Genomic DNA, 40,710 nt, shown 5'->3' with positions numbered 1-40,710 from the left:
CCCGGTTGCCGTAGAGGGCGTTGAAGGCGGTACAGCCCAGCGACCGCCCGAACTCCACCGCCACCGGCACATTCGCCCGGAACCTCTCCGACTCCGCACCCGGCACCGACAGCGCACCACGGTCGGGCCCCGGCAACTGCCCGGCATAGAAATTCAGCCCCACCAACTGCACACCCGCCGCCGTCAACGCCGCCCGCAACGCCTCCAGCTCCGCCCGCTCCGGAACCGGAGCATCCACCCACGGCCACCACAACTCCACCGCCGTGAAACCCACCGCCCGCGCGGCCCCCGGCCGCTCCAACAACGGAAGCTCAGTGAACAGAATCGACAGGTTGACGTTGAAGCGCGTGTCCGAGAAACCCATGAAGGCCGGCGCCCCTTCCGGATAGTGGAACTACTTTTCTGCTTACTGGAACACTGCCTGGCGGGCTCGAAGGCTGTCAAGGGGGGCCCAGGGCAATTTCTGGTGGCCTGGCCGATGCGCGCGTAGGTTGAGCGGCGTGCGATTGAGAGTGGAGTTCACGACGGAGCCGTTCGACCTGGACGAGGCGCCGACGCATGCGGTGGTGGCGCGGGACATCGTCACGGGCGCCGAGTTGGACGCCGTCGACGTCGGTCCGTTCGGCAATACGGCCGAGGGCGACGCCGAGCAGGTGCTCGGCGCGGTGACCGCCCTGCTGCGCGAATCGCTGCAGGCGGGCGCCACCCGGGTCTCCCTGCAGGTCAATGTGATCGGGGATGCCGGGCAGGGCGAGGGGGAGGCGACGTGACGGAGCCCGCCGACCACCCGTTCGTCCAGGCGGTCAAGCCGCTGATCGACGCGATGGGCGGCCAGATGGTCACGCCGGATCAGGCGCAGGGTGACGATGTCGTGCTGACCTGGGAGGGGCAGGACCGGGTGGCCGTACGGCTGCCGCATCTGTCGGACTCGCTCGACCACATCCTCGCCGAGCTCCAGCGTCGGCACGGTATGCCGCTGGCGGAACTGGACCGTAAGACCAAGCAGTCGGTGGTGCGGATCCTGGAGTCCCGCGGTGCCTTCTCGGTCCGGCACGGCGTGGAGACGGTCGCCTCCGCCCTCGGGGTCAGCCGGTTCACCGTGTACAACTACCTCAATCGTGAGAACGCAGCGAAGGACGGGAACGCGCAGGTGGAAGGCCCGTAGGCGGTCCGCCCGATCCTCCTGACCCGGGAGAATGCCGCGAACGGTGCCGACCGGAGCGAAGTGTCCGCAGTCGCCGCTCCCGGCCCTGCCGCCGCTGCCCCGGTTACCCGGACAGCGGCTTCTGTGTTGCCGAGTTTTCAACAAAGTGTTGACGTGTTGTTGCCGGGGGTCTTAGCTGTTTCCAGCCAAGCAGAGCTGTCCAGCACCAGGCCACGGAGGCTTCCCGTGTCTTCGAGTTCACCGCGCTCGACGGGGGACACCCCCGAGCCCACGCCGGGGCTCACCCGGTTCAACACCGCCGACGACAGTACGGCTCGGGCCGCACTGCACGAGGTGTGTGCCAGCCGGGCATGGGGGAGCAAGGTTCTTGCGCAGCGCCCCTACGCCAAGACCGACGACCTGTGCGCCGCGAGCGACGCCGCCATGGCCGAGCTGAGTGCACAGGACCTGGCCGAGGCGATGGCCGGGCACCCGCCGATCGGCCGGCCGAAGCCGGGCGATCCCACCTCGCACCGCGAGCAGAGCGGGATGGCCGGCGCCTCCGAAGAGCTCAAGGCGGAGCTGCTCGAACTCAACCTGGCCTACCAGGAGAGGTTCGGGCATGTCTTCCTGATCTGCGCCTCCGGCCGTACCGGAGAGCAGATGCGCGACGCGGTCCGTAACCGGATCGACAACCCGCCGGAACAGGAACGAGAGATCGTTCGTGGGGAGCTCGGCAAGATCAACCGCATCCGCCTGACCCGTATCGCCGAGAACGCAGAAGGAGACGCAGCATGAGCAGCGAGACGGCTGCACCGACGTCGGTGTCCACGCACATCCTGGACACCAGCGTGGGCCGCCCCGCGGAGGGCGTCGCCCTCACGCTCTCGGTGCGCTCCGGCAGCAACGGCGACTGGACCGCCCACGGCGCGTCCACGACCGATGCGGACGGGCGCTGCAAGGATCTGCCGGCCCTGCCGGAAGGCACCACCCAGGTGCGCCTCGACTTCGCCGTCGAGGAGTACTTCGCACACCACAAGGCAACCCAGCAAGCCGAGGAACAGCAGGACGCCCCCCGCGTAAGGGACAGCGGAGTTTTCTTCCCGGAGGTGGCAATCACCTTTGCCGTCAAGCCGGGCGAGCACTATCACGTACCGCTGCTGCTCAACCCGTTCGGCTACTCCGTATACCGAGGGAGCTAGCACCGACATGACTGCCCATTCCCGCCCGGCCCGCCCGGTGATTCTCGGCCAGAACCAGTACGGCAAAGCGGAAAACCGCGTCGTCAAGATCACCCGCGACGGCGACACGCACCACATCAAGGACCTGAACGTCTCGGTCGCGCTCTCCGGCGACCTGGAAGAGGTCCACCTCTCCGGCTCCAACGCCCACTGCCTGCCCACCGACACGACCAAGAACACCGTGTACGCCTTCGCCAAGGAGTACGGGATCGAGTCGGCCGAGCAGTTCGGCATCCATCTGGCCCGGCACTTCGTCACCAGCCAGGAGCCGATCCACCGGGCCCGCATCCGGATCGAGGAGTACGCCTGGGAGCGGATCGCCACCTCCGACGCCAACTCCCGCTTCATCGGCGCCGACGAGGTCCAGCACTCCTTCATCCGCAAGGGCCAGGAGACCCGCCTGACCGAGATCACCTACGACGGTGAGCAGTGGCAGGTCATCTCCGGTCTGAAGGACCTCGTGGTGATGAACTCCACCAACTCGGAGTTCTGGGGCTACATCAAGGACAAGTACACGACCCTCAAGGAGGCCTACGACCGCATCCTGGCCACCGAGGTGTCCGGCCGCTGGCGGTTCAACTGGACCGACGACGAGCAGCGGATGCCCCACTGGGAGCGTTCGTACGAGCAGGTCAAGAAGCACATGCTGCAGGCGTTCGCGGAGACCTACAGCCTCTCGCTCCAGCAGACCCTGTACCAAATGGGGTCGCGCGTGATCAACAACCGTTCCGAGATCGACGAGATCCGCTTCTCGCTCCCGAACAAGCACCACTTCCTCGTGGACCTGGAGCCGTTCGGGCTCAAGAACGACACCGCCGAAGGAGCCGTGTACTACGCGGCCGACCGCCCGTACGGCCTGATCGAAGCCACTGTTCTGCGCGACGGTGTCGAGCCCAGGATCCCCTTGGATCTGACCAACCTCTGAGCGGCTCCGACGCAACGCCGTGCCTCGCGTTCCCCTCCCCACCCCGCAGCGGGGAGGGGAACGCGAAACCCGAGGGGAACGACCCATGGCACAGCACACGCACACTCCGCACCACCCCGCGCCACCGGTCCATCCGGTGGACGAGAAGCCGGCTGCCAAGCGCCTCGTCCCGGCCGCACTCCAGCACATCGCTGCCATGTACGCCGGTGTCGTCACCCCTCCGCTCATCATCGGCCAGGCCGTCGGCCTGGACACCGCGGGCCGGACCCGGCTGATCGCCGCCGGCCTGCTCATCGCCGGGCTCGCCACCCTCCTGCAGACGCTCGGTGTCCGCCGGTTCGCCGGCAACCGCCTGCCGTTCGTCAACGCGGCCAGCTCCGCCGGCATCACCCCGATGCTCGCCATCGCCGAGACCACGGCCAAGGGACACCAACTCCCGGCGATCTACGGGGCGGTGATGGTCGCCGGGGTCTTCTGCCTCGCCGTCGGCCCGTTCTTCGGCAGACTGCTCCGCTTCTTCCCGCCGCTGGTCACCGGCGTCGTCATCACCCTCATCGGGGTCTCCCTGATGCCCGTGCCGGTCGGCTGGGCGCAGGGCGGCGACCGGCACGCCGCCGACTTCGGCGCCATGAAGTATCTGGCGCTCGCCGCCTTCACCCTCGTGGTGATCCTGCTCGTCCAGCGCTTCGCCAGGGGCTTTCTCCGGCAGATCGCGCTGCTGATCGGCCTGGCCGTCGGCACCCTCGCCGCGATCCCCTTCGGGATGGCGGACTTCGACGGGCTGCGGACGGCCCCGGTCGCCGCGCTGCCCACCCCGTTCTCCTTCGGCGCCCCCGAGTTCCACCCCGCCGCGATCCTCTCGCTGTGCCTCGTGATGCTGGTGCTGATGACGGAGTCGTCGGCCGGCATGCTCGCGCTCGGCGAGATCTGCGACCGCCCGGCCACCGGCACCACCCTCACCCGGGGACTGCGCACCGACGGTCTTGCCACCCTGCTCGGCCCCGTCTTCGGCGGCTTCCCGACCAGCGCCTTCGCCCAGAACGTCGGGGTGGTCTCGCTGACCCGGGTCCGCAGCCGCTATGTCGTCGCGCTGGCCGGCGCCACGCTCCTGGTTCTCGGCGCGTTCCCCGTCCTGGGCGCGGTGGTCTCGCTGGTGCCGATGCCGGTGCTCGGCGGCGCGGGGATCGTCCTGTTCGGGTCGATCGCCGTCAGCGGTATCCGTACGCTCTCCGAGGCCGGGCTCGACGACAGCTCCAACATCATCCTGGTGGCTGTCTCGCTCGGCGCCGGCATCATCCCGCTCGCCGCACCGGCCTTCTACGCCGACTTCCCCGCCTGGGCACAGACCGTGCTCGGCTCGGGGATCAGCGCCGGGGCCCTGGTCGCGGTCCTGCTCAATCTGTTCTTCCACCACCTCGGCACCCGGGGCACCCCACGGGCAGCGGTACTGTCAGCCGCCTCGCCCGGCTCCGGCACTCAAATCCCGTAGGGCCATGCCGTGCCCACCGCCGGAATCGAAAGTAGGAAGCACCATGGCTGCATCGGCATCCCCTGACCACGCGATCGAGCGCATCGTCATCGAGAACTGCGCCATCGCCACGGTCGACGCCCACGACACCGAGTACGCCACCGGCCATGTCGTGGTCGCCGGGAACATCATCGAGTCGGTCGGCGCGGGCCAAGCACCCGAGGGCCTGGCGAACGTCGTCCGCCGGATCGACGGCACCGGGCACCTGGTCACCCCCGGCCTGATCAACACCCACCACCACTTCTACCAGTGGATCACCCGCGGACTGGCCACCGACCACAACCTGTTCAACTGGCTTGTCGCGCTCTACCCGACCTGGGCCCGGATCGACGCCCCGATGCTCGCCGCCGCCACCCAGGGCTCGCTCGGCATGATGGTCAGGGGCGGCGTCACCACCGCCTCCGACCACCACTACGTCTTCCCCCAGGGCTCCGGCGACCTCGTCGGCGCCGAACTGGCCGCCGTCGCCGAGATCGGCGCCCGGATCACCCTGGCCCGCGGCTCCATGGACCGCAGCGAGAAGGACGGCGGACTGCCCCCGGACTTCGCCGTCGAGACCACCGAGGGCGCGCTGCTGGCGACCGAGGAGGCCATCGACACCCACCACGACGCCTCCTTCGGTTCGATGGTGCACATCGCCGCCGCGCCCTGCTCGCCGTTCTCCGTCTCGACCGAACTCATGCGGGAGGGCGCCGGGTTGGCCCGCCGTAAGGGCGTACGGATGCACACCCACGGCTCGGAGACCGTCGAGGAGGAGAAGTTCTGCCACGAGCTGTTCGGCATGGGCCCGACCGACTACTTCGAGTCGACCGGCTGGCTCGGTGACGACGTGTGGATGGCGCACTGCGTCCACATGAACGACTCCGACATCGCCGCCTTCGCCCGCACCGGCACCGGCGTCGCGCACTGTCCGTCCTCCAACGCCCGCCTCGCGGCCGGGATCGCGCGCGTCCCCGACATGCTCGCGGCGGGCGTCCCGGTCGGCCTCGGCGTCGACGGCACCGCCTCCAACGAGTCCGGCGAACTCCACACCGAGCTGCGCAACGCGCTGCTGATCAACCGCCTCGGCGCCCACCGGGAAGCCGCCCTCAACGCCCGCAAGGCGCTGCGGCTGGGCACCTACGGCGGTGCGCAGGTCCTCGGCCGGACCGTGGAGATCGGTTCGCTGGAGGTCGGCAAGCTCGCCGACCTGGTGCTGTGGAAGCTGGACGGTCTGGGCCACTCCTCCATTGCCGACCCGGTCACCGCCCTGGTCTTCGGCGCGGCCGCACCGGTCACCCTCTCCCTCGTGGGCGGCAGGCCGGTGGTCGAGGACAACCACCTCACCAACGTCGACGAGGACGCCATCGCCCGCACCGCGCGGGCCGAGGCACAGCGTCTGGCCCGTATCGCCGCCGAGGGCTGACCCCTCGGCGCGGTCACCGGGCCGACGCCCCCTGAACTCGGCCGGGAGGGACGGCTCCCGGCCGGGCTTGTGGATCCGAGCGGGGTCCACAAGCGCCGGACCCGGGGGTGCGGGATCTTCTCGTACCCCCGGGCCGGTCGGCTCCCACCCCCGGGCCGGCCGGCCCCACCGCCGTCCATGCGCCACGAGCGCGCAGTGTCGCAGCATCGCTCACCAGGCAACTTCTTGACCACGCACCACATGGCAAGCCCTCCGTGACAGCCTCGCGTCGCCGGTCCCGGCGACGCAGAAAACGAAGGAGGCCCGCAGTGGCCGCAATGACCGGGGAGACGTCGGAGGGGGACCGGAAGCATCCGGTCGACCAGACCCTCCCGCCCTTCAAGATGTTCACCAGCGGCCTCCAGCACGTGGCCGCGATGTACGCGGGAGTGGTGGCCCCGCCGATGATCGTGGGGCCGGCCTGCGGGCTGAGCGCCACCGAGACCGCCTTCCTGATGGGCGCCAGCCTGTTCACCGCAGGCATCGCGACGCTGCTGCAGACACTGGGCTTCTGGAAGGTCGGCGCCAAGCTGCCCTTCGTCAACGGTGTCTCGTTCGCCGGCGTCACGCCGATGGTCGCCATCGGCAAGGCCCAGAGCCCCGGCAACGCCCTGCCGATCATCTTCGGCGCGGTGATCGTCGCCGGTGTGCTGGGATTTCTGCTCGCCCCCTACTTCTCCAAGCTCGTACGGTTCTTCCCGCCGGTGGTCACCGGCACCGTCATCACCCTGATCGGTGTCTCGCTGCTGCCGGTCGCCTTCAACTGGTCCCAGGGCGGCAACGACCGGGCCCCGGACTACGGTTCGCTGACGAATATCGGCATGGCCGCCCTGACCTTCCTGATCGTGCTGGTGCTGCGCCGGGTGCTGCGCGGCTTCCTCCAGCAGATCGCGATCCTGCTCGGTCTGGTGGCCGGCACCCTGATCGCGATACCCGTCGGCATCACCCACTTCTCCGCGATCACCAAGGCGTCCCTGATCGGCTTCCCGACGCCCTTCCACTTCGGCGCCCCGCAGTTCGACCTCGCCGCGATCGTCAGCATGTGCATCGTGATGCTGGTCTGTATGACCGAGTCGACGGCCGACATGCTTGCCCTCGGCAGGATCGTCGACCGCCCGGCGGACGAGCGCACCATCGAGGGCGGACTGCGCGCCGACACCCTCGGCAGTGCCCTCAGCCCGCTGTTCAACGGCTTCGCCAACAGTGCCTTCGCGCAGAACATCGGCCTGGTCGCGATGACCAAGGTGCGCAGTCGCTTCGTCGTGGCCACCAGCGGTCTGATCCTGATCGTGCTGGGCCTGTGCCCGATGGCCGCCTCGGTCATCTCGCTGGTCCCGCTGCCGGTCCTCGGCGGCGCCGGCATCGTGCTCTTCGGGTCGGTGGCCGCCAGCGGCATCCAGACGCTGGCCTCCGCCGCGATGGAGAAGGGCGACAACGCCCTGATCGTCGCGGCGGCCGTCGGCATCGGTCTGATCCCGATCGCCGCGCCGGACTTCTACCACAGTCTCCCCAAGGACATGCTGGTCGTCCTGGACTCCGGTATCAGCACCGGCTGTCTGGTCGCCATCGTCCTCAACCTCGCCTTCAACCACTTCGGCAGGAAGACGGCGGACGGGGACGCGGAGGGGGAGCCGGCCGCCCCCGCCCCGGTCGATCCGGGGATCCCCGCGCCCGGCACCGCGGACGATGCCGGCGAGCCCGCAGCGGCGACCGCCCACTGACGCCGGGGCAGGGCAACGGCCCGTAGGGAGCGGCAACTACGGCTCCCCTACGGGCCGTTGGGCTTTCCGCGCCGGCCGTACGCGGGCGGCGGGCGGGGTCAGCTCAGCCGATGTGGTAGCTGTCCCCGTAGACCTTCCAGTCCAGCGGTGTGTGCAGATCGAGGTTGCCCTTCTGCAGGAACACCCGCTGGGCGGAGTCGACCCGGCTGGTGTCGCTGTGTGCCTCCTCCTGCTTCATCGCCCACACCCGGGCGTCGAGGAAGGCGTTGAGGTAGGTCTTCTCGTCGCCGCCCTGGGCCGGCGGCTTCGCCTTGGCCAGCGCGCGCTTGCGGATGCCGGAGAAGCTGGTCGCGTCGTCGCCGTCACCGTGCATCACGATCGCGTCGTAGTACGTGAACTGGCCCAGCACCCCGATCCCGTCCGCCTTGCCCTGCTTGACCGCGGGGTTGAAGTACACCCGGTCCCGCTCGTCGTTCTGGGCCTGCTGGAACGCGGGGTCCTGGGCGGCCTTCTTCCAGTCCTTGGTGTAGCCGGGGTCCAGGCCGTCGTGTGAGTCGCTGCCGTCCACGTCGCGCAGTGCGGGGAGGTACTTGGCCAGGGCGTTGCCGGGCTTGCGCTGGGTGTACAGCTCGACGAGTTCGAGCATGTCGTGCGTGCCGGAGCAGAAGCCGATGATGCCGCCGGTGTAGCCGCGGCCGTCGCCGATGTCCTCGATGTACTGGTACTGGGCCTTCCAGTCCAGTGAGGAGTTCTCCGCGCTGGAGACCAGCTGCATGGCGATCTCCTTCTTCGCCGGGTCGTCGAGGCCCGTCGCTGCCCGTGCCGTGTGGGGAGCGTGCTGAGCCGTGGCCGGACGGTGCGGGGCGGCCGGGCCCGCCGTGGTGGCGACGGCGGTGGCCGGGACGGCGAGCAGGGCGAGCCCTAGGGCGACGCGGGTGGTGGTCCTGGGCAGGGCGCTGCCTATCGATCGGGTGCGCATGGAGTCCTCCAGTCGGAGAGAGCCGTGGGGGGTTCGCCAATCGTTAGGAAGCTTTCCTACCAGACTTGAGGGGTGCCGTATACCCGTCAGGCCGCCCCGAACGGCCGCGCCCCTGCCCGTTGTTGGGCGCGCCGGGCGCCCGGATGCGTCCCGGCACGGCTCCGGCCTGCGGGGCTCAGTCCAGCAGCCCGCCCAGCAGCTCGCGGATGCCCGGACCCGGATCGAAGTCCGTTGCGGGGAAGGCGAGTTGATGGAAGGCGACGCCGTCCATGTAGTCGAAGAGGATCTCGCAGTGCCGCCGCGGCGCCGTCGAGCCGAAACGCTGCAGCCACTCCGCTCCCCAGCCGACGACGGTCTCGCGGCCGCGGGTGAGCGTCGGGCGGAGCTCGGGCCGGGCCGAGGATTCCAGGTAGAGCGCGAAGCGGGCGGCGGTCCTGGCCCGCTCGGGGCCGGTCGCGTACCGCAGGAACTCGGTGACGGCATCGGCGAGTTCACCGACATCGGCCGGGGCCGCCGCCGCGGCGAAGGCCTCCCAGTCGCGGCGCTCCAAGGCCTGAAGGTGGTCGACGATGCCGTCGATCAGGGCCGTCCGGTTGCGGAAGTAGTTGGAGGTGGTGCCCGACGGGACCCCCGCCGCGGTGTCCACGGCCTGGTAGGTCAGCCGCCGCGCTCCCTCACTGCCCAGTACCTGGATCCCCGCGTCCAGTACCTGCTCCCGCCGGCGTGCCACCTGAGCGCCCTTCGTGCCGAGTCGATTCTTACTATGCTTGTAGTGCCGATCCACTATAAACATAGTACCGTGCGGCCATGCCCCGGAAACCACGCACGGCGGCCGTCGTGGGCGGCGGTATCGGCGGGCTCGCCACCGCCTTGTCCCTGCGTAGCAGCGGCTGGTCGGTCGATGTCTTCGAGCGCGCCGGCCGCCTCCCCACGGCCGGTACCGGAATCGGACTGTGGCCGGCCGCGCTGGGCGCCCTGGACACCCTCGGTGTCGGCGCCCGGGCGCGCTCCCTGAGCCGCCCGCAGACCGCGGGCGCCTTCCTGCGGCCCGACGGCGGCCGGATCGCCACCCTCGACGTCGCGGCGCTGGAGCGGCGTACGGGCGATGTCGTCCGCCTCGTCTCCCGCCCCGATCTGCTCGCCCTCCTGTATGGGGCGGCAGGCGAGGGGGCGGTCACCTTCGGCGCGTGCATCGGGGACATCCGCACGCTGGACGGCTCGTACGACGTGGTGATCGCGGCCGACGGGCTCCACAGCGCGGCCCGTACCGCGCTGTTCGGCCCCCGCTACCGCGCCCGGTACGTCGGTGCGTCCTCCTGGCGCGGCACGGTCGACGGGGCGACCGGGAGCGTCACCGAGACCTGGGGTGAGGGCCTCCGCTTCGGCGTGACTCCCACCTCGGGCGACCGCACCAACTGGTTCGCCTGCGCCGTCCTGCCGGAGGGGCAGCGCGACCCCGGCCGTGAAGCCGCCGCGCTGCGCGGGTGGTTCGGCCACTGGCACGCCGGAGTGCGCGCCGTCCTCGACCGGCTGACGGAGGCCGAGGTGCTGCGCCTGGACCTCTACTACCTCGATCCGCCGCTGCCCGCCTACGTCAAGGGACGTACGGTCCTCATCGGCGATGCCGCCCACGCCATGACCCCCGATCTCGGCCGTGGTGCCTGCGAAGCGCTCGTCGACGGCGTGGAGTTGGCGCGCGCCCTGGCGGCCACGCCGGATGTGCCGGCCGCGCTGTGGGAGTACGACCGGGCCCGGCGTCCGGCGACCCAGCGGCTGGTGCGTGCGGCGCGGCTGATGAACCGTATGGCGCATGCCCGGCGGCTGACCGGGCTGCGGAACGCCGCGATGCGGGCCGCGCTCGCGGTGGGCGGCCCGCCGGGCTGAGCGTCGGCGCCCTGCCACTCTTCGTGACGTTATGCCCGATATGCTGCATTAGCCCTGAAAGTGAGTCAATGTGCGCGCACCGACGGCGCCACGGAGAGGGGTCCCGCGGTGAACGAGGAAGCCAACGACCCGCACGCCCACCGCGCCGGCGCGGCTCCCGCCGCTCTGGAGACCACCGTCAACGTGCTGATGGACGGGGTGTGCGCCGACCTCAAGCGGCTCGCAGCCATCCCCTCGATCGCGTTCCCCGGCTTCTCGCCCGAACCGGTCCTTCAGACCCGCGATCTGCTCGTCGCCCTGCTCCGGGACGCCGGCGTGGCCGACATCGGCGAGCTCAACCTCCCCGACACCGCCCCCGTCATCACCGCCAGCCTCCCGCCGCCCACCCCCGATGCCCCCACCGTCCTCCTCTACGGCCACTACGACGTCCAGCCCCCCGGCGACGAGCGGCTCTGGGACTCCCCGCCCTTCGAGCCCACCGACGTCGACGGCGGGATCCGCGCCCGCGGCATCGCCGACGACAAGGCCAACCTGATGGTCCACATCGCCACACTGCGGGCCTACGGGGGCCGCCCGCCGGTCGGTATCAAGATCGTCTTCGAGGGGCAGGAGGAGTACGGCAGCGCCTTCGAGGGCTACCCGCCCACCGAGCCCGACCTGTTCGCCTGCGACGCGATGATCATCGCTGACACCGGCAACATCCGCCCCGGCACCCCCACCCTCACCACCGCCCTGCGCGGCGCCGCCGAGGTCTTCGTCGAGGTACGCACCCTCAACGCCGCCGTGCACAGCGGGGAGTACGGCGGTGCCGCCCCCGACGCACTGCTCGTCCTCCTCAAGGCCCTGGCGACCCTGCACGACCTGCACGGCGATGTCGCCGTGGCGGACCTGCGCCGCGAACCGTGGCACGGCACCGACCTCACCGACGACGATTTCCGCGAGCTGGCCGGCATCCCCCACGGCACCCCGCTGCTCGGCTCCGGCGACCTCGGCGAACGGCTGTGGAGCGGCCCCGCCATCACCGTCATCGGCCTGGACGCACCGCCCGTCGACCGCGCCGCCTCCGCCGTCGTCCCCTTCGCCCGCGCCAAGCTCAACCTCCGGGTCCACCCCCGGCAGGACCCCCAGGAGGCGCAGACCGCCCTCGTCCGCCATCTGCAGCGGCTGCGGCCCTTCGGTATCCCGCTCACCGTCACACCCGGCGAAGTCGGCCCCGGCTACGAAGCCGCCACCGACGGACCCGCCTACCGCGCCGCCCGCACCGCACTGCGCCGCGCCTGGGGGACCGAACCCGTGCACGCCGCGACCGGCGGCTCCATCCCCCTGGTCAACGGCCTGGCGAAGGCCGTACCGGACGCGGAGATCCTGCTCTTCGGCGCCGAGGACAACCTCTGCGGTCTGCACGGCCCCAACGAACGGGTGCTGCTGTCCGAACTCCGCGGCGCGCTGCTCGCCGAGGCGGCCTTCCTGGCCGAGTACGCCGCGACCTACCGCGCCGGGGACGCCCCGTGACGGACCCGCAGCCCGCCGATCCGGCGCCGCCCCCGCAGGATCCGGCACCCCCCGCCACCGACGGCCCGCCCGGCAGGAACCGCCGCTTCACCTTCCCCAGCGCCCTCACCGTGCTGGTCGTGGTCACCCTCGCGGTCTGGACCGTGGCCTTCTTCATCCCCTCCGGCACCTATGACCGCACCGCCGCCGGCAGCCCGGTCCAGGGCACCTACCACCGCAGCCCCTCCGGCCAGAGCTTCCTCGACCGCCTGAGCGACCTCTTCCTCTCCCCGGTCAACGGCCTCTACGGCATCAGGGACGCCAAAACGGGGCAGGTCGGCCCGGATCTGAGCGGTGAACTCTACGGCAGCGCAGGGGTGTTCCTCTTCGTCCTCGCCATCGGCGCCTTCATCACCGTCGTCTTCGCCACCGGCGCCCTCGACCGCGGCATCGGCCGCCTGGCCCACCGCCTCCGCAACCGAGGCGCCCTCCTCATCACGGGCATCATGGCGCTCTTCTCGCTCCTGGGCACCGTCGAAGGCTTCGCGGAGGAGACCCTCGGCTTCTACGGCCTGGTCATCCCGCTGATGCTGGCCCTCGGCTTCGACCGCCTCGTGGCCACCGGCACCATCATCCTCGGCGCCGGTATCGGCGTCCTCTGCTCCACCGTCAACCCCTTCGCCACCGGCGTCGCCTCCTCCGCCGCCGACATCTCCCTGGGCGACGGCATCGCCCTCCGGTTCGTCATGTGGCTGGTCCTCACCGCCGTCACCATCGGCTATGTCATCCGCTACGCCCGCCGCGTACGCGCCGCCCCCGGCCGCTCCCTCTGCGGCTATCTCCCCGGCGACCGTGAACATGCCCAGACGGCGGCGGACGCGGTGGAACCCCCGCCGCTGACCGCCCTGCACAAAACGGTCCTGGTGACCGTCGCCCTGGTCTTCGCCTTCATGATCTTCTCGGTGATCCCCTGGGCCGGCGCCCTCACCGGCAACGCCGAGGCGACCCCCTACTCCTTCGAACTCGGCTGGTCCTTCCCCCAGTTGGCGGCCCTGTTCCTGGTCGCCGCGGTCCTGGTCGGGCTGCTCGCCCGGATGGGCGAGCCCCGGCTCAGCGCCACCTTCGTCCAGGGCGCCGCCGACTTCATCTCACCGGCTCTGGTCATCGTGCTGGCCCGGGGAGTCACCGTCATCATGAACAACGCGAAGGTGACCGACACCGTCCTGCACTCGATCGAGGGCGCGGTCGCCGGCACCCCCGCCGCCCTCTTCGGCGTCATGGTCTTCGTCGTCAACCTGCCCCTGGCCTTCCTGATCCCCTCCACCTCCGGCCACGCCACCCTCGCGATGCCGATCCTCGCCCCGCTCGCCGACTTCGCCGGCGTCTCGCGCGCGGTCGTGGTGACGGCCTGGCAGGCCGCCAGCGGCTGGATGAACCTCTGGGTCCCCACCACCGCCGTCATCATGGGAGGCATCTCCCTCGCCAAGGTCGGCTACGACACCTACCTCCGCTTCGTCTGGCCGCTGCTGGCCCTCCTGGCCGTCCTCATCTGCGGCTTCGTGGCGCTGGGCGCGGTCGCCACCTGACCGCGGGCGGTACGGCGAAGGGCCGGTACGTACCGCAGTGCGGCGGTACGTACCGGCCCCTCGGGCACCACGGGCGAAGGCTTCAGCCCAGCAGCTCGTACGCGGGCAGCGTCAGGAACTCCGCGTAGTCCTCGTCCAGTGCGACCTGGAGCAGCAGGTCATGGGCCTGCTGCCACCTGCCGGAGGTGAAGGCGTCCTCGCCGACCTCGGCCCGGATGGCGGCCAGTTGCTCCGCGGCGACCCCGCGCACCAGCTCCGCGGTGGCCTTCTCCCCGTTCTCGAAGACGACCCCGGCGTCGACCCACTGCCAGATCTGGGAGCGGGAGATCTCGGCGGTGGCGGCGTCCTCCATGAGGCCGAAGATGGCGACGGCGCCCAGACCGCGCAGCCAGGCCTCGATGTAGCGGGTGCCGACCTGGACCGCGTCGATCAGGCCCTGGTAGGTGGGCTTGGCGTCCAGGGTGTCGATCGCGATCAGATCCGCGGCCCGGACGTCGACATCCTCGCGGAGCCGGTCCTTCTGGTGCGGCTTGTCGCCGAGGACCGCGTCGAAGGAGGCGCGGGCGACCGGGACCAGGTCGGGGTGGGCGACCCAGGAGCCGTCGAAGCCGTCGCCGGCCTCACGGTCCTTGTCGTTCTTGACCTTGGCGAGCGCCTTCTCGTTGGCCTCGGGGTCGCGGCGGTTGGGGATGAAGGCCGCCATACCGCCGATCGCGTGCGCACCGCGCTTGTGGCAGGTGCGGACGAGGAGTTCGGTGTAGGCGCGCATGAACGGGGCCGTCATCGTGACCGCGTTGCGGTCCGGGAGGACGAACTTGGCGCCGCCGTCACGGAAGTTCTTGACGATGGAGAAGAGGTAGTCCCAGCGGCCGGCGTTCAGCCCCGAGGCATGGTCGCGCAGCTCGTAGAGGATCTCCTCCATCTCGTATGCGGCCGTGATGGTCTCGATGAGGACGGTGGCGCGCACGGTGCCCTGGGGGATGCCGACATAGTCCTGGGCGAAGACGAAGATCTCGTTCCAGAGGCGGGCCTCCAGGTGCGACTCGGTCTTCGGCAGGTAGAAGTACGGGCCCTTGCCGAGGTCCAGCAGGCGCTGGGCGTTGTGGAAGAAGTAGAGGCCGAAGTCCACCAGCGCGCCGGGGACCGGCCGGCCCTCGAACTGGAGGTGGCGCTCGTCCAAGTGCCAGCCGCGCGGGCGCATCACGACGGTGGCGAGCTCGTCGGCGGGCTTGAGGGCGTACGACTTGCCGGAGGCGGCGTCGGTGAAGTCGATGCGGCGCTCATAGGCGTCGATCAGGTTGAGCTGACCGGAGACGACGTTCTCCCAGGTCGGGGCGGAGGCGTCCTCGAAGTCGGCGAGCCAGACCTTGGCACCCGAGTTGAGCGCGTTGATGGTCATCTTGCGGTCGGTGGGGCCGGTGATCTCCACCCGGCGGTCGTTGAGCGCGGCGGGCGCCTCGGCCACCTTCCAACTGTCGTCCGCGCGGATCTCCGCGGTCTCGGGGAGGAAGTCCAGCGTGCTGGTCCGGGCGATCTCGGCGCGGCGCTCGACGCGGCGGGCGAGCAGCTCGTCGCGGCGCGGGGTGAACCGGCGGTGCAGCTCGGCAACGAAGGCGAGGGCGGCGTCGGTGAGGACCTCGCTCTGCCGTTCGGGGGTGTGAGCGGGGTCGACTTCGGCGATGGCCAGCGGGGACGGCGCTGGTGCGGACATGAGGTGTCACTCCATTCAGCGGCGGTGCCTGGCGGCCTCCGGGACACCGGGCGGCACGGGGTGCCGCGGGCTCCGGGATACGGTCGCGGGCGCCGACTGGGTTCAGGGCGCTTCTGACCAGTGGAGACTAGTTTCCTTATCGCGGAACTTCAATGGTTTGTTGATGTCGAGATTCTCAGAGTCGACAGAAGCGATGATCGAATGGCTCTCGGTGCCATGCCGCTCACTCTCCATTACCGCCCTCCCTGCCCGTACTCCGGTGCCGCGCACGGCAGTTGACCGGGCGGGCGGGTATCCGCTCCGGGCGGGGTCACTCCAGGCGGTGGAGATCCTCCGGCGTGTCGATGTCGTACGGCTCGGCGATGTCGGAGCACTCGACGAGGGTGAGGGCGTCCGCATGCTGCCGGAGATAGGCGCGCGCACCACGGTCACCCTCCGCGGTGGCGGCGATGTCCGGCCAGCGGTCGGCGCCGAAGAGGACCGGATGGCCGCGGCGGCCGTCGTACGCGGCGGAGGCGAGCGAGGTGCCGCCCTCGTACGCCGCCACCACCCGTGCCACCGCCGCGGCGCCGATGCCCGGCTGGTCCACCAGTGACACCACGACCGCATCCGCCCTCGAACCGGCCAGCGCGGCGAGGCCCACCCGGAGCGAGGAGCCCATACCCTGGGCCCAGTCCGGGTTTTCTGAGATGCCGTACGCCGAGAGATCGGCCCGTTCCCGTACGGAACCGGCGGCCGCCCCCAGCACGATGTGTACGGGGTGGCAGCCGCCGTCCCGTAGTGCCCGTGCGGCGTGCTCGACCAGTGGCCGTCCCCGGTGGTCGAGCAGCGCCTTCGGTCGTCCCCCCAGACGTCGCCCGCCGCCCGCGGCGAGCAGCAGACCGGCCACCCGCCCCTCGGGCCGCCCGGCGTTCCGCGTCCCCCTACGGGTGTCGGGCCGGGCGCGTTGCGGCTGTTCTTGCGGTTCTCTCGGCTGTCTGGGCGTCGTCGGTGCCATGGGGACTGCTTACCTCATGGCGTCCGGCCTCGTGGCCCGCCGGGGGCGGCCCGCCGGTCAGGCGGCGTCACCGGAGGCTCGTGGCCGGGGAATGCCCGGCCGGAGCCGCTCGCGCAGGTGAGGCAGGCGTTCTTCCACGCGCCGGCGCTCAACGACATAGCGGTGTATGTGCTCCATCGTGATCTCCGATGCATCGGAAAGGCCGTACGCGCGGCAGATGAGTTGCACGACGCTTTCGCGGCGGTGGTTCGAGCCGGTGTCGGGGCCGGAGTGGGACTCCATGACATTCTCCGATCCAGTGATATGCCGGATATTTCCTTGAAAGGGAGAATGCTCCATCGCGCTGCGGCATACGCTTCGGATCGTGCGCGCCCACACCAAAGGGTGGCATGGTGAACAGATGTGCTGACGCCTCATCAGGCCAATAAGGGGTAGCGCACGGCACGGCTTTTTCCGGGTCCCCGTGGACGCCAAATGCCGTCGCGAAACCGGCTCTTCGGACATGCGTGACGTTCGCTCACCTGCGATGTCACGGTGCGCGGCGTGGCCGGATAAGGTTCTGCCCCGTTGTGGGCAGTGCGCCTGCCGTGCGGAAACGGCGGCGCCTTTTTTCTGAGTCGGGGGACGTAGTGGTGAACAGCGTGGGCGGGGCCGGAATCTTCCAGCCGCTCGAAGGTGACGATCCGCGGGCGATCGCGGGCTACCGCCTCACGGCGAAGCTCGGCTCCGGGGGCATGGGCAAGGTCTATCTCTCCTACACCCCCGGCGGGCGTCCCGTCGCGATCAAGGTGATCCGCCCCGAGTTCAGCGAGGACGCGGAGTTCCGCCGCCGCTTCAAGCAGGAAGTGCAGTCCGCGCAGCGCGTGCAGGGCCTGTTCACCGCGCCGGTCATCGACAGCGACGCCGAAGGCGCCGCCCCCTGGCTCGCCACCGCCTACGTCCCCGGCCCCTCGCTCGCCGCGGCGGTCGCCGGGCACGGACGGCTCCCGGTCTCCACCGTGCTGCTGCTCGTGGCCGGAATCGCCGAGGCGCTGCAGGTCATCCATGGCGCCGGCATCGTGCACCGCGACCTGAAGCCGTCCAATGTGCTGCTGGCCGCCGACGGCCCGCGCGTCATCGACTTCGGTATCGCACGCGCCGCCGACGCCACCTCCCTCACCAGCAGCGGCGTCACCGTCGGCACCCCCACCTTCATGGCGCCCGAGCAGGCCGCGGGCAGCACCATCAGCTCCGCCACCGATGTCTTCGCGCTCGGCCAGGTCGCGGCGTACGCGGCCATCGGCGCCCCGGCGTTCGGGGAGGGCACCTCGCACGGGGTGCTCTACCGCATCGTCCACGAAGAGCCGGATCTGACCGGGCTCCCGGACGATCTGCGGGAGTTGGTGACCCGGTGTCTGGCGAAGGACCCGGCGGACCGGCCGTCCGTCGCCGAAGTGATCGAGCTGTGCGGTGCGGCCTCCGGCCAGACCCAGCTGCGCCGCCCCGAGGAGTGGCTGCCCACCGCCGTCGCCGCCGACATCACCACGCGTGCCGCAGCGCCCGCACCCCCGCAGACTCCGCCGCCCCCGCCGGAGGCACCCACCGCGGGTGTTCCGACCCGGCCCGCCCAGCCGCCGGTTCAGCCGGCGCAGCCGCCCGCCCGGCCCGCGGCACCTGTCGCGCCGGTGCCGACCGCGCTGGACCACCCGCAGACGCCGCCGCCCGGGTTCGGCCCGGCGGCCCCTGCGCCGACCGCTGCCGGGCCGGCCGGCGCGGCACCCGGTGCGCCAACGGGCTTCGCTGCGGGCTCCGCCGGCCCGACGGTCACCGGTCCGGCCGCCACGGGAGCGGTCCCGCGGCCGCCGAAGAAGAAGCGCAAGGGGCTGATGGCGGCCGTCGCGCTGGTCTGTCTGCTGGCCTTCGCGGGCGCAGGCGGTGGCCTCGTCTACGCCGTCATGAAGGACGACGGCCGGACGAAGAACGACCAGGCCGCCGACGACAACAAGACGAAGGGCGGCGAGGCTTCGCCGACACCCGCCGGAGACCCGACAGCGAGCCCCGGTGACGACGGGACGAATGCCCCGGCCGCCCCGGTGCAGGACCCGTCCCCGGTCGACTACAAGGGCATCAATCTGCCCGACGAGTACCACCTGTCGCTGTCCGACGAGCCGGTCCACCCGACCAACTCCGACAACGACTCGGACGTCGACTTCTCGTACCAGGACAGCACCTACTCGGACGACGAGGTCGACACCGAGACCGGCAAGCTGGTGCTGCTCAACCCCGGCCAGGAGGGCTCGCTCGCCACCTGCCGCAGCGAGACCCGCTTCACCGACACCATCCTGACCAAGCAGCTCACCAAGGGCGCGCAAATGTGCCTGACCACCGACTACGGCCATGTCGCCCTGATCACCTTCAAGGGCTACGCACCGAAGTCGGACCCCAGCAGCTATATGACCGTCGACGTCCGGGTGTGGCGCAACGCGGTGGAGCCCAAGCAGGATTCGTGACCGAGGGGGGTGGGCGGCGGAAAGAACCAAAGGGGGCGTCAGGCTTTGGCCACAGCAATCGGATCCGTTCGTTGATCCGGTTTTTTCGCTCTCCGTGTGGCGCGATCAGCGCAGAGTGGCGTTAACTGTCCCGCATTGCGGAACGGGCAACGGCTTTGGAGGACGCCGTCGTTGTGGAACAGCTGCAGAGAGACAGACGAGTGACCGGGGTCGAGGGCGACCCACGGGTCCAGGAGCTGCGCGGGGCCGTGGCCCGGCTGCGCCGCCAACTGGCCGTACTTCCAGGGGAATTACCGGATCGGACGGCCGCGGATGACGAGCTGGCCGCGCTGGACGCGATGGTGAGCCACGGGCTGCCGGAGGTGCCCCGGCTGCGCCGTTCGCTCCTGTTGATCGCCGGGGCGGTCGGGTCGGTGAGTGCACTGTCGCCCGCGCTGGCGGAGGTGCGTGCGGGGATCGACCGCTTCGGCGACCTGCCGCGCACCCGCTGACCGCGAGCGCGGAGCCGCGGCCGGGCCAGGGGTGCGCCCGGTGCCCGGAAGGGGCGCCGTACGCCGCCTCCCGGCCCGTGAAGGACCGGCGAGGTCCCGCTGTGCCTTACGCCGGCGTCTGGTTCGCCAGCGCCACCGACAGCTGCGCCGCGACGTCCTGCAGCACCGGCACGATCTTGTCCGTCGAGGCCTCGGTCACGCGCCCGGTCGGGCCGGAGATGGAGATCGCCGCCGAGGTGGGGGAGTTGGGCACCGGTACCGCGAGGCAGCGGACGCCGATCTCCTGCTCGTTGTCGTCGACCGCGTAACCCAGGCGGCGGACATCGGAGAGTGCTTCCAGGAAGCGGTCCGGGTCGGTGATCGTCTTCTCGGTTGCGGCGGGCATCCCCGTACGGCCGAGCAGCGCGCGGACCTCTTCGGGGGCGTGGTGGGCCAGCAGGGCCTTGCCGACGCCCGTGGAGTGCGGCAGCACGCGTCGGCCGACCTCGGTGAACATCCGGACCGCGTGCCGCGACGGCACCTGGGCGACATAGACGATCTCGTCGCCGTCGAGCAGCGCCATGTTGGCGGTCTCGCCGGTCTCCTCGACCAGGCGGGCCAGGAAGGGCCGGGCCCACGTACCCAGCAGCCGCGAGGAGCTCTCGCCGAGCCGGATCAGACGGGGGCCGAGCGCATAGCGGCGGTTGGGCTGCTGCCGGACATAGCCGCAGGCGACGAGGGTGCGCATCAGGCGGTGGATGGTGGGCAGCGGCAGCCCGCTGGTTCCGGAGAGTTCGCTCAGGCCGACCTCGCCACCGGCGTCGGCCATCCGCTCCAGCAGATCGAAGGCGCGCTCAAGGGACTGGACGCCGCCGCTGGTGCCGGCGGGCTTGGCATCGGCGGCGGAGGTGCTGGCGCTGGACGGCGGCACGTCGCGTTCCTTTCGGGGCGGGGCGGATCGGTCTCGGCCGGGGCTTGCGGGCGCCGGGCCCGACCGGAGCAGCCTACCGGTCCCCTTACGTTGACACACGGTCTCTCGCACACTCGTTCCCGCCGGTCAGGCCCGCTTTGTCCCACGGTGTGAGATGTCCGGCAGCCTCCTAGCCGCGATCCCTTGACGGTGCCAGTGGCCATAGCTACGTTCTGCTGCGCGAAACATACTGTCCATTCTATGGAATCCTCCAAATCGTTGGAGCGTCATGCGCATTCTCGTCATGAATCCGAACACCACGGCTTCCATGACCGCCTCGATCCGCGCCACCGCCACCGCGGCCGCCGCCCCGGGCACCGAGATCATCGCCACCGAGCCCCTGTGGGGGCCGGAGTCGATCGAGGGTCACTTCGAGGGCTATCTCAGCGCCGCGGCCGTCCTGGACCGGCTCGCCACCCTCGATATGCCCTTCGATGCGCTGGTCATGGCCGGATTCGGTGAGCCGGGCCGGGAGGGCGCCCAGGAGCTGCTGGACGTACCCGTCCTGGACATCACCGAGAGCGCCGCCCAGATGGCGATGATGCTCGGTCACGCTTACGGCATCGTCACCACTCTCGACCGCTCCGTACCGCAGATCGAGGACCGGCTGCTGACCGCCGGGCTGCTCCAGCGCTGCGCCGCGGTCCGCGGCACCGGGCTCGGCGTCCTGGAGCTGGAGCAGGACGTGGACCGCACCGTCGAGGTGATCATCGAGACCGCCCGCGAGGTCGTCCGGGCCGGCGCCGAGGCGATCTGCCTGGGCTGCGGCGGGATGGCCGGGCTCCAGGAGAAGGTCGCCGCTGCACTCGGGGTGCCCGTGGTGGACGGCGTCGCCGCTGCGGTGAAGTTCGCGGAGGCGGTCGTCGGCCTCGGGCTGACCACCAGTACGGGACGCAGCTTCGCCCCGCCCCGCCCCAAGGTCATCGGCTCCTGGCCGCTGAGCGCCCATCTGCGGCCGTCCCCGGGGCGCGCTCACGACTCACCGCGTTACACAGAATTTTCCGCACAGACATCAGGCATCTGACAACTAAGCCCCTAAGCTCCACCCAACCTGCCTGGGAGGACACGTGACAACACCCCCGAAGCCCCCGCAGCCGGACCCGCGCCTCTTCAACGAGGACCTCGCACCGGCCCCCGAGCGCAAATGGGGCACGTACAGCATCTTCGCGCTGTGGATGTCCGACACCCACGCGATCAGCAACTACGCCTTCGCCTCCAGCCTGTTCGTGCTCGGTCTGCCCGCCTGGGAGGTGTTCGTGGCGCTGCTGGCCGGCATCACGATCGTCTACTGGCTGATGAACCGCATGGGGCACGCCGGGCACCGGACCGGCGTCCCCTACCCGGTGCTCGCCCGCGCCAGCTGGGGCGTCTACGGGGCCAATATCCCCGCCCTGCTGCGCGCGATGATGGCCGTGGCCTGGTACGGCATCCAGACCTGGCTGGCCTCGACCGCCGTGGTCCTGCTGACGCTGCAGCTCGCGCCGGGCCTGGACGCCTATGACCACAACTCGGTGCTGGGCCTGTCCACCCTGGGCTGGATGGCGTTCCTGGTGATGTGGGGGCTGCAGGCCGTCCTGCTGACCCGCGGGATGGAGTTCATCCGCAAGGTCCAGGACTTCGCGACCGGTCCGGTGGTCTGGCTCGTCGTCCTCGCGCTCGCGGTGTATCTGGTCGTCAAGGCCGGCGGCGACATCTCGCTGACCCGCAGCCTCACCGGCCTCAGCGGCTCCGCGCAGGTCGAGCAGAGCCTGATCGCGGTCAGCCTGACCGTCGCCACCTTCCTGACGCTGGTCCTCAACTACGCCGACTTCGCCCGCTTCACGCCCGACCACCGCTCCTACCGGCGCGGCAATCTGATCGGGCTGCCGGTGAACTTCACCGCCTTCGCCGTGGTCGCCGTCCTCGTCACCGCGGGCACGATCTCGGTCTTCGGTGAGGCGATCTACGACCCGGTGAAGGTGATCCAGAAGATCGACAATCCGGTGGTCACCGTCATCGGTGCGCTGGCCTTCATCGTCGCCACCATCGGCATCAATGTCGTCGCCAACTTCGTCTCGCCCGCCTACGACTTCGCCAACCTCGCGCCGAAGCATCTGAACTTCAAACGCGGCGGCATGATCACCGCGGTGCTGGCGATCGTCGTCATGCCCTGGAAGCTGTACTCCTCCGCGCTGGTGATCCAGTACTTCCTGGGGGCGCTCGGCGCCTTCCTCGGTCCCCTGGTGGCGATTCTGCTCGTCGACTACTACCTGGTGCGCCGCGGCCGGATCGACGTCGATGCGCTGTTCTCGGCCGATGCCCAGGGCGCGTACTTCTACCGCAGGGGCTACAACCCGAAGGCCGTGGCCGCCTTCCTGCCGGCCGCCGCGGTCTGCGCCTCGCTCGCCCTGGTCCCGGCCTTCGACGTGGTCGCGCCGTTCTCCTGGATCTTCGGCATGGGGCTCGCCGGTGCGTTCTACGCCCTGCTCTCCCGCCGCGAGCGAGCCGCCGCGGGCACCGTCCCGGTCCCGGAAGAGATTATCCCGTCGCAGGTCAGTGCGGCTGTGGCGGAGGAGCCGGCGACGTCGCAGGGGACCGGGCCGCTCGCTCCGCCGGTGCCCGCCCAGGGGTCTTGACGGGTCGCGGTCCGGCGTGAAGACTCATTCAACAGACTGTTGAATTACGCAGTCGTTCCTGCGTGCCTTCCGTGCCCCGGACGCCACGGCCTCCCTCGGCGGCCGTGCACCCCGCACGCCGTCACGCCACGATGAAGACAGATACGAGGAGGGGACCGGGTGTCCGAAACAGAGCTGGTGCTGCGCTCCACACGCGTCGTCACCCCGCAGGGGACGCGCGCCGCGTCCGTCGTCGTCAAGGACGGCAAGATCGCCGCGGTGCTGTCGCACGACGCCGAGGCTCCGGCCGGGGCGCGGGTCAGGGACTTCGGTGACGACGTCCTGCTGCCCGGCCTCGTCGACACCCACGTCCACGTCAACGACCCCGGCCGCACCGAGTGGGAGGGCTTCTGGACCGCCACCCGCGCGGCCGCGGCCGGCGGTATCACCACCCTCGTGGACATGCCGCTCAACAGCCTCCCGCCCACCACGACCACCGCCCACCTCGACACCAAGCGCGAGGTGGCCCGCAGCAAGGCCCATATCGACGTCGGCTTCTGGGGCGGCGCCATCCCCGGCAACGTCAAGGATCTGCGTCCGCTGCACGACGCGGGCGTCTTCGGCTTCAAATGCTTTCTCTCGCCCTCTGGTGTGGACGAGTTCCCCGAGCTCGGCCAGGAGCAACTGGCCGCCGCCCTGGGGGAGATCGCCGGATTCGACGGCCTGCTGATCGTGCACGCCGAGGACCCGGGCCATCTGGGCGCCGCACCCGAGCCGCACGGCCCCAAGTACGCCGACTTCCTCGCCTCCCGCCCGCGCATCTCCGAGAACGACGCCATCGCCGGGCTGATCGTGCTCGCCCAGCGGCTCGACGCGCGGGTACACGTCCTGCATCTGTCCTCCAGCGACGCGCTCCCGCTGATCGCCGCCGCCAAGCGCGAGGGCGTCAAGATCACCGTCGAGTCCTGCCCGCACTTCCTGACCCTGACCGCCGAGGAAATCCCGGACGGCGCAACGGAGTTCAAGTGCTGCCCGCCGATCCGTGAGGCCGCCAACCAGGACGCGCTGTGGGAGGGACTGGCCGACGGCACCATCGACTGCATCGTCTCCGACCACTCGCCCTCCACCGCCGACCTCAAGACCGCCGACTTCGGCGCGGCCTGGGGCGGCATCTCCTCCCTCCAGCTCGGCCTGCCCGCGATCTGGACCGAGGCGCGCGAGCGCGGTCACACCCTCGATGACGTCGTGCGCTGGATGGCGACCGCACCGGCGGCGCTGGCCGGCCTCGGCCACAAGGGCGCCATCGAGCCCGGCCGGGACGCGGACTTCGCGGTCCTCGCCCCCGAGGAGACCTTCACCGTCGACCCGAAGGCCCTCCAGCACCGCAACAAGATCACCGCATACGCCGGCAAGACCCTGCACGGCGTCGTACGGTCCACCTGGCTGCGCGGCCGGCAGATCAACGACGGCGCCACCCTCGCCGAACCCACCGGCGAGCTGCTCGAACGGCCGCACCGCGCATGACCGCCACCGGCCTTCCCCGCTACACCGGCGACGCAGGCCCGTACGCCGGCGGCGACCCCTACGCCGACTATCGCACCCCCGGCCCCGCCGGTTTCCCCTTCGCCCACCTCCCCGACCTCGCCGACCGGCGACTGGGCGCCGGTGTGCTCGCTGCCAACGATGAGTTCTTCGCCGAGCGGGAGAACCTCCTCAGGCCCGAGCCCGCCCACTTCGACCCCGAGGCCTTCGGCCACAAAGGCAAGATCATGGACGGCTGGGAGACCCGCCGGCGGCGCGGCAGCGACGCAGCGCACCCGTTCCCGGCGGACGAGGACCACGACTGGGCGCTGATCCGGCTCGGCGCGCCCGGCGTGATCCACGGCATCATCGTCGACACCGCCCACTTCCGCGGCAACTACCCGCAGTCCGTCGGCGTCGAGGGGACCTGCGTCGAGGGCTCCCCGTCGCCGGCCGAACTCCTCGCCGCCGATGTGCCCTGGACGACCCTCGTCCCGCGCACCGCCATCGGCGGGCACGCCGCCAACGGCTTCGCCGTCGACACTGCCCGCCGCTTCACCCATCTGCGCCTCAATCAGCACCCCGACGGCGGCGTGGCCCGCCTCCGCGTCCACGGTGAGGTCGTCCCCGCGCCCGGCTGGCTGGCCGCGCTGGGCACCTTCGACGTCGTCGCGCTGGAGAACGGCGGCCGGGTCGAGGACGCCTCGGACCGCTTCTACTCCTCGCCCACCCACACCATCCAGCCCGGCCGCGCACGCAAGATGGACGACGGCTGGGAGACCCGGCGCCGCCGCGGCACCGGCCACGACTGGGTCCGCTACCGCCTCACCGAGCAGTCCGTGATCCGCGCCGTGGAGATCGACACCGGCTACCTCAAGGGGAACTCCGCAGGCTGGGCAGCACTGCTCGGACGCGACGGAGAGCACGGTGACTGGGTCGAACTGCTGCCCCGCACCCGCCTGCAGCCCGACACCGTCCACCGCTTCCTACTGGCCGGCGCACCACTCGCCACCCATGTCCGGATCGACATCTTTCCGGACGGCGGCATAGCCCGGCTGCGTCTGCACGGCTCACTCACCGAGGAGGGCGCGCGCCGGCTCGGCGCCCGCCACGACGAGCTGAACGGCTGACAGCGGAAGCCGGCCGGTGGCACTGACGGATGGCATGGCCAGGGCCACCGGCCGACGACCCCTCAAACCCCCACCCCGCCCACGACGGTGCGCTCCTGGCCGGTGAACCCGCCCGTCAGCAACGGAAGCGCCTCCGCAATCGCGGCCTCCGCCTCCGCCTCCGGCAGTAGCAGCGCGGCGTCATGCTGCTCCCTGGACTCCCACCGCTCGTCCACCCGGACCATGTCCGGGTCGATGGAGGGCGGCACACTGACGGTATGAGTCCCTCTTCGTCCACCGCAGTCGACGCCTCTCCTGCCTCCCCTGTCCGGGTGGAGTCGATGGGTGGTCCTTTGCTCGTCATTCCCGTGTCCGCGCTTGCGGCATGGCATGGGAGCACGCCCTCCGGGGGCATCGCGGGAGACGGGACGGCTCCGGACGACTACGACCGGGCCTGTGAGGTGGACGGTCTGGCCGGCGCGATCACCGTGGACGAGAGCGGGACGCAGGCACTGGTGCTGGCCGACGAGCCGGCCATCAGCTGCTATCTGCCCGAGCACCGGGCATTTCTGCGCCGGCTCGCCGCCGACTCCGCTTCCGGGCTGATGGCCGCGGCCGAGGCTGTCTTCGCGGACCCCGCCGCCCCGTGGGAGGAGTGCGGCACTTGGATGTCGGAGATGCTTCCGGCCGCAAGCCCGGATCACTCGGCGACGGAGTTCCAGAACATGAGTTCATACGCCTGGAGAAGGCGGCCGTAGCGGTGCGCCGTGGACGGCTCCGCCTGGCCGGTGTCGAGGCCGTGCTGCACCGCCGCGCGTGCCCTCTCGTCGACGGCCGGGGCCGGCTCGGCGAAGAAGCCGAAGAACCCACAAGCCTCCTCGGGGAAGGCGTAGTGGTCACGCATCGCGGCCTCGATGACCGCGCAATAGCCGCCCCACGCCGCGAAGTTGGCGGTCAGTGCGATCGCCACGTCGGCCGGCTCGCCGCCGAGGGCGAGCCGTGCCGCATACGAGGGGTACGCCTGGCAGCCGGGGCGCGGCTGGTACTCCGCGATCTCCCGCTCGCTCAGCTCACATGCGTCCGCCAGCCCGGCCAGCTGCTTCAGGGCCAGCGCCTCGCCCCGGGCCAGCAGATCGAAGAAGTCGGCCACGGGCGGGTCGCCGTCCGCCCGTCGCGCCAGATGCTGGAAGCTGAGCCGGTCGGCGCTGATCACGTGGTGCTGTTCGAGGGCGAAGGTGGCGAACACGGAGCGCGGCGCCGCACCCGCCTCGATCCGCGAGACCAGCCGGTTGGCATCGGTGTCCGGGGCGAGTACACGCACCGCGTCCTCGAGCACGGCGGCCGCGTTCGGACGAGGGGCATCGGGCGCAGGTCGGGCCATGGGTGGTCTCCTCCGGGGCGAGGGCGGCGGCCAGAGCCTCAGAGTAGGACGCACGGAGGAGACCGAGGGCCCGATGACGCGGGCCCGTCAGGAAATGGCGGTTCCCTTCAGCCCCTTGGCCCCCCTCAGCGCAGAATCACCTCATTGACCTCGGGCGCCGCTGCCCCGTCCCGCCAGGCCAGGCGCACGGCCCCGATCGCGCCGCCGCCCGCCGCGAGCCGCGTATAGGCCCCGGACAGCGTGCCGAGCGTGCGCCAGGCACCGCCCGTACGGACCTCGACCCTCGCCGCCCCGGCGGGTGCGCCCTGCGGCCGCAGGACGATGACGGACCGTGCCGTGCGGGGCGCGTCGGGGGTGAACTCCAGCGTCTCACCGGACTGCGCCGCCCGCGCCGCGTGATAGACCGTCGCCGGGTCACCGTCCCCCGCCGACCGCAGCGCGCTGCCCGCCGCCGCGGGCGGACCGCCGGTCACCGTCGCCGCATCGGCGCCGGCCACCTCGAACTCCCTTACCACCAGCCAGTTGTCCTGCGCCTGAGTGGCCCGCGCCCGGACGTACCGGGCCCTGGCGCCGGCCGGGGGCTCGGCGTGGACCTCGGCCTTCCCGTCGAACGCGGCCAACTGCTGCCAGTTCTTGTGGTCCGACGAATACTCCAGGACGCCGTGCCGCAGATAGTCGTCCGGGCTGCCGCTCTTGCCCATCGCCAGCCGGACGGTGCCCAGCGGACGCTCCGCATGCAGATCCAGCTCCACGAAGGAGCCGGGCTTGGGCCCGGCGCTGCTCCAGAAGTAGGTGGCGTCATCACCATCGGCCATCCGGGAGACCGCGTTGTCCTGGTAGACCGACAGATCCGTCGTCCCCTTCGGACGGCCGACGACGCCCAGCGTCTCGTCATGCGCGGCCACCGCATCCTCGACGAACGTGTCCAGCACCCCGTCCGCCACCAGTACCGGAACCCTCTTCCCCGACATGTCGACATACACGAACGACGTGGCGTTCTTCACCAACTCCGGGATTTGCTGCCGCAGTTGCCAGGCCTTCGCGCCGTCGCCCGCCTTGGTCGCCTCGATCAGCTGAAGGGCGGTACGCGCCGCGACGCCCCAGGCCTGGGTCGCGTCCAGCCAGGGTCCGCTGTCCTTGACGAAACCCCGGTCGGCGAGCCGGTCACGCAGCACCGCCGGCGCGTCCTGCAGGTTCCGCAGCACCCCGTCCAGCCGACGGGCATCCCCGTCCTTGCCGAACTCCGCGATGGCGGCGGCCAGTTCGGGTGCCTGCTTCGGATTGAGTGACGAGGCGTAATGGGCATCGGCGAAGGCCCGCAGCGCCCGTGTCGTACGGGCGTCGCCACCGGCCAGTTCCTCGATCGCCGCGCCCCATGAGGCACGGGCGTCATACGCGGTGTCGTTCCACGCGTAGTCGGCCACCGTGTACAGCGCGAGCTTGGACGCGGCAGGCTGGATCATCGGGTTCGCGGTGATCCCCGCCAGCTGCTCCGGCAGCCCCTTCTCCCGGCCGTTGAACGGCCCCAGCAGCAGCCGGTTGGTCACATAGTCGTTGACCGGGTAGTTGTCCCAGGTCAGGATCCGGTGCCCGAACACCTCCCGGGCCTGCCGCGCCTGGGCGACGCTCATCGTCGGCGCGATCACCCCCACGCCCGTCCACTCGACCAGCACATTCCTGTCCAGCTGGGTGGCCAGCGCCTTCTTGTACGGCGACGGCTTCACGTCGTAGTACTCGGTCGGCACCATCTGCAGCGGCTCGGCGTCCGGATGCCTGGCGATGAACTCCTGTTGGACGCGATTGAGCAGATGGGCCTGCGCCGCCCCCGCCGCCCCGCCACCGGTCCCGAACGCGTCCTTGTCCGCCGCGCAGTTCCAGTTCGTGTAACTGATGTCGTCCAACGGCACCGCGAAGGTCCGCACACCGATGTCCCACAGTGTCTGGAACTTGGCGGTCAGCGCCTGGAGATCCGCGTCGGAGCTGTAGCAGACGGACAGCCCCGGGGAGAGCGCATAGGTGAACTCCACATGCCGCTCGTGAGCCCGGTCCACCAGCTCCTTGAGGTGCGCGAGCTGATCCGCGGGGTACGGGTCATGCCACTTCTCCCGCAGATAGGGGTCGTCCTTCGGCGAGTACACATAGATGTTCATCTTGTGCTCGCCGTAGAAGTCGAGCTGGTCGAGCCGGGCCTCGTGCGACCACGGGGTTCCGTAGAAGCCCTCGATGACACCGCGCAACGGGGTGGCCGGCCAGTCCCATACGGCGGTGCCCCGCACCTGGGCGCCCGGCCGCTCCCGGTGGGGCAGCAGCTGCCGCAGCGACTGCGCGGCGTAATACGTACCGGCGGCGTCCTTGCCGGACAGCGCGATCCGGCCGTCGCCCACGGCCAGCGCATAGCCCTCGGCGGGCAGCTGGTCGGTGCCCCGCGCCCCCATGTCCTGCAACGCCCGCGCCGCGCCCGCACCGTCCACATACACCGCCAACTGCCCGCCGCCCGGCGCCCGTCCGGCCCGTACGACCCGGTCCGCACCGGCGTCCTTGAGCGACTTCTCGACGACGGCCAGTGCCGGGGCATCGGTGTCCGGCCCGGCGACGACGGTCACGGAGGGGGTGATGGTGACCCGGTCGGACCGGCTTCGGACGGAACGGGGCGTGGGGGAGACGGATCGGGAACCGGCAACTCCGGGTCTGTCCCCGGGACCGTCGTGCCCCGCTTTCCCGCCGCCGCCCGGCGGCCCCGCCATGCCCGTCAGGGGGAGCACGGCCAAGGCCACGGCCAACGCGGTGGCCGCCGCGGTACGCGTACGGTGCATCCTTCGGTCCTCCTCGGTGCGGCGAGGTGCAGGGACGAGAGTCGTGCGAGCCTTCGCGCCAGCAGGCTTCACCTGCCCGCCGCACCGGGGCAATGGACTTTCGCACCGAAGAGATGGACGTTGCCGAGCCGGGGGCCCTCCGCAGCGGTACGGCAGGGACCGGCCCGGCGCAGCGTCACCGCGTCTTGGCGACGATCACCAAGAAGCTCAGGAACGCCAACAGCACATGCGTCGCCACGACATAGATGAACACCCGCACATACAGCCCGCGCGGTGGCTTGTCCTCCTTGTACGTCCGGGCGGCGGACCCCGCCGCGGGCAGTGGCTCCGACGCCGGAGGAACGGCAGGAGTGGTCTGTTCAGGCACGACGTACGGTCCTTTCAAGAACGGCGCCCAGGGCTCACAGCCCGCGGCGCCTCGCGTCGTCGCCGAGGCACAGCTCGGCGGCCCCGCTCTGCAGCAGCGTGTGGACGAACAACAGCTCCGTCCCGCCCGCTGAGGCAGCGGCGATACGGTGAGGGGTCAGCGAGTCGAAGTGCGCAGCGTCCCCCGGGTCCAGCACATGCACCGCCGCGCCGAGCGTCAGCCGCAGCTGCCCGTCCAGGACGTACAGCCACTCCTCGCCCGGATGCACCCGCACCAGATCGCCCTGCGCCCGCTGTGGCACATGGACCCGCAGCGCCTGCATCGCCCGCCCGGCGCCGCCCACGGTCCAGTACGTCCAGCCGCCGGCCTCCGACGGCTCGGTACGGCCCGCGCGCATGATCGGGTCCCGCTCCGGCGCGGTCTCGCCGAGCAGGTCGGATACCGTGGTGCCGTAGGTGCGGGCCAGCGCCAGCAGCATCGGCAAGGACGGCTGCCGCTGATTGGTCTCCAGCCGCGACAGATGCGCGGGCGAGAGTCCCACCAGCCGGGCCGCCGTCTCCAGCGTGAGACCGCTGCGTCTGCGCAGGTCACGAAGGCGCGGTGCGACGGTGGACAAGTCCTCAGGCGGAGCGCCGGCGGGCTCGTCGGGGAGCTCGGTCATATCCCCGGTATAACGACACTTCGCCTCTCGGGCAAAAGATTTGCCTGAGAGGCAAAAAGAGGATGTCTTCGGTGGGCGCCCGACGGTTGCGGGAGAATGCCCGGGTGATCGAAGGCATCCACACCGAGAACGCCCCGTTCGTACGCTTCCCCGACGGCACGGAGCCGCCGTTGTCGCAGGCCATCAGGTCCGGTGACCTGGTCTTCACGTCCGGGCAGGGTCCACTTGACCCTGCTACGCACGAGATTCCGGCTGACTTCGCGGCTCAGGTGCAGCAGGTTCTGAGCAACCTTGTCGCGGTCCTCGTCGCGGCGGGCAGCAGCAAGGACCTGATCATCAAGTGCACCTGCTACCTCAGCGACAGGAGGGACTTCGCGACGTTCAATCGCGTGTACCGGGAGTTCTTCGCGGACTGTTCGCCGGTACCCGCCAGGACCACGGTCGTCACGCAACTCGTGCGTGACGGCGTGCTCGTCGAGATCGACGGTGTTCCGCCGTCGCCGGGACCTGACGCGGGCAGGCACACCGGTCAGCCGTTTTCACCGCCGCAGGGTGTCTTATCGGCGGTGATGGCTGACGCGTGATCGTGCCCGGTGGCGGCGTCCGATGGGCTGAAGGTGTGAACTCCTGGAAAACTTCCGCCCGTTGGGATTGACAGGATCATGTCTACGCGCGTCATTCTGGTGGGCATGAGAATCCCCCCACGGATCACCAGGATCGGCGCCGCCGGCGCCCTCGCTTCGGCCCTTCTCATCGGCGGGACCGCGGTCGCCGCCACGCCTGCCGTCGCCACGACCCACTCGGCCACCTCGTACGCCGCGACGGCGCACGTCACGTCCGTGCACGTCAAGGACGTCGGCAAGGCCTGCTACTCCAAGCTGCCTTCGCAGGCCCACGACACCCTCGATCTGATCGCGAAGGGCGGGCCCTACCCGTACCCGAAGGACGGGACGGTCTTCGACAACCGGGAGGGCATCCTCCCGTCCCAGAGCTCGGACTACTACCACGAGTTCACCGTCATCACGCCGGGCTCGCCCGACCGCGGTGCCCGACGCATTGTGGCCGGCGAAAAGAAGGACGAGGACTACTACACGGCCGACCACTACAAGACGTTCGATCTCGTCGACCGCAACTGCTGAAGCCGATAGCTGGCGACGGGTTGCGCGGCAGTCGGCTTGAGATGCCGTCGGGTTGAGAGTCCGGCGGGCTGACGGAACGACGACGGGCCGAGACGCCGCCCGCACGAAGAGCAACAGAGCGGCACGACAACGAAACAGGAGAGCAACGGGGGCGCCGGGCCTGGTCAGGGCCCGGCGCCCCCATCCCGCGGCGGCCAGGGTGCACATGCACCCCGGCCGCCGCCGTGCTGTGCGCCGGTGCTGCGCGCCCATTTCGTGCGCCCCCTCCCACCTCCCTCTTCTTCCCATTCTCGGCAGAAGGGGCGCACGGGGCGCACCCCCGAGGGAGGATTGTCAGTGGCTCCCGGTAGCGTTTCGGCAGAAACGAGGAGCGGGCGGGCATCAGCGGAATAAGACCATGTGAGGTCAGCTGCTGCGGCACGCCCCGGAAAGTGCCGTATCCGCCGTGGGGGAACGGTGAGCCGGCATGGAGCGCTGGAGACAAGGAAGGACGGCGAACTGCCGTGTATCGCTGGGAGATCACCCGGGCCGCACTGGCGCAGCGGGTTTTCGCCATCGTCCGTAGCAGAACCTATGACGAGGCGAGCGCCACGGCCGACACCCTGCTGTCGGCCGGCATCACCAGCCTGGAGATATCCCTCACCACCCCCTTCGCCCTGGAGGCGGTCACGACGCTCACCCGCGAGCTGGGTGACGACGCCATCATCGGCGCGGGCACGGTCCTTGACGCGGTATCGGCCCGGATGGCGGTCGACGCGGGCGCCCGCTACCTCGTCTCACCGAGCCTCGACGCCGAGGTCATCCGTACCGGCCACCGCTATGGCATCCCGGTGTTCCCCGGGGTGTCGACGCCGACCGAGATGGTCCGCGCGCTCGAACTCGGCGCGGACGCCCTCAAGCTGTTCCCCGCCTCGGCGCACGACCCGGCCTGGCTGGCCGAGGTCCGTGCCGCACTGCCGCAGGTGCCGCTGCTGCCGACGGGCGGGGTGACGGTCGACAGCGCGCCGGAGTGGATCGCGGCGGGTGCGGTCGCCGTCGGCATGGGAGCGGCGCTCTCCGAGGGCGACCGTGACACCGTCGCCAAGCGCGCCGCCGACCTCCTCAACCGCCTGGACGAAGCCGCCCCCGACCACCCGACGACCAGAGGTACCGCGGACCTCTACGAGGACTGACGGCCCGTCGGCTCGCCGCCGCTCCGGTCCCTTCGGCCGTCCCACTGGCCGGTCAAGGGGTTCACCTGAACCACGGGCTCTGCCACCCTGAGCGCTTCGATCAGGTGATCACGCCGCCGCGTCCAGGAGTCACAGGAGCCCCCATGAAGCGCGCCGCCACCCTCTCCGCCCTGGCCTGTCTGCTCGCCGTCACCGCCGCCGCCCCGGCGGTGTCGGACGCACCCGCCGGGGGAGGGGGAGCCGCACCCGCAGCCGCCGGGAAAGCGTCGGCCCTCGACACCATCCCCCGGCGCGGTGTGCTGCGTGTCTGCACCACCGGCGACTACCGCCCCTTCAGCCACCTCGACCCCAAGACCGGTACCTACAGCGGGGTGGACATCAAGATGGCCGAGGACCTCGCCAAGAGCCTCGACGCCAGGCCCCGTTACGTGGCCACGACCTGGGCCAAGCTCGTCGGCGACCTGTCGGCCGGCCGCTGTGACATCGCCATGGGCGGCGTCTCGGTCACCCTCCCGCGGGCCCGGTCCGTCTACTTCAGCGAGCCCACCCGCACCGACGGCAAGACGCCCATCGTGCGCTGCGCGGACAAGGACAAGTACCAGACCCTGCAGCAGATCGACCGGCCCGGAACCAAGGTCGTCGTCAACCCCGGGGGCACCAACGAGGAGTTCGCCCGCGCCCACCTCAAGCAGGCCGCCATTACGGTCCACCCGGACAACACCACGATCTTCGACGAGATCATCGCGGGCCGCGCGGACGTGATGATGACCGACGCCAGCGAGACCCGCTACCAGGCCAAGATCCACCCCGAACTCTGCTCGCTCCACCCGGACAAGCCCTTCTCCTTCTCCGAGAAGGCCTACGCCCTGCCCCGCGGCGACAACGAGTTCAAGGCGTATGTGGACCAGTGGGTGCACCTGGCCACCCATGACGGGACGTACCGGAAGTACGAGGACGCCTGGATGAAGTAGCACATCCGCGGTTGCGCGCCGTATTGGAGCGCCCGCTCTCGTACCGCCCCAGGTCTTCGGAGTCACGGGCAAGAGGCGGATGGCGAGTGGGCCGGTGCAGTGCGGGAGAGCGCGATGCTCGGTCTCGTGGCGGCGCAGGGGGCGGTGCTGCCGCTCAACGGTCCGGCGGGCGGCGGGGGTGAGGGGTGGTCGGGGCGGCTGAGGGGACTGCCGGCGCGGGTGCCTCAGGCGTTGGTACGGGGGCCGGTATCGGTGCCCGTTTCCCTGTCGGTGCCGGCATCGGGATGTGACCTCATGTGCCCAAGGACGTTGACGACCCGGCCGTTCGGATCCTTGACGAAGAAACGGCGGACGCCCCACTCCTCGTCCTGGAGCGACCGGACGACCTCTGCGCCGGTGGCCAGCACGGCTGCGTAGGCCGCGTCCACGTCGTCGACCTCGATGCTCATGTCAGGGACGACCGGCGCGGTCTTCTCGTGGGTCATGAAGGTGAGCTGCGCGGTGGGGTTGGCGGGGGAGGCGAGGGTCATGACCCAGCCCAGGTTCATGACTTCCTCGAACCCCAGCAGGCCGTAGAACGTGCGGTTTTCCTCCAGGGCATCGGACTGGATGTCGGGGACGACGCGACGTACGGGCATGGCCGGCTGACTCCTCGGGGAGGGGGCGGGGCGTTCAGAAGGGCGGGGCGTTCCTCAGCCTTTGGATATCAGAAATGGCCTCGGGTGTGCGGGGAACCGGGGGCTTGGGCATCGCCGCACGGATGACGAGGCGCGGTCGGGCGACGTGGGGGAGGTGCACCCGCTCCGGATGGCGGTGACCGACGAAGACAGCGGGGCGGCCGCCGCGGCCGAAGTGGCCCGGCGCTCCGGCCGGTTGGGCGCTCTGATCGCTTCCAGGGGGGCCGGCTCGCTCGCCCCCATGGGCGGCGGCACCCCTCGCGTACATCGCTCCCAAGACCGCCCTCGATGCGCCGCCCTCGATGCGCCGACCCGGATGCCGGCGGCCGGGTTGCGGGCCGAGGGTGTTGTGGTCGATGCGGTCTGCCCCGGCCGGGTCCGGTCTGCCCCGGCCGGGTGGTCACCGATGTGGACGGGTCGGGCGGCCGTCCGGTCGCGGAGGGCGCGGTCGGTGTCGTGTACGCGGCGACCCGCCCCGGCGACGACCCGACGGGCGGCTTCTCCGCGACGGTCGCCCGCTCCCTGGCCGGCCCCGCCCGAGCGCCAGGGCCCCGGGCCACCGGGTCCCGCCTTCACCCAGGCCCTCGCCCCGTAAGCCGGGCCCTCGCCCCGTAAGCCGGGCCCTCGCCCCGTGAGACCGGGCCCCCGCCCCGTAAGCCGAGCCTTGACCCGCAAGCCAGGCCTGGCCGCCTTGTCCGGACAATGTGACCTCCGGACTTCCCGTCATCTGCCCGGGCGGATACGCTCGCGAGCGTGGGGAAACGCGATACAGAAGCCCTGGGTGCCGAGAGCCCCGTCCAGTTCAGCGTGGACCGGAACAGTCCGGTCCCGTTGTATTTCCAGCTGTCCCAGCAACTGGAGGCGGCCATCGAGCACGGCAAGCTGGCTCCCGGCAGTCTGCTCGGCAACGAGATCGAGCTGGCCGGCCGGCTCGGCCTGTCCCGGCCGACGGTGCGGCAGGCGATCCAGTCGCTGGTCGACAAGGGGCTGCTGGTGCGCCGCCGCGGGATCGGCACCCAGGTCGTCCACAGCCAGGTCAAGCGCCCGCTGGAGCTGAGCAGCCTCTACGACGACCTGGAGGCGGCCGGGCAGAAGCCGGCCACCCGTGTGCTGCTCAACACCACCACCGAGGCCGACGCCGAGGTCGCCGCCGCGCTGGGTATCGCCGAGGGGGCCGAGGTCGCGCTGGTCGAGCGGCTGCGGCTGACGCACGGCGAGCCGGTCGCGCATCTGCGCAACCACCTTCCCGCGGGGCTGCTCAAGCTGGAGACCGCCGAGCTGGAGGGGACCGGTCTGTACCGCCTGATGCGGTCGGCCGGCATCACCCTGCACAGCGCCCGTCAGGCCGTCGGCGCACGCGCCGCGACCGCCGAGGAGGGCGCGCGGCTCGACGAGCCCGAGGGCGCCCCGCTGCTCACGATGCAGCGGACGACGTTCGACGACACCGGGCGCGCGGTGGAGTTCGGCTCGCATGTCTATCGCGCCTCCCGGTACGCCTTCGAGTTCCAACTGCTGGTACGGCCCTGAGTGGGGGAGGGCGCCCCTTCCCGGCCCTGAGTGGGCAAGGGAGACCCTTCCCGGCCTTGAGCGGGGGAGGGCGATCCGTCCTGGCCCTGAGCGGGAGGGTGATCCCTTCCGTGCCTGGGCGGCGGAGCAGTCGGCCGTGGGGCTGTGCTCCCGTCTCGGCGCTGCCCGATATCCGTCCCGGGCTGAGCGCGGTGCACGCCTCGTACGGCCCCCGAGGGTGGAATGCCGCGTCCGTTCCCACCGCGAGCGCGCCGAGCACCTCTGCGCCCCTCTGAGCGCCCCTGAGGGGTCCCCGGACCGGCCGCTTTCGCCGCCCCGAGCGCAACCGGGCGGACCGATATCGGCCGCAATGTCCCCCTATGGGACGCCCGCGAGGGACCCTCTCGTCAGAATGTTCTGACAAACCATTGACGCGGCTCTGCGCGCGCCGTTACAAACTCCTCCAGCCGCATTCCGGCGGCCGGGAGAAAAGGCGGTCCCACGATGATCGGCGTGCGTACGGCTAGCCCCCTCACTGTCCGCGGCGTCGCTGTGCGCGGCGTCGCCGCTTTACTGGCGATCGTCGCGCTGGCCACCGGGTGCAGTGCCGCCGGCGGGCAGGACGCCGAGGGCGCGGCCTCCGGGTCCGGGAAGGGCGCCGGCACCCCGCGCATGACCATCGGGATGGTCAGTCACTCCGGCGACGGCGACACCTTCTGGGACATCGTGCAGAACGGTGCCGAGCAGGCCGCCGCCAAGGACAATGTGAAGTTCCTGTATGCCCATGACAAGGAGGGTGGCCAGCAGGCCGCGCTGATCCAGTCCTACATCGATCAGAAGGTCGACGGGCTGATCGTCACCCTCGCCAAGCCGCAGGCCGTCAAGGCGGCCGTCAGCAAGGCCGTGGCGCAGGGCATCCCGGTCATCACCGTGAACTCCGGCGGCGAGTTCTCCCGGGCGTACGGGGCCCTGACCCACATCGGGCAGGACGAGTCGGTGGCCGGGCGGGCGGTCGGTGCGGAGCTGAACAGCCGGCACCGGAAGAAGGTCCTCTGCGTCCTGCACGAGCAGGGCAATGTATCGCTGGAGGACCGCTGTGCCGGCGTCCGCAAGGCCTTCCACGGGACGGTCGAGAACCTCGATGTCGACGGCACCAACGCGCCGGCCTCGCAGTCCTCTGTCGAGGCCAAGCTGCAGTCCGACAAGGCCATCGACGCGATCGTCACGCTCGGCGCCCCGATGGCCGCGATATCCGTCAAGGCCAAGGAACAGGCGGGCAGCTCCGCGCAGATCGCGACCTTCGATCTGAACTCCGCCGTCGTCAAGCTGCTCAAGGCCAAGGACGTCACCTTCGCCGTCGACCAGCAGCCCTATCTCCAGGGATACGAGGCGGTGGACCTGTTGTGGCTCCACCGCGCCAACGCCGATGTGCTCGGCGGCGGCAAGCCGGTGCTCACCGGCCCGGCCCTGGTCACCGAGAAGGACGTACCGAAGCTGACCGAATACACCGGGCGAGGCACCCGGTGAAGCCACAGGGAAGACGGGACCCGATGAACCGGGACAGATCACCGGTAACGGATACTTGGCCGGTTGGGCCCGGCCGACCGGTGCCGGAGCCGGTGCACGACACCGCAGGCGCACGGGCCGGCCGGTCCGGACAGCGCAGACAACCAACGCAGCCGACACGGCAGCATCAGCGGGAAGGGCGAGTCCTCGTGGCACGGGTTCGAAGGAGGGGACGCGTCGTCAGCGCCGTGCTGGCGGCGGCGCTCGGCGCCTCCCTGGCGGGGTGCAGCAGCACCGGAGGCCTGCGCGCCGAGCAGGAACGCGCCGCCAAGGCAGCCGGCGGCAAGGCCGCGGTGAACACCCCCAGGTGGACGTTCGCGATGGTCACCCACTCGGGAGACGGCGACACCTTCTGGGACATCGTCCAGAACGGCGCCCAGCAGGCCGCCGTCAAGGACAACATCAAGTTCCTCTACGGGCACGACAAGGAGGCCCAGCGGCAGAGCCAGCTGGTGCAGTCCTACATCGACCAGAAGGTCGACGGGCTGATCGTCTCGCTCGCCAAGCCCAACGCCATGAAGGACGTGGTCGCCAAGGCCGAGAAGGCCGGCATCCCGGTGATCACGGTGAACTCCGGTGCCGAGGAGTCCAAGGCGTTCGGTGCGCTCACGCACATCGGTCAGGACGAGACGGTGGCCGGCGAGGCGGTCGGCGAGGAGCTGAACAAGCGCGGCCGGAAGAAGGCCCTGTGTGTCCTGCACGAGCAGGGCAATGTCGGCCATGAGCAGCGCTGCGACGGCGCCAAGAAGACCTTCAAGGGCGATCTGCAGAAGCTGTATGTCGAGGGCACCAACATGCCCGATGTGCAGTCCTCCATCGAGTCCAAGCTGCAGGCGGACAGCTCCATCGACTCCGTCGTCACGCTCGGCGCGCCGTTCGCCCCCACCGCCGTCAAGGCCAAGGAGCAGGCCGGCAGCAAGGCCGAGATCGACACCTTCGACCTCAATGCCCAGGTCGCGACCGGTCTCAAGGACGGCAGCCTCGGCTTCGCCGTCGACCAGCAGCCCTACCTCCAGGGCTACGAGGCCATCGACCTGCTGTGGCTCTACAAGTACAACTCCGACGTCCTCGGCGGTGGCAAGCCGGTGCTCACCGGCCCCCAGGTGATCACCAAGAAGGACGCCGCCGCGCTCCAGGACTACACGAAGCGGGGGACGCGATGAGCCACACCGACGCACCGCCGCTGCCGCCCACGGGGCCGCCCGCCAAGAGCGCCGGCGACGAACGGCTGCTGCACCGTTCGCTGGCGCGCCGGCTGATGGGCCGCCCCGAATTGGGCTCGGTCGTCGGCGCCGCCGCGGTCTTCGTGTTCTTCTCGATCGTCGCCGAGCCGTTCCTGCAGGCCTCCAGCCTCTCCACCGTGCTCTACGCGTCCTCGACGATCGGCATCATGGCCGTGCCGGTGGCGCTGCTGATGATCGGCGGGGAGTTCGATCTCTCGGCCGGTGTCATGGTCGTCAGCTCGGCGCTGATCTCCTCGATGTTCAGCTACCAGATGACGGCCAACACCTGGGTGGGTGTCGGGGTGTCCCTGCTGGTCACCCTGGCCATCGGGGCCTTCAACGGCCTGCTGCTGACCCGTACGAAGCTGCCCAGCTTCATCATCACGCTGGGCACCTTCTTCATGCTGACAGGCCTCAACCTCGGCTTCACCAAGCTGATCAGCGGCACGGTCTCGACGAAGTCCATCGCCGACATGGAGGGCTTCGACTCGGCCCGTACGCTCTTCGCCTCGCATCTGACCCTCGGCAGCGTCGACATCCAGGTCACCATCCTGTGGTGGATCGTGCTGGTCGCCCTGGCCACCTGGATCCTGCTGCGCACCCGCGTCGGCAACTGGATCTTCGCGGTCGGCGGCAACGCCGATGCGGCGCGGGCGGTGGGTGTCCCGGTCACCAAGACCAAGATCGGCCTCTATATGGGCGTCGCCTTCGCCGCCTGGGTCTCCGGCCAGCATCTGCTGTTCTCGTACGACGCGATCCAGTCCGGCGACGGGGTGGGCAACGAGTTCCTGTACATCATCGCCGCGGCGGTCGGCGGCTGTCTGATGACCGGCGGCTTCGGCTCGGCGATCGGTGCCGCCGTCGGCGCCTTCATCTTCGGCATGGCCAGCAAGGGCATCGTCTACGCGCAGTGGAATCCGGACTGGTACAAGTTCTTCCTCGGCGCGATGCTGCTGCTCGCCACACTCCTGAACGCATGGGTCCGCAAGCGGGCGGAGGAAAAGGCATGACAGCGCTGGTCGAGCTGGCCGACGTCAGCAAGTACTACGGCAATGTCCGGGCGCTGGAAGGCGTGTCCCTGGAGGTGCACGCGGGGGAGATCTCCTGTGTGCTCGGTGACAACGGCGCCGGCAAATCCACCCTCATCAAGATCATCGCGGGGCTGCACCGGCACGACGCCGGTTCCTTCGCCATCGACGGCGAGGAGACCGGCCTCTCCTCCCCGCGCGAGGCCCTGGACCGCGGGATCGCCACCGTCTACCAGGACCTGGCCGTCGTTCCCCTGATGCCGGTGTGGCGGAATTTCTTCCTCGGCTCCGAGCCCACCACCGGGTCGGGCCCCTTCAAGCGGCTCGACGTCAAGACGATGCGCAGGACCACCCGCAGCGAGCTGCTGCGGATGGGCATCGACCTGCGCGATGTCGATCAGC

General features: G+C 70.5%; 40 protein-coding genes (1 of these 40 running past the window's edge). 27 read left to right on the top strand and 13 right to left on the bottom strand.

Annotated features, from left to right (window positions below):
- Positions 1-364, bottom strand: a 364-nt coding sequence (locus ACGFWI_RS28345) for a TIM barrel protein (protein ID WP_393908865.1), incomplete at its 3' end; no start/stop codon positions are given.
- Between the two features lie 136 nt (positions 365-500).
- Here ACGFWI_RS28345 and ACGFWI_RS28340 point away from each other — a divergent pair.
- From ACGFWI_RS28340 to ACGFWI_RS28305, 8 genes are all read left to right on the top strand, one after another.
- Complete coding sequence (locus ACGFWI_RS28340; RefSeq protein ID WP_393908864.1) at positions 501-770, top strand: hypothetical protein; 270 nt, start codon at positions 501-503, stop codon at positions 768-770.
- Positions 767-1,165 (top strand): helix-turn-helix domain-containing protein, encoded by a 399-nt coding sequence (locus tag ACGFWI_RS28335; RefSeq protein ID WP_393908863.1) that lies wholly within the window; start codon positions 767-769, stop codon positions 1,163-1,165. The genes ACGFWI_RS28340 and ACGFWI_RS28335 overlap by 4 nt, the downstream gene beginning before the upstream one ends.
- A 225-nt stretch (positions 1,166-1,390) precedes the next feature.
- Entirely contained in the window at positions 1,391-1,942 is a 552-nt protein-coding gene (gene uraD / locus ACGFWI_RS28330) for a 2-oxo-4-hydroxy-4-carboxy-5-ureidoimidazoline decarboxylase (RefSeq protein ID WP_393908862.1), read from the top strand.
- Positions 1,939-2,346 carry a hydroxyisourate hydrolase gene (uraH, locus tag ACGFWI_RS28325; RefSeq protein ID WP_393908861.1) on the top strand — a complete coding sequence of 136 codons (408 nt, stop codon included), beginning with the start codon at positions 1,939-1,941 and terminating at the stop codon, positions 2,344-2,346. Before uraD ends, uraH begins: the two co-directional genes overlap by 4 nt.
- Positions 2,347-2,353: 7 nt before the next feature.
- The gene (gene pucL / locus ACGFWI_RS28320; RefSeq protein WP_393908860.1) at positions 2,354-3,310 is read left to right on the top strand and encodes a factor-independent urate hydroxylase; all 957 of its coding nucleotides are present in this window, start codon (positions 2,354-2,356) and stop codon (positions 3,308-3,310) included.
- Between the two features lie 85 nt (positions 3,311-3,395).
- Complete coding sequence (locus tag ACGFWI_RS28315; RefSeq protein WP_393908859.1) at positions 3,396-4,799, top strand: nucleobase:cation symporter-2 family protein; 1,404 nt, start codon at positions 3,396-3,398, stop codon at positions 4,797-4,799.
- Between the two features lie 43 nt (positions 4,800-4,842).
- The gene (locus tag ACGFWI_RS28310) at positions 4,843-6,243 is read left to right on the top strand and encodes an 8-oxoguanine deaminase (protein WP_393908858.1); all 1,401 of its coding nucleotides are present in this window, start codon (positions 4,843-4,845) and stop codon (positions 6,241-6,243) included.
- A gap of 317 nt (positions 6,244-6,560) precedes the next feature.
- Positions 6,561-8,003, top strand: a complete 1,443-nt coding sequence (locus tag ACGFWI_RS28305) for a nucleobase:cation symporter-2 family protein (protein ID WP_393908877.1) — start codon at positions 6,561-6,563, stop codon at positions 8,001-8,003.
- 103 nt (positions 8,004-8,106) lie between these two features.
- Here the strand turns inward: ACGFWI_RS28305 and ACGFWI_RS28300 are convergent, their stop codons facing one another.
- Positions 8,107-8,982 carry a chitosanase gene (locus tag ACGFWI_RS28300; RefSeq protein WP_393908857.1) on the bottom strand — a complete coding sequence of 292 codons (876 nt, stop codon included), beginning with the start codon at positions 8,980-8,982 and terminating at the stop codon, positions 8,107-8,109.
- A 175-nt stretch (positions 8,983-9,157) separates the two neighbouring features.
- Positions 9,158-9,712, bottom strand: a complete 555-nt coding sequence (locus ACGFWI_RS28295) for a TetR/AcrR family transcriptional regulator (protein ID WP_393908856.1) — start codon at positions 9,710-9,712, stop codon at positions 9,158-9,160.
- A gap of 77 nt (positions 9,713-9,789) precedes the next feature.
- Between ACGFWI_RS28295 and ACGFWI_RS28290 the strand changes: the two genes are divergently transcribed.
- From ACGFWI_RS28290 to ACGFWI_RS28280, 3 genes are all read left to right on the top strand, one after another.
- Entirely contained in the window at positions 9,790-10,866 is a 1,077-nt protein-coding gene (locus tag ACGFWI_RS28290; RefSeq protein WP_393908855.1) for an FAD-dependent monooxygenase, read from the top strand.
- A 108-nt stretch (positions 10,867-10,974) separates the two neighbouring features.
- A complete protein-coding gene (locus ACGFWI_RS28285; RefSeq protein ID WP_393908854.1) occupies positions 10,975-12,378 on the top strand; it encodes a M20/M25/M40 family metallo-hydrolase in 1,404 nt (467 codons plus the stop codon).
- Between the two features lie 110 nt (positions 12,379-12,488).
- On the top strand, positions 12,489-13,943 hold the full coding sequence (locus ACGFWI_RS28280; protein ID WP_393908876.1) for a YfcC family protein: 1,455 nt from the start codon (positions 12,489-12,491) through the stop codon (positions 13,941-13,943).
- 82 nt (positions 13,944-14,025) lie between these two features.
- Here ACGFWI_RS28280 and aceB read toward each other — a convergent pair whose 3' ends face one another.
- The 3 genes from aceB to ACGFWI_RS28265 all read right to left on the bottom strand — a co-directional run bounded on the left by aceB (position 14,026) and on the right by ACGFWI_RS28265 (position 16,933).
- A complete protein-coding gene (gene aceB, locus ACGFWI_RS28275) occupies positions 14,026-15,654 on the bottom strand; it encodes a malate synthase A (RefSeq protein ID WP_393908853.1) in 1,629 nt (542 codons plus the stop codon).
- 310 nt (positions 15,655-15,964) lie between these two features.
- Positions 15,965-16,543, bottom strand: coding sequence for an NTP transferase domain-containing protein (locus tag ACGFWI_RS28270; protein WP_393908875.1), 579 nt, complete (start codon positions 16,541-16,543; stop codon positions 15,965-15,967).
- A gap of 165 nt (positions 16,544-16,708) precedes the next feature.
- Complete coding sequence (locus ACGFWI_RS28265) at positions 16,709-16,933, bottom strand: hypothetical protein (protein WP_393908852.1); 225 nt, start codon at positions 16,931-16,933, stop codon at positions 16,709-16,711.
- A 347-nt stretch (positions 16,934-17,280) separates the two neighbouring features.
- On the opposite strand from ACGFWI_RS28265, the gene ACGFWI_RS28260 reads away from it, so the two are divergent.
- Together ACGFWI_RS28260 and ACGFWI_RS28255 are read left to right on the top strand one after the other, a co-directional pair.
- Positions 17,281-19,140: a protein kinase gene (locus ACGFWI_RS28260; RefSeq protein ID WP_393908851.1), complete on the top strand. Its 1,860-nt coding sequence runs from the start codon at positions 17,281-17,283 to the stop codon at positions 19,138-19,140.
- A 200-nt stretch (positions 19,141-19,340) separates the two neighbouring features.
- Positions 19,341-19,631, top strand: a complete 291-nt coding sequence (locus ACGFWI_RS28255) for a DUF5955 family protein (RefSeq protein ID WP_393908850.1) — start codon at positions 19,341-19,343, stop codon at positions 19,629-19,631.
- Positions 19,632-19,737: 106 nt separating this feature from the next.
- Here ACGFWI_RS28255 and ACGFWI_RS28250 read toward each other — a convergent pair whose 3' ends face one another.
- Entirely contained in the window at positions 19,738-20,541 is an 804-nt protein-coding gene (locus ACGFWI_RS28250) for an IclR family transcriptional regulator (RefSeq protein ID WP_393908849.1), read from the bottom strand.
- A gap of 268 nt (positions 20,542-20,809) precedes the next feature.
- On the opposite strand from ACGFWI_RS28250, the gene ACGFWI_RS28245 reads away from it, so the two are divergent.
- From ACGFWI_RS28245 to alc, 4 genes are all read left to right on the top strand, one after another.
- The gene (locus ACGFWI_RS28245; protein ID WP_393908848.1) at positions 20,810-21,604 is read left to right on the top strand and encodes an aspartate/glutamate racemase family protein; all 795 of its coding nucleotides are present in this window, start codon (positions 20,810-20,812) and stop codon (positions 21,602-21,604) included.
- Positions 21,605-21,647: 43 nt separating this feature from the next.
- A complete protein-coding gene (locus ACGFWI_RS28240) occupies positions 21,648-23,195 on the top strand; it encodes an NCS1 family nucleobase:cation symporter-1 (RefSeq protein ID WP_393908847.1) in 1,548 nt (515 codons plus the stop codon).
- A gap of 159 nt (positions 23,196-23,354) precedes the next feature.
- Positions 23,355-24,698, top strand: coding sequence for an allantoinase AllB (gene allB, locus ACGFWI_RS28235; protein ID WP_393908846.1), 1,344 nt, complete (start codon positions 23,355-23,357; stop codon positions 24,696-24,698).
- Positions 24,695-25,825, top strand: coding sequence for an allantoicase (gene alc / locus ACGFWI_RS28230; protein WP_393908845.1), 1,131 nt, complete (start codon positions 24,695-24,697; stop codon positions 25,823-25,825). Before allB ends, alc begins: the two co-directional genes overlap by 4 nt.
- Before the next feature lie 62 nt (positions 25,826-25,887).
- On the opposite strand, the gene ACGFWI_RS28225 is transcribed toward alc, so the two are convergent.
- Complete coding sequence (locus ACGFWI_RS28225; RefSeq protein ID WP_393908844.1) at positions 25,888-26,073, bottom strand: hypothetical protein; 186 nt, start codon at positions 26,071-26,073, stop codon at positions 25,888-25,890.
- 9 nt (positions 26,074-26,082) lie between these two features.
- On the opposite strand from ACGFWI_RS28225, the gene ACGFWI_RS28220 reads away from it, so the two are divergent.
- Complete coding sequence (locus ACGFWI_RS28220) at positions 26,083-26,562, top strand: Imm21 family immunity protein (RefSeq protein WP_393908843.1); 480 nt, start codon at positions 26,083-26,085, stop codon at positions 26,560-26,562.
- On the opposite strand, the gene ACGFWI_RS28215 is transcribed toward ACGFWI_RS28220, so the two are convergent.
- From ACGFWI_RS28215 to ACGFWI_RS28200, 4 genes are all read right to left on the bottom strand, one after another.
- Entirely contained in the window at positions 26,505-27,185 is a 681-nt protein-coding gene (locus ACGFWI_RS28215; RefSeq protein ID WP_393908842.1) for a transcriptional regulator, read from the bottom strand. The two genes, ACGFWI_RS28220 and ACGFWI_RS28215, sit on opposite strands and share 58 nt — an antisense overlap.
- A gap of 125 nt (positions 27,186-27,310) precedes the next feature.
- Positions 27,311-29,998: a beta-N-acetylglucosaminidase domain-containing protein gene (locus tag ACGFWI_RS28210; RefSeq protein WP_393908841.1), complete on the bottom strand. Its 2,688-nt coding sequence runs from the start codon at positions 29,996-29,998 to the stop codon at positions 27,311-27,313.
- A 175-nt stretch (positions 29,999-30,173) separates the two neighbouring features.
- Entirely contained in the window at positions 30,174-30,365 is a 192-nt protein-coding gene (locus tag ACGFWI_RS28205; protein ID WP_393908840.1) for a DUF6126 family protein, read from the bottom strand.
- A gap of 34 nt (positions 30,366-30,399) precedes the next feature.
- Positions 30,400-31,026 carry a helix-turn-helix domain-containing protein gene (locus ACGFWI_RS28200; protein WP_393908839.1) on the bottom strand — a complete coding sequence of 209 codons (627 nt, stop codon included), beginning with the start codon at positions 31,024-31,026 and terminating at the stop codon, positions 30,400-30,402.
- A gap of 104 nt (positions 31,027-31,130) precedes the next feature.
- Between ACGFWI_RS28200 and ACGFWI_RS28195 the strand changes: the two genes are divergently transcribed.
- From ACGFWI_RS28195 to ACGFWI_RS28180, 4 genes are all read left to right on the top strand, one after another.
- On the top strand, positions 31,131-31,610 hold the full coding sequence (locus ACGFWI_RS28195) for a RidA family protein (protein WP_393908838.1): 480 nt from the start codon (positions 31,131-31,133) through the stop codon (positions 31,608-31,610).
- A gap of 105 nt (positions 31,611-31,715) precedes the next feature.
- The gene (locus ACGFWI_RS28190) at positions 31,716-32,165 is read left to right on the top strand and encodes a ribonuclease domain-containing protein (protein WP_393908837.1); all 450 of its coding nucleotides are present in this window, start codon (positions 31,716-31,718) and stop codon (positions 32,163-32,165) included.
- A 503-nt stretch (positions 32,166-32,668) separates the two neighbouring features.
- Positions 32,669-33,337 (top strand): bifunctional 4-hydroxy-2-oxoglutarate aldolase/2-dehydro-3-deoxy-phosphogluconate aldolase, encoded by a 669-nt coding sequence (locus ACGFWI_RS28185; protein WP_393908836.1) that lies wholly within the window; start codon positions 32,669-32,671, stop codon positions 33,335-33,337.
- A 143-nt stretch (positions 33,338-33,480) separates the two neighbouring features.
- Positions 33,481-34,308: a transporter substrate-binding domain-containing protein gene (locus tag ACGFWI_RS28180; protein ID WP_393908835.1), complete on the top strand. Its 828-nt coding sequence runs from the start codon at positions 33,481-33,483 to the stop codon at positions 34,306-34,308.
- Positions 34,309-34,532: 224 nt separating this feature from the next.
- On the opposite strand, the gene ACGFWI_RS28175 is transcribed toward ACGFWI_RS28180, so the two are convergent.
- Positions 34,533-34,946 carry a VOC family protein gene (locus tag ACGFWI_RS28175; RefSeq protein ID WP_393908834.1) on the bottom strand — a complete coding sequence of 138 codons (414 nt, stop codon included), beginning with the start codon at positions 34,944-34,946 and terminating at the stop codon, positions 34,533-34,535.
- An 846-nt stretch (positions 34,947-35,792) separates the two neighbouring features.
- Between ACGFWI_RS28175 and ACGFWI_RS28170 the strand changes: the two genes are divergently transcribed.
- The 5 genes from ACGFWI_RS28170 to ACGFWI_RS28150 form a co-directional block, all read left to right on the top strand.
- Positions 35,793-36,512, top strand: coding sequence for a GntR family transcriptional regulator (locus ACGFWI_RS28170; protein ID WP_393908874.1), 720 nt, complete (start codon positions 35,793-35,795; stop codon positions 36,510-36,512).
- Between the two features lie 483 nt (positions 36,513-36,995).
- The gene (locus tag ACGFWI_RS28165) at positions 36,996-38,018 is read left to right on the top strand and encodes a substrate-binding domain-containing protein (RefSeq protein ID WP_393908833.1); all 1,023 of its coding nucleotides are present in this window, start codon (positions 36,996-36,998) and stop codon (positions 38,016-38,018) included.
- Positions 38,019-38,245: 227 nt separating this feature from the next.
- Positions 38,246-39,220, top strand: a complete 975-nt coding sequence (locus ACGFWI_RS28160) for a sugar ABC transporter substrate-binding protein (protein WP_393908873.1) — start codon at positions 38,246-38,248, stop codon at positions 39,218-39,220.
- The gene (locus tag ACGFWI_RS28155; protein ID WP_393908832.1) at positions 39,217-40,290 is read left to right on the top strand and encodes an ABC transporter permease; all 1,074 of its coding nucleotides are present in this window, start codon (positions 39,217-39,219) and stop codon (positions 40,288-40,290) included. Before ACGFWI_RS28160 ends, ACGFWI_RS28155 begins: the two co-directional genes overlap by 4 nt.
- Positions 40,287-40,710, top strand: the 5' portion of a protein-coding gene (locus ACGFWI_RS28150) for an ATP-binding cassette domain-containing protein (protein WP_393908831.1). Its footprint extends 386 nt past the window's final position; only the first 424 of its 810 coding nucleotides appear in the window; it begins with the start codon at positions 40,287-40,289; its stop codon lies off the right edge, out of view. Before ACGFWI_RS28155 ends, ACGFWI_RS28150 begins: the two co-directional genes overlap by 4 nt.

It is taken from the genome of Streptomyces sp. NPDC048434 (assembly GCF_043200375.1).
In the GTDB taxonomy this organism is placed as follows: domain Bacteria; phylum Actinomycetota; class Actinomycetes; order Streptomycetales; family Streptomycetaceae; genus Streptomyces.
The sequence above is the reverse complement of the archived record's forward strand: the minus strand, read 5'-3'. Positions and strand labels throughout refer to the sequence as shown.

What these genes read in the sequence shown, in the direction of transcription:
- uraH (WP_393908861.1), top strand. Translation starts at nt 1,939, where the DNA reads ATGAGCAGCGAGACGGCTGCACCGACGTCGGTGTCCACGCACATCCTG.
- pucL (WP_393908860.1), top strand. Translation starts at nt 2,354, where the DNA reads ATGACTGCCCATTCCCGCCCGGCCCGCCCGGTGATTCTCGGCCAGAAC.
- ACGFWI_RS28315 (WP_393908859.1), top strand. Translation starts at nt 3,396, where the DNA reads ATGGCACAGCACACGCACACTCCGCACCACCCCGCGCCACCGGTCCAT.
- ACGFWI_RS28310 (WP_393908858.1), top strand. Translation starts at nt 4,843, where the DNA reads ATGGCTGCATCGGCATCCCCTGACCACGCGATCGAGCGCATCGTCATC.
- ACGFWI_RS28305 (WP_393908877.1), top strand. Translation starts at nt 6,561, where the DNA reads ATGACCGGGGAGACGTCGGAGGGGGACCGGAAGCATCCGGTCGACCAG.
- ACGFWI_RS28300 (WP_393908857.1), bottom strand. Translation starts at nt 8,982, where the DNA reads ATGCGCACCCGATCGATAGGCAGCGCCCTGCCCAGGACCACCACCCGC.
- ACGFWI_RS28290 (WP_393908855.1), top strand. Translation starts at nt 9,790, where the DNA reads ATGCCCCGGAAACCACGCACGGCGGCCGTCGTGGGCGGCGGTATCGGC.
- aceB (WP_393908853.1), bottom strand. Translation starts at nt 15,654, where the DNA reads ATGTCCGCACCAGCGCCGTCCCCGCTGGCCATCGCCGAAGTCGACCCC.
- ACGFWI_RS28265 (WP_393908852.1), bottom strand. Translation starts at nt 16,933, where the DNA reads ATGGAGTCCCACTCCGGCCCCGACACCGGCTCGAACCACCGCCGCGAA.
- ACGFWI_RS28245 (WP_393908848.1), top strand. Translation starts at nt 20,810, where the DNA reads ATGCGCATTCTCGTCATGAATCCGAACACCACGGCTTCCATGACCGCC.
- alc (WP_393908845.1), top strand. Translation starts at nt 24,695, where the DNA reads ATGACCGCCACCGGCCTTCCCCGCTACACCGGCGACGCAGGCCCGTAC.
- ACGFWI_RS28220 (WP_393908843.1), top strand. Translation starts at nt 26,083, where the DNA reads ATGAGTCCCTCTTCGTCCACCGCAGTCGACGCCTCTCCTGCCTCCCCT.
- ACGFWI_RS28215 (WP_393908842.1), bottom strand. Translation starts at nt 27,185, where the DNA reads ATGGCCCGACCTGCGCCCGATGCCCCTCGTCCGAACGCGGCCGCCGTG.
- ACGFWI_RS28210 (WP_393908841.1), bottom strand. Translation starts at nt 29,998, where the DNA reads ATGCACCGTACGCGTACCGCGGCGGCCACCGCGTTGGCCGTGGCCTTG.
- ACGFWI_RS28200 (WP_393908839.1), bottom strand. Translation starts at nt 31,026, where the DNA reads ATGACCGAGCTCCCCGACGAGCCCGCCGGCGCTCCGCCTGAGGACTTG.
- ACGFWI_RS28190 (WP_393908837.1), top strand. Translation starts at nt 31,716, where the DNA reads ATGAGAATCCCCCCACGGATCACCAGGATCGGCGCCGCCGGCGCCCTC.
- ACGFWI_RS28180 (WP_393908835.1), top strand. Translation starts at nt 33,481, where the DNA reads ATGAAGCGCGCCGCCACCCTCTCCGCCCTGGCCTGTCTGCTCGCCGTC.
- ACGFWI_RS28175 (WP_393908834.1), bottom strand. Translation starts at nt 34,946, where the DNA reads ATGCCCGTACGTCGCGTCGTCCCCGACATCCAGTCCGATGCCCTGGAG.
- ACGFWI_RS28165 (WP_393908833.1), top strand. Translation starts at nt 36,996, where the DNA reads ATGATCGGCGTGCGTACGGCTAGCCCCCTCACTGTCCGCGGCGTCGCT.
- ACGFWI_RS28155 (WP_393908832.1), top strand. Translation starts at nt 39,217, where the DNA reads ATGAGCCACACCGACGCACCGCCGCTGCCGCCCACGGGGCCGCCCGCC.